Raw genomic sequence first — 57,671 nt, forward strand, 5'->3', positions numbered from 1 at the left:
TAGGTTGCGACTGCAATTACTCTCGAGGTGAGAAGCAAATCGCTCTGCTTCGCTGGCGTCTTGCCGGTGCCACAAAATTAAGGTGCCTTCTTGCTGAAAGAAGACTGGCTTAGCCAGTTCGCTGATCAGTTGTTTCCATCTGGGCAAGCTGTGGATACCCATCCGCACCACGTTATCTTCAGTGATAGCTGATTCAGCAAGGGGTGCCAACATTGCTGCAGCAATGCGAGCAGCAGATTTAAAAGCATCTGATCCGCCTTTCTCAAACAGTTCCACTTGCGCGCCGCGCTTGGCAAGCGCGACCGCTAGCAACCGGCCAATGAGGCCGGCGCCAACGATGGCAAATTTCTTGTTTGCGAAAGAACTACTCATGACGATTACTGATAAATCTCACTGCCACGCTTACGGAACTCTGCAGACATTTCTTCCATTCCTTTTTCAGGATCGGTTGCCACTTCTGCAGTAATCGGAATGACTTTTCCTGCCTTTGGATTGCCATCCGCATCTAATGTCGCAGCATAATCACGTACCTCTTGAGTAATCTTCATAGAGCAGAACTTCGGCCCACACATCGAGCAGAAATGCGCGATCTTTGCACCTTCAGCCGGCAAGGTAGCATCGTGATACTCGCGGGCACGCTCTGGATCGAGACCCAGATTAAATTGATCTTCCCAGCGGAACTCGAAACGTGCTTTGGATAACGCGTTATCGCGCACTTGAGCACCTGGTAAGCCTTTAGCTAAATCTGCGCCATGCGCTGCAATCTTGTAGGTAATGATTCCGGTACGAACATCCTCTTTATCAGGCAAACCTAAATGCTCTTTGGGAGTAACGTAACAAAGCATAGCCGTGCCATACCAACCAATTTGCGCGGCACCAATGCCGCTGGTGATGTGATCGTAACCAGGCGCAATATCCGTAATCAATGGTCCGAGGGTATAGAAGGGGGCTTCTAGGCAATGTTTGAGTTCTTCAGTCATGTTTTCTTCAATGCGTTGCATTGGAACGTGACCAGGACCTTCGATCATGACCTGCACATCATGCTTCCATGCTTTGGCAGTGAGTTCACCAAGGGTATGTAGTTCGCCAAATTGCGCGGCATCATTTGAGTCGGCAATACAGCCTGGACGCAAACCATCACCTAGACTGAATGACACGTCATAGGCTTTCATGATTTCGCAAATCTCATCAAACTTGGTATAGAGGAAGTTTTCCTTATGGTGGGCTAAACACCACTTGGCCATAATGGAACCACCCCGAGACACGATGCCAGTAATGCGATCGGCTGTTAATGGAACGTAACGCAGCAATACACCAGCGTGAATCGTAAAGTAATCCACCCCTTGCTCAGCCTGCTCTACTAGAGTGTCACGGAACATTTCCCAAGTGAGGTCTTCGGCAACACCGCCTGTTTTATCGAGTGCTTGGTAAATGGGAACAGTACCAATCGGTACGGGTGAGTTACGAATAATCCACTCACGTGTCTCATGAATATGTTTACCGGTAGATAGATCCATAATGGTGTCAGCACCCCAGCGAATCGACCACACCATTTTTTCTACTTCTTCATTAATGGATGAAGTCACTGCAGAATTACCTAGGTTGCCATTAATCTTCACGCGGAAGTTACGACCAATAATCATCGGCTCTAACTCAGGGTGATTAATGTTGGCAGGGATGATCGCGCGACCGGCGGCGATTTCAGAGCGAACAAATTCACCAGTAACGAGATCGGGTAAGTTAGCGCCATAATTCTTGCCTGGATGTTGCTTGAGTAATTGCTTGTACTCTGGGTTCTTGCGCAATTGATCAATACCCATGGATTCGCGTAAGGCAACATATTCCATTTCAGGGGTGATGATTCCTTGGCGGGCGTAATGCATCTGACTGACGTTATTACCTGCTCTAGCAACCCGTGGTGCATTGATGTGTGCAAAGCGTAAGTTTTGCGTTGCCTCATCTTTTGAGCGTGCAACACCATATTCAGAGCTCGGTCCGGCTAACTGCTCGGTATCCCCGCGCTCTTCAATCCAGTTTTTACGCAATAAAGGCAAACCTTTTTCAAGGTTAATCAGAATGTCAGGATCACTGTAGGGGCCCGAGGTGTCGTAAACCGGAATAGGTGGGTTTGCCACCATTGCTTCACCAACTCGAGTCGAGAGTTGCTCAATCATCCGAATCGGTACCTTAATGTCGGGACGCGAGCCTTCTAGATAGGTTTTCGTAGAAGAGGGGTAAGCGAACTTTTGACCAAAGTCGCGCTCCAAGCTCTTTAAAGTGGGAATTTCATGTTTATTTTTGTTCTGGGTATCACTCATGTCCATCTCCTGACTTAATTTAGATGGACGAAACCGGGTGACGGTCTGATTGAAAACTCCCCACGCCAGCATTACCTGGATCGGGTTGAAGGGTCTTTCTCAGCACCTCTGAGTCAAATTCACTAGAGGGCACCCCTGTTTCATCCTTAATCTCATTTAACCACGAAATGGCTCAGAACTTTGTGCACTCAAGCAAGTTTTTAGGGTTTAAGCTAGATTTAACCCAACCTAGCATGACGCAAAATGAAGTCCGCCGTCACAAAAGCCGCATCGCTGGTGAATTCATCGGCCAAAATACGAGCCGCTGCCTCTGAATGCGGGATTTCAATAAAACCGCTCACTTCTCCGTCGTGATTGGTAGGAATAAAGTTTTCAGCGAGCTCTAAATCATAGATATAGAGCTGTTCATCATGAAAACCCCGCCCAGGAATAGGACGGCGCATATGAATTCGGCCTACGGGATCAATTTGATCAGAAATCTGAGATGGAACGCCGGCCTCTTCCCAGAGCTCCCTTTTGGCATTCGCCCAAGGTGTCTCATCTGCCCCAATACCGCCGGCAGCAAGGTTATCAAGACGGCCTGGGTCAATCGCCTTGGTTTCGCTACGCCGGCCAAGCCATAGATTGCCCGCCTTGGTGTAGCCATTAATGTGGCTTGCCATGCTCCTAAAGCCAAAAGTTCTGAATGCAGCCCGCTCCAAGCGAAAGTATTCATGGCCATTTTGGTCAATCCAGGCGAAATCTTCATGCCGCCAGCCAAAAACGAAGCCGCCCTGATGCATGCGATCAGCCAATATTGCTAGGCTCACTGACAAATTGAAGGGGTTAGCATGGCGGATGGTCAGATGATCATGTCCCATCTCTATATAGGTGATGGGATTGTTGATCAACGATGCTTGCAAATAGGGTGCGTAATCCGGATTGAGGTGACCAATGATCTGCCCAGGCTGGGCACCACCCAGAAAATGGATTGGCAAGTAGTCTTGCGGCGCAGATCTCGTTGCGTTTTGGAGCATCTCTTCGAGAGCGGCGATGGTGCTGGTGGTGAGTTTGTACATTCCATCAGTGTAAGAGAAGTTAGGTAATTACAAAAACTAAGTAAAAAATTCACAATCGATTTTGAATTGTCAACCTATCTTTACTGAATTTTTTGTCAGAGACGGATGCTCATAATTTAAGCAAGCTAGGTCACACTATACAAATCTAAGACTTACGAAAACTTTTGCTGATTTATCCACAAAGGCTGTGGATAAGTTTTGATTATCAAGTGGTCCCGCCGACAGGAATCGAACCTGTATCCCACGCTTAGGAGGCATGTGCACTATCCATTGTGCTACGGCGAGAAGAGCCAGAAAACATACTTCAAAAAATAATTACTTAAAAAACTAGATCAATTACAAAAAATAATGTAGTGCGACAAACCATTATCTACGCAAGTCCAATTCACCAACCGCACATTGCCCATACTTGATTAGTGATTGCAATCATGGTCTCGGGCGCTAAGTATGCGATAAAAATACTTCCTAATACTAGGGTCACTATTAAATAAATCAACGCTTTTAATAATGAATGGTTTGCTGTCGTACTAAACATTTTAGGCAGTTACAGTGCGATGAATTGCCCGCTCTTTAACGGGAAGATTAACTAAGAATGCAAAGACACCTAAGGCGATAGCGATTTCCCAAACAATCAGATAAGAGCCCGTGCGGTCAAATAAATAACCGCCAAAATAAGCGCCACAGAAGCTACCCAGTTGGTGTGAAAAAAACACTAAACCAGAAAGCATTGAAAGATATTTAACTCCAAAGATTTGCGCCACGATTGCATTCGTTAGTGGGATGGTAGAGAGCCACAAGAAACCCATGATAGCGGCAAAGATGTAGGTGGTTGTTGGGCTCAGAGGCAGCCAGATGAAGCCTGCGATGGCAATGGATCTCAAGATATAGATGCCAGATAGCAAGTAACGCTTCGGAAAGCGTTGACCTAGAATGCCAGCACTATAGGTGCCGAAGATATTAAATAGTCCAATCAGAGCAAGTGCCGTAGTGGCAACTACTGGTGCACCGACTGCGGGATAAATTTGCGATAAATCTTTCAGATACGGCGCTAAATGGACAGCAATAAAGACCACCTGAAAGCCACATACAAAATAACCTAAAGTCAAAAATCTAAAGCTCGGATTGCTCATTGCTTCTTTCAAAGCCTGCTTGATTGTTTGATCACTGCCTTGATGTGTGTTCGTGACATTTGGTTCGCGCAACATAAACGCAATCGGAATCATGAGACTGGCCATGAGTGCGAGTATTAAGAGTGCATCATTAGCACCGATGCTGCTAAGCAAACCTTGCTCCACTGGAATCATCAGAAATTGTCCAAATGATCCAGCGGCTGCAGTAATACCCATTGCCCACACGCGTTTGTCTGCAGAAACATTGCGACCTAAAATTCCATAGACCACACTGTAGGTAGTTGCTGTTTGTGCAAGACCAATAAATAAGCCGCCAGCTAATAAGAAATTAAAGCTATCCGTGGAGAGCGCCATGCCAGTTAAACCGAGCGCATAGAGAGCCCCACCAATCACCATTATTTTGAGTGCACCATAACGATCAGCCAATGCGCCGGTGATTGGTTGCACTGCACCCCAAACTAAATTCTGTAATGCAATAGTTAAGGCAAAGGTTTCTCGTCCCCAACCGTTGGCCATCGTAATAGGGAGATTAAAGAGCCCAAAGCCATGACGAATACCCATGGAAAATGTCACCATCAGGCCGCCGAATATTAGTAATTGCCGCAGCGATAACTTGGGACTGAAATTACTCAAAGACATGAGAGTTAGATCACGCCTTTTGCTTGAAGTGCAACTATGGCTTCAGGATCGAGCTTTAAACGCTCTAGCAAAATCTCCTGCGTATGTTGGCCTAGGGTTGGTGGAGCCATACGAACCTCTACGGGCGTTTCTGAGAGTCGCATCGGGCTTCCCACCAGTTTCATGGAGCCCGCCGTTGGGTGAGATACTTCAATTTGCACACCTCGCGCTTTGACTTGCTCGTTATTGAAGACTTCCTCAAAGTTATTGATAGGGCCGCAGGGAACCTTTGCGGCCTCTAAGAGCGCAATCCATTCCAATTTGGTTTTGTGGCGGGTCATCTCTTCTAGCAATGGAATCAGTAACTTGCGATTTTCAACCCTTAAAGGATTGGTGACGTAGAGGGGGTTGTCAGCCAGATGGGCTTCCCCGCCAGCAGTCACAAATTGCTTAAATTGACCATCGTTACCAACCGCAACGATGATCCAGCCATCAGAGCTGGGGAAAGTTTGATACGGAACAATGATTGGGGAGGCATTACCGTACCGACTAGGAACCTGATCAGAGCATAAATAGGCGCTAGAGATATTGGCCATAACGGCAATTTGCGTATCTAGGAGGGCCATATCAATATATTGGCCTTGACCGGTTTGATCTCGATGAGCCACTGCAGCCAAGATGGCGGTGCTGGCGTACATGCCAGTAAAGATATCGGCAATTGCTACCCCTGCCTTTTGTGGGCTAGCCCCAGGAAAGTCCTCAGCTTCACCAGTCACACTCATGAAACCACCCATTCCTTGAATGATGAAGTCATAACCAGGACGGTTGGCATAGGGGCCATTTTGTCCAAACCCCGTGATGGAGCAATAAATCAGGTCGGATTTAAGCTTTTTGAGGCTTTCATAATCTAGGCCATATTTAGCCAAGTCGCCTACTTTGTAGTTCTCAATGACGATATCGGACTCTTGAGCCAGCTGACGGATGATGTCTTGGCCTTCAGGCTTGCTGATATCGACGGTAATGGAGCGTTTATTGCGATTAATACAGACGAAGTAGGCTGATTCTGCCGTGTCCTTGCCTTGGGCATCCTTCACAAAAGGAGGGCCCCAATGCCGGGTGTCATCCCCAGCGACAGGTCGTTCCACCTTAATGACGTCTGCACCCAAATCAGCCAGATTTTGAGCACACCACGGCCCAGCAAGTACCCGGCTAAGGTCTAAAACGCGAAGATGACTTAAAGCTCCCATGCCCCGATTTTGGCATGAATATAGGGGTAATTCAGGAAAAATCCGGTTTTGTTTCAGACATGACTACAATTTCCCGCCATGGCTACCCGTAAAACTTCTGAATATAGTGAATCATCGATTCAAGTCCTTAAGGGGCTAGAACCCGTCCGTCAACGGCCGGGAATGTACACCCGCACTGATAACCCCCTGCACATTATTCAGGAGGTGTTAGATAACGCTTCTGATGAGGCTTTGGGCGGCTTTGGTAAGCACATTACTGTGACTTTGCACACCGATAGCAGTGTGAGCGTAGAGGATGATGGGCGTGGAATTCCAGTAGGAATACACCCTACTGAGAAGTTGCCTGTCGTTGAAATCGTCTTTACCCAGTTGCACGCAGGCGGTAAGTTTGAAAAAGGCAGTGGTGGTGCTTATGCATTCTCAGGGGGTTTGCACGGGGTTGGTGTTTCGGTAACCAATGCCTTATCCAAGCGCTTGGAAGTCACCGTATGGCGTGAAGGCAAGGTTTCTACCTTGACCTTTGCAGATGGTCGGGTGATCGAAAAACTCAAGACCAGTGGTGCTGGCAAAGACGATAAATCGCACGGTACGCGTGTGCGTGCTTGGCCTGATGGTAAATACTTCGATAGTCCTGGCATTCCGATGCCAGAGCTGATTCGCTTGCTCCGTTCAAAAGCAGTTTTACTACCCGGAGTGAAAGTCACTCTGATACAAGAAAAGTCTGGCGAGAGTCAGACTTGGCAATATGCCCAAGGCTTACGTGGCTATTTAAATGAAGCCATGGCCCAAGCAGGGCACGGTGCAGAAGTCATCCCCCCATTTGAAGGTGAGCAATACGCTACTGGCAATAGCGATGATGATTCCTTTGCCGAAGGCGAGGGTGCTGCCTGGGTCGTGACTTGGACTGAAGATGGCGCACCTGTGCGTGAGAGTTATGTAAATCTGATTCCGACTCCGGCAGGAGGAACGCATGAGAGTGGTTTGCGCGAAGGACTATTTAATGCCGTTAAAGGTTTTATCGAGATGCATGCCTTACAACCGAAGGGTGTGAAGTTGATGCCTGAAGATGTCTTTGCTCGCGCCTCCTTCATTCTTTCTGCCAAGGTATTAGATCCTCAGTTTCAGGGTCAAATTAAAGAGCGCCTGAACTCGCGCGATGCGGTCCGCTTGGTTTCTGGTTACGCTAAATCGGCATTAGAGCTGTGGCTTAATGAGCACGTTGATTACGGACGCAAACTCGCGGATCTGGTTATTAAGCAAGCACAGGCCAGAACCCGTGCTGGACAAAAAGTAGAGAAGAAAAAATCCTCAGGCGTTGCTGTTCTGCCTGGCAAGTTGACTGATTGCGAGAGTGAGGATATCAGTTTGAATGAGATCTTCCTTGTAGAGGGAGACTCTGCCGGTGGTTCAGCCAAGATGGGTCGTAATAAAGAGTATCAAGCAATCTTGCCATTGCGCGGTAAGGTCCTCAATACTTGGGAAGCAGAGCGTGATCGCTTGTTTGCTAACAACGAAGTCCATGACATTGCAGTTGCGATCGGTGTCGATCCGCACGGTGCCAATGACAGCCCGGATTTATCGAATTTGCGTTATGGCAAAGTCTGCATCCTCTCTGATGCGGACGTGGATGGTGCGCATATTCAGGTGCTACTACTCACTTTGTTCTACAAGCATTTCCCGAAGTTAATTGAACTAGGGCACATTCATATTTCAAGGCCACCATTATTTAGAGTAGATGCGCCAGCAAGAGGTAAAAAACCTGCGCAAAAAATTTATGCGTTAGATGCCAATGAGCTGCAAGCGATTGAAGATAAGTTGCGTAAAGATGGCGTTAAAGAATCCGCTTGGCAAATTTCTCGCTTTAAAGGTTTGGGTGAGATGAGTGCAGAGCAGTTATGGGACACCACCTTAAATCCAGATACCCGTCGCTTATTACCAGTGACACTAGGGGCATGGACGGAAAATGAAACAATTAAAACAATGGATATGTTGATGGGTAAATCCGAATCCGGAGCACGTCGTGATTGGTTGGAAGAGCGCGGTAATGAGGTTGAGGCGGATATCTAATGGCAACTAAAAAAACTTCTGGTGATACTGGCTTCTCTAAAAAAGCTGATCAAGCCGATTTATTTGCTGCTGAACCAATTGAGATGAGCATTGTTGAAGTAGATGCACCTGTCGCATCTATGGCATCGAAATCAGGAGGTCCTAAGGATCCCCATGATCCTAAATTAGTGGAGCTCAATGAGGATGACAAAGATAGCTTAACGCTGGCCGTCTACGCAGAGCGCGCTTACCTTGATTACGCGATTAGCGTTGTCAAGGGTCGTGCCTTGCCAGATGTATCCGATGGTCAAAAGCCGGTGCAGCGTCGCATCCTATTCTCAATGAGTGAGATGGGTTTGCGTGCTGATGCCAAACCCGTCAAGAGTGCCCGTGTAGTTGGAGATGTGCTGGGTAAATTTCATCCGCACGGAGACCAGTCTGCTTATGACGCCTTGGTACGTTTGGCACAGAGCTTTTCCTTACGCTATCCACTGATTGACGGACAGGGTAACTTTGGTTCACGCGATGGCGATGGTGCTGCAGCGATGCGTTATACAGAAGCTCGTCTAACAAAGATTGCCGGCCTATTACTCAGCGAGATTGATCAAGGAACGGTTGATTTTGCACCAAACTATGATGGCTCTTTTCAGGAGCCTAAGCTTCTCCCAGCGCGCTTACCATTTGTTTTGCTGAACGGTGCTTCTGGAATTGCAGTTGGTATGGCTACCGAGATTCCTTCGCATAATTTACGCGAAGTCGCTAGTGCTGCCATTGCCTTAATGAAGTCTCCTAAAGTGAGTACTTCAGACCTCCTAGAAATCATGCCAGGTCCAGATTATCCCGGCGGCGGTCAAATTATTTCCTCATCTGCGGAGATTGCACAGATTTATGAGGCGGGCCGCGGTAGTCTCAAAGTACGGGCGCGCTGGTCTGTTGAAGAGTTGGCTAGAGGTCAGTGGCAAATTGTCGTGAATGAATTGCCACCCTCGACATCATCTCAACGGGTCTTGCAAGAGATTGAAGAGATTACGAATCCTAAGGTCAAGGTCGGTAAAAAGACCTTAACTCCAGAGCAGAGCAATCTCAAATCCACCATTCTGAATGTTCTTGATGGTGTGCGTGATGAATCCAGCAAAGATGCAGCCGTGCGACTGGTATTTGAGCCGAAGAGTAAGAACATTGACGTTAATGAGTTTGCGAACCTATTGCTTGCCCATACATCACTGGAATCGAATGCACCAATGAATTTGGTGATGATCGGTACGGATGGACGTCCTCGTCAAAAAGGCCTCAAAGAAATTATTGCTGAATGGATTTCTTTCCGAGTGGCTACGGTGACACGTCGTACTCAGTATCGCTTAGGAAAAGTCAATGACCGGATGTATATTTTAGAAGGGCGCTTAATTGTCCTTCTGAATATTGATAAGGTCATTAAGATTATTCGCAATAGCGATGAGCCTAAAGTAGATCTGATAAAGGAGTTCAAACTCAGTGATCGACAAGCAGAGGACATTCTGGACATCCGCTTGCGTCAGTTGGCTCGCTTGGAAGGTATCAAGATTGAGCAAGAACTCAAAGAGCTCAAGTCTGAGCGTGATGATCTCCAAGGTTTATTGCAAAGTGATGCCGTACTGCGAAAGCGCATCATTAAAGAAATTGAATCTGATATGAAGGATTTTGGTGATGATCGCCGGACCCTGATTCAAGAAGATAAACGTGCTGTAGCAGAAACCAAAATACTGGATGAGCCGGTCACTGTCATTGTGTCTCAAAAGGGCTGGGTACGCGTTCGCCAAGGCCATGAACATGATGCTACTCAGTTTGCCTTCAAGGCAGGCGATGGACTCTACGCTACCTTCGAATGTCGAACTGTGGATGTGATGCAGGGCTTTGGTAGCGACGGCCGAGTCTATACGGTTCCTGTCAGTGAGTTGCCGGGGGCAAGAGGCGATGGTTCGCCATTAACAAGCTTTGTTAACTTAGCTGCTGGATCGCAAATGGTGGCGTATTACGCCGGCCAAGCTGATGACTTGGTATTGATTTCTACCAGATCCGGTAACGGCTTTCTTGCAAACGTAGCAGATATGACCACCCGCAACAAAGCAGGTAAGTCCTTCGTGGGCATTGATAGCAAGTTCCCTGGTGGCGATGCACCCCTAGGTGCTGCCAAAGTTACTGCGGGCATGAAACAAGTGGCCTGCCTTTCTGAAGCTTCCAAATTACTGGTCTTCCCATTAGATGAACTTAAGCGCTTGCCTACTGGTGGCAAAGGGGTGATCTTGATGGGCTTAGATGATAAAGAGAAGTTGGCTTCTGCAATCGCTGTTGGTGCTGGTGGTGCAACTTACACCGGTGCTGGTCGTGCAGGCAAGCCCACGGAGTTAAGTCTAGATGCTAAAACCTTGAAGTCTTTCGCAGGTAATCGTGCACGCAAAGGCCACTTTGTGGAGCCGCGACTGAAGGATGGCAAGCTAAAGGCAAATTAACTACACCGCTGTAACTTCTCCGTTACAGGTATTAAAAACCCCAATCAGTCACTCGATTGGGTTTTTCTTTACCTAGGTTTTCTCGGGAATAGGTACGCCGTATTTAACGGCAATGACTTCAGCCAAAAGGGATATCGCAATTTCTGGTGGGGTCAGTGCGCCGATGAATAAACCCACGGGGCCATGCAGTTGCTCGACCTGATCCTCGGTAACATCAAACTCCAGTAAGCGGCTTTTACGTTTCTGAGTATTGACTCTGCTACCTAATGCGCCGACATAAAAAGCGGGGGACTTTAATGCCTCCATGAGTGCCATATCATCGAGCTTAGGATCATGCGTTAAGGCAACCACAGCGGTATGCGCATCCACTCCCAATTCGAGCAGCACATCATCCGGCATCCCTTTAATGAACTGAATATCCTCACGATCAATACCTTCGGCATACTCTTCGCGGGGATCGATTACGATCACTTCAAAATCAGATGCCAAAGCAAAGTCCGCTGTGTAGAGCGAAAGCTGGCCAGCGCCAATGATCACCATGCGCCAACGGGGCCCGTAAGTAGTTTTCATGATTGCATCGTCGCAGATAAAAGTCTCGTTGCGAATGCCCGGTGTCAGTATTGACTTGCCTGTATTCAGATTTACTGTTCGAGAGATTATTTGGTGGTTAGAGATGGAGGCAAGCACGGCCTCTAAAGTAGCTAGCTCAGGTTTTGGCTCTACTAGCAATCTAAGGGTGCCACCGCAAGGTAAACCAAAGCGGGCTGCCTCTTGTTGACTCACTCCATAGATTACCGTCTCTGGGGTTTCACGATTCAGAATCTCTGTTTGAACTCGACGAATCAGATCATCTTCAACACACCCGCCGGAGACTGAGCCAGTTACTTGGCCATCACTTCTGATTGCTAGCCAGGAACCGATTGGCCTTGGGGCCGAACCCCAAGTTTGGACTACTGTGGCAATAGCGACTTGATGGCCGGATTTGAGCCAATCCACCGTAGCTTTTAAAACACTTAAATCAGTACTATTCATTTCTTATCTTCAATATTCTTCTATTTATTATTTTTTGCCACCAATGTATTTATTATGCTTCTAATGACAAGTTCCAGCCTGATCACTCAAACCCCAAGCCTACGCCTCGCTGTTCTATTGCTGGTTGCGGGTGAAGGCAGTCGTCTAGGTGGGCATCCCAAGGCTCTATTACGTAAAGATGGTCAGACCTTGCTAGAGCGATTCTCTAAGTCCATACAAGGCTTTAATCTAGTGGAATTTATTGCTGTAACAGGCTTCTATGCGCAAGCAGTTGAAGTTGAATTGGCCAAACTCAATGGCACCTTAAATCACCAGATCAAGTCCATATTGAATATCGCCCCCGAAAAGGGTCATCCCTCATCCGTTCGCCTAGGTTTAGAGTCACTCAGAAGTCAATTTGATGTCTTATTAGTTGCGCTTTCCGACCAGCCAGAAATCGGTGAAAAGGAAGTCGCAGAGCTGTTAGAGGAATTTTCTCAGCGCAACCTTAGTGAAGAAATCATCTTGCCGATGGTGAATGGAAAACGCGGAAATCCTGTACTGTTTTCTAGAGTGGCTGTCTTAAATACCTTAAAGGCAACAGAGCTGGTTTGTCGAAGCTATATGGATGCCCACCCGGAGCAGGTGCGCATCTTACATACGCAGAATTTATCATTCGTGTTGGATGTCGATACGATAGAAGACATCCAAAGGCACAAATTAAGCTTGAGTTAATCTGAGGTGAGCTTATTCAATCTCGGCAATCAATTCAATTTCTACGCAGGCCCCCCTAGGGATCTGCGCTACGCCAAATGCACTTCTGGCGTGCTTTCCTGCATCACCAAATACCTCAAATAGCAACTCGGAGCAGCCATTCATCACCAAGTGTTGCTCGGTAAACTCAGGAGTGGAATTCACTAATCCCATCACTTTAACGATTCGCTTCACTTTATCAAGTGACCCCAAGTGATCTTGTAAGGTGGCAATTAAATCAACGGCAATCGACTTTGCTGCAGCCTGACCTGTTTCTGTATCCATATCCAGGCCAAGTTTGCCAACCCAAGGCTTACCCTCGTGCTTGGCAATATGACCCGATAAAAATACGGTATTACCTGAAGTGGCCGCCATTACGTAGGCAGCGGCAGGGGCCCCTGCTTGTGGCAAATCAATTCCAAGTGCTTTGAGGCGATCACTAATGTGGTTTGTCATAGAGTATTTACGTTAAATAAAAAAGTTAGAGTGAGTAAATCTTACTTCGAAAGCTGACGCATGGCACTTTCAAGGCCATTTAAGGTGACTGGGTACATGCGGTCTTTCATCAAGCCTTTCATGATATCGATGGATTGCCTGTACTGCCATACCGATTCTGGCTCAGGGTTGAGCCAAGCAAAGTGGGGGAAGTGGTCAATCAGACGATTGATCCAAGTGGCTCCAGCTTCTCGGTTGTTGTATTCCACCGAACCATTCGGGCTCAGAATTTCGTATGGAGACATCGTGGCATCGCCAATAAAAATCAGTTTGTAGTCTGGGCCATACTTATTGATGATCTCTTGGGTAGTAGCAACTTGATCGCGTCTCCGACGATTACTTTGCCATAAATGCTCATACACACAGTTGTGAAAGTAGTAATACTCCAGGTGCTTAAACTCGGCTTTAACAGCGGTAAATAATTCTGAAATCCGTTGTATATGGTCATCCATCGATCCACCGACATCCATCAACAGCAGAACTTTGACTTGGTTATGACGCTCAGGCCGCATTTGGATGTCGAGCATGCCCGCATTTGCTGCAGTGAAATGGATGGTCTTCTCTAGATCTAGTTCGAAGTTCGAGCCCTCTCTAGCAAATCGGCGTAAACGCCGTAAAGCCATTTTGATATTGCGCGTTCCCAGACTGAGATCGCTGTCATAGTCTTTGAATTCTCGAGCCTCCCAGACTTTAATTGCTGTTCTATTGCCTGCACTTTCGCCACCAATACGAATGCCTTCAGGGTGATAGCCGCTGTGTCCAAATGGAGATGAACCACCAGCACCAATCCATTTATTGCCGCCCCCGTGCCATTCTTTTTGCTCTTTCATGAGCTCTTGTAGACGCTTTTGTAAAGCTTCAGGCCCACCTAATTTTTGGAGAGCTGCTTTTTCTTCTGCTGTTAATACACGTTGTAATTTTTTCTCCAACCAGTCGAGCGGGATATCTGGCGCTGAAGCGATGATTTTTTCAATCCCATTAAAATAGGCGCCAAATACTTGATCGAAGCGATCAAAGTGCTGCTCATCTTTTACCAACGTCATACGAGCCAATTGATAGAAGTCATCAATCGATGGCTCAATCACTCCTTCCTTTAAGGCATCTAGCAAAGTCAGAAACTCCCGCACAGAAACAGGAACCTTTGCTTCTTTTAAATTCAGAAAGAATTGGATCAGCATGGCTGATTAAGTGTGATGAGTGATAAACGGTAATTAACGATGATTGCGATTCATCATCACTAGGCGTTCAAAGAGATGAATATCTTGCTCATTTTTAAGTAAAGCACCATGCAGGGGAGGGATAACTATTTTTTCTTCATTACTGTACAGCGCTTCTGCTGGAATTTCTTCTGCCAATAGGAGTTTTAACCAATCAATTAACTCTGAAGTGGATGGTTTTTTCTTTAAACCGGGTAAAGACCGAATTTGATAGAAGGCCTTAAGGGCAGCTTCTAGCAATTCTTGTTTGATATTAGGGTGATGGACATCAACAATACTCTGCATTGTCCCTGCATCAGGGAAGGAGATGTAATGGAAGAAGCAGCGTCGCAAGAAAGCATCTGGCAATTCTTTTTCGTTATTGGAGGTAATAATCACTAAAGGGCGATGTTTGGCTTTAATCAGCTCACGTGTTTCGTAGACATAGAATTCCATTCGATCGATTTCTCGCAGGAGATCGTTCGGAAACTCGATATCTGCCTTATCAATTTCATCAATCAGTAAGACAACCGGTTCATCTGCTTCAAATGCTTGCCAAAGAACCCCTTTAACAATGTAGTTACGAATATCTTTTACTTTTTCATCGCCCAATTGAGAGTCCCTGAGGCGACTAACTGCATCGTATTCGTAAAGACCTTGCTGGGCTTTAGTTGTGGATTTAATATGCCACTGCATCAAGGGCATATCCAATGCTGAGGCAACTTCCTCAGCTAGCATTGTTTTACCAGTTCCCGGCTCACCCTTAATTAATAGGGGACGCTGAAGTTGAAGCGCTGCATTCACTGCCAATTTCAGATCATCAGTGGCTACATAGCTTTTTGAGCCGTCAAAGCGAGTTTGAGTCTTGGTCATGGTTGAGTCCATTCCATCGGTCGTTAAATAGCTTTCAAGTATAGGTAAGGGAACAAGTTTTTCTGCATTTTCTTTGATTTAAGCCCCTTAAATGGGGTATCTCGCCCTCAGTCCGCTATAATCTGTCCAAATTGATCCGAATCAAACGTCTAAATTCTATGAAAAAACTCCCTATTCTTTCTCAATTGGCCCTCTGCACTAGTTTGGCCCTAACTGGCTTTTTAGCCCAGGCTGCTGATGTAAAAGGGACTGCCGAAGCTGGCCAAAGTAAAGTATGGCTCTGCACGGGCTGTCATTCCATTCCTGACTATCGTGCTGACTATCCTTTGGTCTATAAAGTGCCTATGATCGGCGGCCAAAACGCCGGCTATATTGTTAGTGCTTTGTATTCCTACAAGAAGGGTGAAAGAAAGCATCCAACGATGCGCGCAATCTCAGGCAGCTTATCTGACCAGGATATGGCTGATATTGCCGAATACTATGCTGCGCAAACTGCCAACTCACCAAAAAACCCATTGAAGTGATCATTCGAGATACGTTTATGAAATTCACATTAATCACTGCCTTAACTGCCATATTGTTATCGAGCATCGGTTTGGCTCAAGCTGCTAGCGCAGAAAAGGGTCAGGCTCTTGTAGAGAAGGGCAATTGCGCTTCTTGTCACGGTGTGGGGTTAAACGCCCCGATCCTACCTGTTTATCCGAAGCTGGCTGGGCAACATGCGGATTACCTGTATTACGCTTTGCGTGCCTACAAAGTGGGTAACTCTAATCCTCAGTTTGGTCGCAATAATGCGATTATGGCTTCTCAGGTGCTCAATTGGACCGATGCTGATATGCAAGATATCGCTGCTTATATCGCCACTTTACCCGGGAATTTTGTAGTTAGAAAATAATCCTCACTGCAGTGAGATTTTTTATAAAAAGGCTTAGATTAATATTCTAAGCCTTTGTTTTTATGGGATATATCTGAATCCCAACTTACTTTGTTGCCTCAAGCCCCCGAGCAAGATGTTGGCGCATGGTCGCCTCTGCAGCCAAAGGATCTCTATTGAGAATTGCCTGAAGAATCTCTCGATGTTCAACAAGGGAGCTCAATAATCGTCCACTGCGACTCAAAGAATCCCGCCGCTGGAGTTTAAGTACCTTACGAAGGTCATCAATAACCCCATTCATCCAGGGATTGTCGGCAATCTCTTGGATCATTTCATGAAATTTCACATTGATTTCAAAGAATTGCTCTAAATCTCGGTCTGCGGCTGCTTTTTCTAGGCGGTGATGCAAGTCGTCTAGATGGGTTAACTGCTCTTCACTAGCTTTTATAGCTGTTTCTTTAGCAGCCTGACCCTCAAGTAATGAGAGAACGGTAAAGATTTGTTCTAAATCCTTCCGATCTACCTCGGTGACATAGGCTCCTTTATTCATTTTGGTTGTGACTAGACCTTCAGTTGCCAATACTTTGATGGCCTCACGCATTGGAGTGCGACTAATGCCAAAGGCTAAAGCCAGGCTTTGTTCATCCAACCAACTGCCTGGTGCCAGCTCATGGGAAAAGATCTGCTCACGAAGGCGTTCTGCAACCTCTTCGGATAATGGCCGATTAATGAGTTTTGTATTCATAATAATGTATACAGTATCTAGACAAACCGAAAAATGTCAAGCAAAATGACTTAATCAAATTTTGAAGATGTAGCAATAAAGCCAACCAGGAGTGCTTTATGAGTGGAAGTGGCAAAAAAGCAGTATCGAAAGAATCTAGTCAATGGCCAAAGGTGCCAGATAGCAATTTAGACGCCTGGAAAAAAGCTGCCCAAAAGTCAGCGCCCGATGGCAATGTGGAGAAATTAGGTTGGCAGACACCGGATGGAATTCGGTTGAAGGCTCTCTATACCGCAGAGGATACCAAAGGGCTTCAATACACCCATTCTTTACCAGGCTTTGAGCCATTTGTTCGTGGGCCTCAAGCGACGATGTACGCGGTTCGACCATGGACCATCCGACAATACGCTGGCTTTTCAACCGCACAAGAATCAAATGCCTTTTACCGCAAAGCGCTTGAGGCAGGCGGGCAGGGTGTCTCGGTAGCTTTTGACTTAGCAACCCATCGTGGCTACGACTCCGATCATCCCCGTGTTACTGGTGATGTGGGTAAAGCGGGTGTGGCCATTGATACTGTAGAAGATATGAGAGTGTTGTTTGATGGTATTCCATTGGACAAGGTATCGGTCTCAATGACGATGAACGGTGCCGTATTACCGGTATTGGCTGGCTATATTGTGGCAGGTGAAGAACAGGGTGTGAGACCAGAATTGCTCTCTGGAACGATTCAGAATGACATTCTGAAAGAGTTCATGGTGCGTAATACGTATATCTATCCACCAGAGCCTTCCATGCGCATTATTGGCGACATCATTGAGTACACCACGAAAAATATGCCGAAATTTAACTCGATTTCGATTTCGGGTTATCACATGCAAGAGGCGGGTGCGAATCAAGTACTTGAATTGGCATTCACATTAGCCGATGGTAAGGAGTATGTCAAAACAGCACTTGCTAAAGGCTTAGATATCGACGGCTTTGCCGGTCGACTTTCTTTCTTCTTCGCAATTGGTATGAACTTCTATCTAGAGGTTGCCAAGCTTCGCGCCGCCAGACTCCTGTGGTGGCGAATTATGAAATCATTCGAACCTCAGAATTCAAAGTCTTTAATGTTGCGCACCCACTGCCAAACATCGGGCTGGTCGCTAACTGAACAAGATCCCTATAACAATATTGTGCGGACAACCGTTGAGGCTATGGCAGCAGTATTTGGCGGTACGCAGTCCTTGCACACGAATTCATTTGATGAAGCCATTGCTTTGCCATCCGAGTTTTCTAGTCGGATTGCCCGAAATACGCAGTTGATTTTGCAAGAAGAAACGCATATTACTAGCGTGATTGATCCCTGGGCTGGCTCTTACATGATGGAAAGTCTCACGCAAGAGATGACTGATAAAGCTTGGGAGATTATCCAAGAGGTCGATGCCATGGGTGGGATGATCAAGGCGGTGGAAAGTGGCTGGGCTAAATTAAAAATTGAAGCAGCTGCTGCAGAGAAGCAGGCTAAGATTGATTCCGGTGCTGATGTCATCGTCGGCGTCAATAAATATAAGCTTGGCAAAGAGGATTTAGTCGATGTCTTAGTGATTGACAATGACATGGTTCGCGAGAGCCAGGTTGTGCGCTTAAAAGAGATCAAAGCTAAGCGTGACAGTAGGGCAGTTAATGTCGCTCTAGAAGCATTAAGCAAAGCCGCCGAAGACAACACAGGTAATTTACTCGATCTAGCAATACAAGCCATGCGCTTGCGTGCGACGGTTGGCGAGGTGTCTGATGCATTGGAAAAAATTTACGGGCGCCATCGCGCCGATACTCAAAAGGTGACCGGAGTGTATGCAGCCGCTTATGACTCAGCTGAAGGCTGGGAAAAATTGAAAGTAGAAATTACTGATTTTGCAAAAGATTTTGGTCGTCGTCCCCGTGTCATGATCGCAAAATTAGGTCAAGACGGTCATGATCGTGGCGCCAAGGTGGTTGCTACCGCCTTTGCAGACCTGGGCTTCGATGTGGATATTGGACCTTTATTTCAGACTCCAGAAGAATGCGCTCGTCAAGCGATTGAGAATGATGTTCATGCCCTTGGTATCTCGACATTGGCCGCAGGGCACAAAACTTTAGTGCCCGCAATCATCGCAGAACTCAAGAAGCAAGGCTCTGATGACATCATTGTTTTCGTGGGGGGTGTAATCCCAAGGCAAGATTATGAGTTTCTCTATGAGTCCGGGGTGAAGGGCATTTACGGTCCAGGAACGCCGATCCACGCTTCTGCAAAAGATGTCTTGGAGCAGATTCGTAAATCTGTAAACCCTCAATAATTAATATCTAACAAGAGCGCATCAGCATGCTAAATGCAGTTGACCAAACTTTAGTCAATGATCTAATGGGAGAACCTTGCTTGGCGCAACGTCGGGCTTTGGCGAAGATTATTACCTTGCTGGAATCTACCCGGATGGATCACCGCAAGCGTGCAGATGAGCTGCTCAATACTGTATTGCCCAAAACAGGTAAATCCTTTCGTTTAGGAATTTCTGGGGTTCCCGGTGTTGGTAAATCCACCTTAATTGAAACTCTGGGTTTGTATTTAATTGAGCGAGGCCATCGCGTTGCAGTGCTTGCAATTGACCCGTCATCCAGCTTATCTGGGGGCTCTATCTTGGGTGATAAAACCCGGATGGAGAAATTGTCAGTCTTAGATAAGGCATTTATTCGACCGAGCCCATCATCTTGTACTTTAGGCGGTGTAGCGGAAAAGACGCGTGAATCTATGTTAGTAGCTGAGGCAGCAGGATTTGACATTGTCATTGTTGAAACAGTTGGTGTTGGGCAAAGCGAAATTGCGGTGGCAGGTATGACAGATATGTTTTTGCTGATGCAGTTGCCGAATGCCGGGGATGATCTGCAGGCTATTAAAAAAGGGGTGGTGGAAATTGCCGACCTAATTGTGATCAACAAGGTAGATATTGATCCTGATGCCGCCATGCGTGCTCAATTATTTATTACTAGTTCTTTAAGGCTTTTGGGCTTCCAAGGTAATCCCGATCATGCTTCACACGACCAGGAGTTTTGGCACCCAACGGTGATGACGCTTAGTGCTCTAGAAGGTAATGGCATCCCGGAGCTGTGGGAAAAAATTCTGCATTTTCAAAAACTACAAAACGCTAATGGTCAATTGCAGTTACGCCGTAAAAAACAATCAGGCGCTTGGATGTGGGATCGCATTGATGCGGGACTTAAAAATGCCTTTGAGAATCATCCGGCAGTACAAGCGCTTCTACCTGGATTGAACGCTGAAGTTAATCAAGGCAGCATGGCTGCCTCTGTTGCTGCGAGACGTTTACTCGAAGCAATGGGACATGAATTTTTCTAAGGAATAGCAATGAATGAAATTATTCAACAGCTTGAAGCAAAGCGTGAATTGGCCAGGCTAGGTGGCGGACAAAAACGGATTGCTGCTCAACATGCTAAGGGTAAACTCACGGCACGGGAGCGGATTGAGCTCTTATTAGACGCTGGCAGTTTTGAAGAGTGGGATATGTTTGTAGAGCATCGTTGCCATGATTTTGGCATGGCCGAGCAAACGGTACCGGGCGATGGCGTCGTGACTGGTTACGGCATGATTAACGGCCGTCTGGTTTTTGTGTTCTCCCAAGACTTTACTGTCTTGGGTGGCTCACTCTCAGAAGCGCATGCTGAGAAAATTTGCAAGATTATGGATCAAGCGGTAAAAGTGGGCGCACCCATGATTGGTTTAAATGATTCTGGTGGCGCACGGATTCAAGAGGGTGTAGCCTCTTTGGGCGGCTATGCAGAAATTTTTCAGCGCAATGTCACTGCTTCTGGTGTCATTCCCCAAATTTCTTTAATTATGGGACCATCGGCCGGTGGTGCTGTTTATTCACCTGCTTTGACTGACTTCATCTTTATGGTGAAAGACAGCTCCTATATGTTTGTCACTGGCCCTGAAGTGGTGAAGACGGTGACTCATGAGGATGTAACAGCTGAAGAGCTGGGTGGTGCTGTTACGCACTCAACTATTTCAGGGGTTTGCGATTTAGCCTTTGACAACGACGTAGATGCCATCATGATGCTCCGTCGCTTCTTCAATTATCTCCCTTTATCGAATCGTGAAAAGCCACCGATGATTCATGGGGCGATGCGTACCGAAGAGCCTGATTTCTCTTTAGACACACTGGTCCCTAGCAATCCCAATCAACCCTACGATATGAAAGAGTTGATTAAGAAGGTTGTGGATGACGGTGAGTTCTTCGAACTGCAGCCCGATTACGCAAAAAATATTTTGATTGGCTTTGCTCGTATGGAAGGGCGCTCAATTGGTATTGTTGCGAACCAGCCCTTAGTATTGGCAGGGTGTTTGGATATTAAAGCATCAATCAAGGCAGCCCGTTTTGTGCGCTTTTGCGATGCCTTTAATATTCCTGTGGTGACCTTGGTCGATGTGCCTGGATTTATGCCTGGCACTTCACAAGAGTACGGCGGCATTATTAAACATGGCGCTAAATTACTTTACGCTTATGCTGATTGCACCGTGCCTAAGGTGACATTGATTACCCGCAAAGCCTATGGCGGTGCTTATGATGTCATGGCCTCCAAGCATTTACGTGGTGATGTGAATTTTGCTTGGCCCTCAGCAGAAATTGCCGTAATGGGTCCCAAAGGAGCAGTTGAGATTATCTTTCGCGAAGAGAAAGCCGATCCAGAAAAAATTGCTGCTCGCGAAGCAGAATACAAGGCGAAGTTTGCAAACCCATTTGTTGCTGGTCGTCGAGGCTACATTGATGATGTGATATTGCCTCATGAAACCCGTAAGCGTATCTCCCGCTCTTTGGCGATGCTTAAAGATAAAGAACTCGCAAACCCAGCGCGTAAACATGGCAACATCCCTCTTTAAGGCAGCAATTCAGCATGACTACAAAAATGTTTAAGAAAATATTAATTTCCAATCGTGGTGAGATCGCTTGTCGGGTAATCAAAACAGCCAAGAAGATGGGTATCAAAACGGTTGCCGTCTATTCAGAAGCAGATGCTGAGGCCCTTCATGTGCAGATGGCTGATGAAGCTGTTTGTATTGGACCCGCACCATCTCGTGAATCCTATTTGCTCATAGACAAAATCATTCAGGCCTGCAAAGACACGGGTGCAGAAGCGGTGCATCCGGGCTATGGTTTCTTGTCCGAGAATGAGCAGTTTGCCCGTCGCTGTGAAGAGGAGGGCATTACCTTCATTGGCCCAAAGCATCAATCAATTGCTGCCATGGGCGATAAAATCGCCTCTAAGAAATTGGCATTAGAGGCGAAAGTCAATACCATTCCCGGTTTCAATGAAGCTATTGACACAGCAGAAGATGCTGTCAAGATTGCGCAAGGCATTGGTTACCCTGTAATGATTAAGGCTTCTGCAGGGGGTGGTGGTAAGGGCTTACGGGTGGCCATGAACAACCAAGAGGCTTCTGAAGGTTTTACAGCCTGCCGTACCGAAGCCCTCAATAGCTTTGGCGATGACCGTGTCTTTATAGAAAAGTTTGTAGAGGGCCCCCGCCATATTGAGATTCAGATACTGGGGGACTCACATGGCAACGTGGTCTACCTAGGCGAGCGTGATTGCTCCATACAACGTAGACATCAAAAGGTCATTGAAGAGGCGCCATCGCCATTTATCGATCCTGCAACGCGTAAGGCGATGGGTGAGCAGGCTGTTGCTTTAGCAAAAGCCGTCAACTATCAGTCAGCGGGCACCGTAGAGTTTGTAGTCGGTAAAGATAAATCCTTTTACTTCCTAGAGATGAATACTCGCTTACAAGTAGAGCACCCAGTTACCGAAGGTATTACTGGCCTGGATCTAGTTGAGCAGATGATTCGTGTTGCCGCTGGTGAGAAGCTGACATTTAAACAAGAAGATATCAAGCTGTATGGTTGGTCGATTGAGTGCCGTATTAATGCGGATGATCCATTTCGCAACTTCTTGCCATCAACGGGTCGTTTAGTGAAGTACCGCCCACCAGCAGAGCAAGATAGCGTGCGTGTAGATACCGGCGTCTATGAAGGGGGTGAAATTCCGATTCACTATGACTCCATGATCGCTAAGTTGATCGTGCATGGTAAGGATCGTACTGAGGCCATTGAAAAGATGCGTGCCGCACTCAATGATTTCGTGATTCGCGGCATTCATTCGAATATACCTTTTCAGGCTGCTTTATTGCATCATCCCCGTTTTGTCTCTGGTGATTTCACTACAGGATTTATTGCTGAAGAATATCCAGATGGCTTTAAGAAAGATTCAGTACAGCCTGCTGAGCCAAAACGTTTAGCAGCACTCGCTGCATTTATGCGGTATCGCTATCTTGAACATATTCAGATGATTGATGGTCAATTGGCTGGCCATGAGATGACGATTACAAAGAAATTCATCATCGTTACTGGCGCTCGTGTTGGTTCAAATGACCCAGTTCAAGAAATTCCAGCTCGGGTTGAGCTGAAGGATGGCGTTTATTCTGTCTATATTGAAGAGGAGGGCGATAGTCGTTATGACATCGTCAGTAGTTGGCGTCCAGGCCAGCTTTGCTTGTATGCAACCATCAATCGCAAACATCAGATTACTGCTCAAGTAGAGCGTAAAGGTACTAAATACTTTCTCACAATAGATGGAGCGCATTATGAGTGTATGGTTTTAAGCCCTCTGGGCGCAGTGCTGCAGCGTCGTATGCTAGTAAAAGAGCCACCAGATACCTCAACATTAGTGCTGTCCCCAATGCCCGGACTTTTAACCAATATCTCGGTAAAAGTGGGTGATGCTGTCACTGCTGGACAGAAGCTCGCTGCGATTGAAGCGATGAAGATGGAGAATACTTTGTTAGCAGCTCAGGATGGTGTCGTTGCTGAAATTACTGCCAGGGTAGGCGATAGTCTCGCCGTTGACCAACTCATTATCCGCTTTGAATCCAACTCAAAATAACTTAACCATTAATGAATAAGCCATTCAAAATATTAGGTATTCAGCAAATTGCTATTGGCGGTGAAAGCAAAGAACGCCTTCGCATGCTTTGGGTTGATTTATTGGGTTTTGAATACAAAAGTACTTTTGTGTCTGAGCGTGAAAACGTCGATGAAGACATCTGCTCTATTGGTCGTGGTGTTCATGAGATTGAAATTGATCTGATGCAGCCCTTTGCAATTGAAAGGAAGCCCGCAGTTCACCAGACACCACTGAACCATATCGGCTTATGGGTAGATGATTTACCAAAAGCAGTGACATGGTTGTCTGAGCAAGGTTTGCGTTTTGCACCGGGCGGCATACGCAAAGGCGCTGCTGGTCATGATGTTAACTTTATACACCCTAAGGGCAATGAGGCGTTTCCACTATGTGGTGAAGGCGTCTTGATTGAGTTAGTTCAGGCTCCGCCAGATGTTATTGCAGCCTTTAGTGTATGAGTCTTCAATAAGTCATTCGGAGATCCTTCATTGACCCGTATATTAGCCATTGATACTTCTTCAGCATGGTGTTCAGTTGCTTTATCTTTAAATGATCGAGCTCCATCGACTCGCCACCAAAAAGTATCAGCTGGTGCTAGTCAATTGTTATTACCCTGGGTTGAGGAATTATTATCTGAAACATCTAGTGAACTCACCTCACTCGATGCGATCGCGGTAGGTATTGGGCCTGGCGCTTTCACAGGTGTGCGCTTAGGTATTGCTGTAGTTCAGGGTCTGGCAACCGCCGCCCGGCTTCCCGTGCTTCCTGTCGCCAGTCTAGATGCCATCGCTAGTCAGTTAGTTACTAAACCTAGCTTTATCACCACCGGGTCTCAGTCCTTCGTTATCGCCGTTGATGCACGCATGGGTGAAGTCTATTGGGCTCAATATGGTTTTGCTTTAAATCAATTACCGCAACGGTTGGGCGATATTTATTTAACAACCCCTGAATTAGTCGACCTTCAGAATGTCGACTATCTGGCTGGTAGTGCCATTGTTGAGTTTGGTGATCGACTATTTGCTTCAATTGAAAATCCATTCTCCAGCGGGCAATTAGATCCGGATATTGGCGTAAGTGCTGAAGGCGTTTTAGCCTGCGCACAAACAATGTGGAATAAAGGCTTGCAGCAAGATATTCACTCATTAGAGCCTCTATATATTCGCAATAAAGTCGCCTTTACTTCTGCAGAGCAAAGTCTAAAAAATGTCTAATCACATTGATGGAGTGCATGATGGAAGGCAATCAAACATAGAGGGGGTTTCTGAACTTTCTTTTTTACCAATGAACAGTAGTGATTTAGAGGCTGTCTTGGCCATTGAATCGGTTTCACATCTTCATCCATGGACTCAAGGTAATTTTTCAGACTCATTAGCAGCGGGGCATTGGGCCTATTGTGTGAGGCCGCAATTAGCAGATTCTATCAAAGGCACATATCTGGATCCTGCAATCCTTTGGGCCTATTGCATTTTATTTCCTGCGGTAGATGAGTTACACCTCTTAAATATCACTGTGTCACCTAAATTACGTCGTTTAGGTATTGGTGCAAAGATGATGAATGCAATTGAAGGAGTGGCATCACAGCAACGGATGCCACGCATAATTTTAGAAGTAAGGCCAAGCAATGTATCCGCAATCAAGCTTTATCAAGGCTTAGAGTATGAGCAGATTGGATTACGCAAAAACTATTACCCAGCGGATGCTACTAGTGGCTTACGTGAGGATGCATGGGTTTTTGCTAAATCGATTAAGCTTGAGGGATGAGTACAAATTCTGCCTTCCTGAAAGAGATGGGTATTACCGAGTGGACTTCACGTGATGCCACATTGGAGCCTGCCCAAGCGCTATCTGGAAGCGAGTCGACTAGCTATCCGGAAGTAAATACAGTCACTACAACCGCAGTAGTCACGGAGCCATTAGAAAATGATACCTTTGGCATCTGGTGGTTTTTTGGTAATAAACCGCAAGGTGATGCTGAGTTACTCTTCCAAAATATCATTCGCGTACTGGGTTTGGCTCCACAAGCATGGTCCTGGAAAAATCCTGCTGATAAATTAAATCCAGAACAGTTGCCTCAGGACGGATCACCGATAGTAGCCTTAGCGTTCGGAGGTCTTGCAGCACAGAAGTTATCGGGTGAGCGTGACGGACTGCCAGAGCTGCGTGAAACGATATTGGCTATCAATGCTGATGGGGCGGAAGACTTACCTCTGATTGCCACATTTGAATTAAATCAGTTGATTGCTAGTCCAAAGAATAAGGCATTGTTTTGGCAAGATCTTCTGCTAGCAAAGTCGGTATTACAAAACATCTGATGGCCTAAGCATTAGTGCTTATGTTCACCAATCAAGTGCATTGAATCATATTCAGCTTGGTTTGCAGCGTGGCGTCGAATCACCAGCCACATCACTATGCTCACTAAAATACCAAAGCCGATAATCACTGCTTGAATTGGCGCATCTAGCCAGATCAAGCCAGAGTAGATAGATAACATCATCAACACAGAAATATTCTCATTGAAGTTTTGTACGGCTATAGAGTGCCCTGCAGACATGAGAACGTGACCGCGATGTTGCAGTAATGCATTCATAGGAACTACAAAATATCCAGCCAGCCAACCAACCAACACTAGTAAGAAATAAGCTGGCAATAAATTGAGTGAAATCTCAAGCCGACCAATAGTCCAGAGAGTGGTGCTGGGTAACATATCCGAGTTATATATGGCCATGATGCAGACAACAAGGCCCATTGCAATTCCACAGGGCAGTACTTTGAGTGAGCTTCGGAGTGGGATCCGGCAGGCTGCCCAAATAGCACCTCCAGCGACCCCAACTGCCGAAATGGCTTGAAGAATGGCGCCTTGTGACAAAGTCATGTGCAGCGCCACCTCAGCCCACTTAATAACAATGAATTGCAGGGTAGCTCCGGCCCCCCAGAACAAGGTCGTGACCGCTAATGAAATCTGACCGAGCCGATCGGCCCAGAGTGTTTTAAAGCAAACCGCAAAGTCTTTCACCAGCTCGATCGGGTTGGTCTTTTGAGAGACATAGCGTGCACCCGTATCTGGAATGCGTAAATTAATCAGGGCTGCCAACACGTAAATCATCATAATGATCAAAATCGCGGATTCTGCAGCGGTATCAATGCCAGTATCTAGGATAGGCATATCAAAACCAAGCAAACTCTGAGAAACCGTTTTGCTAATCAATACTCCACCTAGGACGGTGCCGAGGATGATCGAGCCAACGGTTAAGCCCTCAATCCAACCATTGGCAGCCACTAGCTTTTCGGGAGGGAGTAATTCAGTGAGAATGCCGTATTTTGCGGGGGAGTATGCGGCTGCGCCAAGGCCAACAATGGCGTAAGCCAATAAAGGGTGGCTACCAAAGAGCATGACCATGCAGCCAATAAATTTAATCGTATTGGTAATGAACATGACATTACCCTTAGGTCGGGAATCCGCAAAGGCTCCCACAAAGGCTGCCAGCAAGACATAAGACATGACGAAGAATAATTTGAGTAAAGGGGTCATCCAGGCCGGAGCGTCAAGCTGGACCAAGAGGGCAATTGCCGCAATCAGCAATGCATTATCCGCAAGCGACGAAAAAAATTGCGCCGCCATAATGGTATAAAAGCTACGGTTCATTCGTACAATCTAGTCATTGATGTCATTAAAACATGAAAGTAGGGTTGCATATGGGCTCAACAGCTATTCGCTCGATTAATAGACCAATTTTGGCCACTATACACACTGAAGCGTTTCGTCATAATTTAAGCCGTATTCGCGAACTCGCCCCCGCATCCAAAATCTGGTCTGTTGTGAAGGCTAAAGCCTATGGCCATAGCCTCGAGGCTATCCTACAGGGGCTGGAGTCTACTGATGGTTTTGCGGTGCTGGATATTGCAGATGCACAATGGCTAAGAGACCATGCTTGGAATGGACGTATTCTGCTTTTAGAAGGGATCTTTAGTCTTGCAGAGCTCGATTTGGCAGTTCAACTCAAGTGTGACCTAGTTGTGCATTGCGCTCAACAAGTGGAATGGCTTGAGTCCTATCAGCATCATTCCAAACATCAGATTAATCTTTTTTTGAAGCTGAATTCCGGCATGAATCGCTTAGGCTTTAAGCCTGATCTTTATCGCACTGCTTTTCATCGCCTTCATGCTGCTGGTTACCACTTGCATCATATGACCCATTTTGCCAATGCTGATCGAGTGGATCGCTCTCCCTCGGTTGGCGAGCAACTAGAGTGTTTTGAGAAAGCTACTGAAGGTTTAGAGGCGCCTAGCTCTCTAGCGAATTCCGCTGCAATTCTCTGGCATCGGAATGCCCTGGGTGACTGGATTCGCCCTGGAATTATGTTGTATGGCGTTTCGCCCACCGGAGTTCATGCGGATATCGTTCGCTCTGAACTGCAAGCGGTGATGCAACTACGGAGTGAAATTATCGATATTCAGGAATTAAAGAAGGGTGATCACGTAGGATACGGAGGACGTTATCAAGCACCAGAGGATATGCGCATCGGTGTGATTGCTTGTGGCTATGCTGATGGCTATCCACGTCATGCAGAAGATGGCACGCCCGTGTGGGTTGATGCTGCTAAAGCAGGAGGTGAAGGGATAATTTGCCCTCTTGTTGGGCAGGTGTCGATGGATATGTTGACGATCGATTTACGCACAGCTCCTAATGCAAAAATCGGCAGTATCGTGGAGTTATGGGGCGGAGAAGTACCAGTCGATGATGTTGCTCAAATGAGCGGAACGATTGGGTATGAACTGATTTGCGCTTTGGCAAAGCGGGTGCCAGTAATGATCCAGCAGTAATTCAGTTGGGCAGTATGCCGATATCAGGTGCTACCCATCAACCTTAAACCAATATAGTCAATTTATTGATTCCAGAACTGCCACCAACGACGTTCCTTTTGAACGCGTTGACCAGTTACCATCATCTGACTGTCAGGAAAATTGAGCTTGAAGACGCGAGCTGAATCATTGCTTAAATCAACCATTCCCAGCTTTTCATAAGACTTCGTCAATAGATAGAGTGCTTCTTCAACCGCAGGTGCGCGATCATAATCTCGTATCACCAGTTGAGCTCTATTGGCAGAGGCTAAATAAGCACCACGTTGATAGTAGAAGCGAGCCACCAGGATGTCTGCTTCGGCTAAGGAGTTGACAATGTAGCGCATCCGATCCAATGAGTCCGGCGCATATTTGCTATCAGGAAAACGCTCCACAACAACCTTAAAGGATTCAAAGGCCTCTTTAGCCGCTTTGGGGTCACGCTCACTGAGATCCTGCCCTGTGAATTTACCAAGCCAACCCAAGTCATCATTAAAACTAATCAGTCCTTTGAGGTAGTAACCGTAATCTAAATTCGGGCTACCTTGATGCAGTTTAATAAAGCGATCGATAGCGACTTGAGCCTGAGCTTGTTCTTGTGCCTTCCAATAGCAGTACGCCGCATTAATTTGCGCTTGCTGTGAATAGGGTCCAAAAGGGAATCGACCTTCTAATTTATCAAAATATTTTCCGCATTTGGCGTAATCAGCGTCATTGAGTTTCTCGGTAGCCTCTGAATACAGCTTGGTCTCAGACCAAATATCAGTATCGTCCTTTTGACCATCACTACCAGCGCAACCACTAAGCAGGATGCAGGCCGTGCTGGCGCCAATGAATAAAGAGGCGAGGGATTTCCTGGAAGACAACCCAAGAATGGCGGCAAGCCTTAAACTGGCGTCTGTAATCACGTCCGATATAACTAAAAGGCTCTTTAAGCGTGGCATTGCCGCATACTCCCGATTCGAATCCCATTGATTATATCGATGATGAGGATTTTCTAGCATTAGAGGTTCCCCAGGATGTGAGAGGGGAACGTTTGGATAAATTTCTTGGGGGCGCTTTACCCGACTATTCTCGTAACCGGCTCCAAGCTTGGGTTGAGGCTGGCGCCGTCACAGTGGACGGAAAAGTCACGAAAGTACGCTATTTACTCAGGGGCGGCGAGAGTATTAAGGTATTTCCTCAAGAAATGCCCGAGCAGTTTGCTTTTGCACCCGAGAACATCCCCTTGGACGTGGTTTATGAGGATGAGACCATCATTGTCATCAATAAGCCTGCTGGCTTAGTCGTCCATCCTGCCGCCGGTAATTGGACAGGAACATTGCTTAATGGCCTGTTATATCGATATCCAGAGCTAAAGCAGTTGCCAAGAGCGGGGATTGTGCACCGCTTGGATAAAGACACCTCTGGATTAATGGTGGTTGCACGGACCGATATTGCTCAAACCTCACTTGTCAGACAACTTCAAGAGCGTACAGTAGGCCGCCGCTATTTGTCTTGGGTCTGGGGTGAAGTCCCATCTCAGGGCAAGGTATTGGCTAGCGTTGGACGAGATCAGCGGGATCGGTTAAAAATGGCCGCTGGATCATCCCAAGGTAAGCCTGCCGCTACCTTATTTCGTCGCCTCGCCAAGGGGCTGTTTTCCGATAGCCCAGTTGCCTTGTTGGAATGCCGCCTAGAAACCGGGCGCACCCATCAAATTCGGGTCCACTTGGAATCTTTGGGTTTTCCTCTGCTAGGGGATCCTGTATACCGAAAAAGAACCCCCGGCGTTGCCAAATCATTGCCTTTTCAAAGACAAGCCTTACATGCCTTTGCCCTGAGCTTGCAGCATCCAGCCACGCAAGACATCATGACTTGGTTTAGATTGCCTCCTCAAGACTTAATCGACTTATTGCCAATGGTGGGGATGAGTGAGTCAGACCTCCCTTTGGAGTCTGCTCTATTGGCCTCCATTAAAAATGATCAGCGCCATGATTAACGCCATAGAGCAGATCAAACCAAGCTGGGCTGTACCTCAGTCTATCCAGGCTTTTTGTACGACTAGGGCTGGCGGAGTGAGTATGCCGCCATTTGATAGCCTGAATCTTGGACTCAATTCAGGGGATGATCCAGAAATTGTCTTGAAGAATCGGACTATCTTAAGTCGAACTATTCCGTCAGATCCTATTTGGTTGAAACAAGTTCATGGCACTTCAGTGAGCACTCCAGATTCACGAAAATTATCTGCAGCAGGACCATTTGAAGCAGATGCCTCGGTCAGCAATATCCCCAATGAGGTATTGGCTGTTTTGGCCGCAGATTGCATGCCCGTGTTGTTTGCTAGTCATGGCGGGGATGTCATCGGTGCAGCTCATGCAGGCTGGCGGGGTTTAAGTGGCGGTGTTTTAGAAAATACCATCCATGCAATGTGCGCCCTATCTCCTGGTCTGAGTCCACGGGATATTTCAGCCTGGATGGGTCCTGCGATCGGGCCAACCGCCTTTGAGGTTGGTGAAGATGTTTTGCAGGCATTTGCAAGTCAGGGTCAAGCTACTTTAGCGAAAGTATTCATTCCGATTGTTGGAAAAGCGGGTAAGTATCTAGCGAATTTGTACCTTCTTGCCCAAGACCGCTGTAGCTCCTTGGGCATCAAGCATATTGATGGCGGAGAGTTTTGCACTTTCTCTGATCAAGAGCGTTTTTTCTCATACCGGCGAGATCAAAAAACAGGGCGTTTTGCCACTTTGATTTGGATCTCTCCAAGTACCTGATCTCTAGTCTATTGACCGGGTTAGCACAAGGGCTAGGGTTAGTGCGTATAACCCTAGCAGCCTGATAGATGGAGAATGAGTCTAATAACTACTCGAGATCATTATGCTTTCAGGTATGAATACCGGTGTCACACCATCTTTAGCTCCGCAACACATGGCATTAATCCCCCCGGAGCGGTTGTCAGAAATTCAAAAAGACTATTTCACTGAAATGGCGCATCTGGTAACCAATCCTAATGAGATTGAAGTGAAAGATCGGCGCTTCTCTGGGAAGGCCTGGCACTCTTCTTGGAGCAAGATGATTGCTGCAACCTATTTACTCAATTCCAAACATTTGCTTTTATTGGCCAAAGCAGTAGAAACCGATGAAAAGACGAAGGTCAAAATTCTGTTTACGACAGAGCAAATGATAGATGCGCTATCACCCTCCAACTTCATCGCTACCAACCCAGAAGTGCTTGAAAATATTATTAGCTCTCAGGGTCAATCCATTCAAAATGGGATAGTGAACTTACTGGGCGATTTAAAAAAAGGGAAGGTTTCTCAAACGGATGAAAGTGCTTTCGAAGTGGGTAAAAATATTGCCACCACTGAAGGTCAAGTAGTCTTTCGCAATTCTCTCTTTGAGTTAATTCAATATAAACCCCTGACTGATGAGGTCTATGAGCGTCCATACTTGATGGTCCCACCATGTATTAATAAGTACTACATCTTAGATTTACAACCTGATAATTCCATCGTTCGGTATATGGTGGAGCAGGGCCATACCGTGTTCTTAGTCTCTTGGAAAAACCCAGATGCTGCAATGACTAAAGTAACATGGGATGACTATGTGGGCGAGGGCGTTATCAAAGCTATTGAGGTAGCTAAAGATATTGGTGGAACTGAACAAATCAATTTACTAGGTTTTTGTGTGGGCGGTACCTTAACCTCTACTGCATTGGCAGTATTGGCGGCGCGTAAGAAAGATCATGTTGCCAGCCTGACCTTACTCACCACACTCTTAGACTTTAGTGATAGCGGTATTTTGGATGTCTTTATTGATGAAAACATGGTTCAGTTGCGTGAGAGCACCATTGGCGGCGAGGGCGGCAAATACGGAATGATGTCTGGTCTAGATTTGGGCAATACATTTTCTTTCTTGCGCCCAAATGATTTGGTCTGGAACTATGTGGTTGAGAATTATCTGAAGGGAAATTCGCCACCACCGTTTGATCTCTTGTATTGGAATGGTGATTCAACTAATCTCCCTGGCCCAATGTATTGCTGGTATCTACGCCATACCTATTTGCAAAATGAACTCATTAAACCAGGCAAGCTGACCGTTTGTGGTGAGAAAGTCGATCTTGGCAAGATTACTGTTCCAGCGTATATATATGCCTCCCATGATGACCACATTGTTCCCTGGAAATCTGCCTATGAATCCACTCAGATTCTCAAAGGGAAGTGCCGATTTGTTTTAGGCGCCTCCGGCCATATTGCGGGTGTGATTAATCCACCGGCAAAAAATAAGCGTCACTATTTTGAAAATAACGCGCTGGCAAAAACTGCAGACGCGTGGTTGGCTGAAGCTAAGGATATCAAAGGTAGTTGGTGGCCTAACTATGCTCAGTGGTTAGTACCATTTGGTGGCAAGAAAGTGAAAGCGAGCAAAATATTTGGAAATGCAAAATACAAAAAACTAGAAGCGGCGCCTGGTAAGTATGTAAAAGAAAAAATAAACGCAGCTGCTCAATAAGATTTTTACAAGGAGAACTATATGTCTCAAAAGATTGCATATGTAACTGGTGGTATGGGTGGCATTGGTACCGCTATTTGTCAGCGGCTCGCTAAGGATGGTTTCAAAGTTATTGCGGGGTGTGGTCCGAACTCTCCACGTAAAGATCGCTGGATTGGTGAACAAAAAGCTCTAGGTTTCGACTTCATCGCTTCCGAGGGGAATGTGTCTGATTGGGATAGTACGGTGACTGCATTTGAAAAAGTGAAAACCGAAGTGGGTCGGGTTGATGTGCTCGTAAACAATGCTGGCATTACCAAAGACAGCGTGTTCCGAAAAATGACGCCGGAAGCCTGGAAGGCGGTGATTGATACCAATCTCAACTCTTTATTTAATGTGACTAAGCAGGTTGTCGATGGCATGGCTGATAACGGCTGGGGGCGCATTATCAATATTTCTTCAGTGAATGGTCAAAAAGGCCAGTTTGGTCAATCCAATTACTCCACTGCAAAAGCAGGCTTGCACGGCTTTACGATGGCCTTGTCTCAAGAATTGGCTTCTAAAGGAGTCACGGTCAATACCGTATCCCCTGGTTACATTGGCACTGACATGGTGAAAGCGATTCGTGAAGATGTACTCGAGAAGATTGTTGCTGGAATTCCAGTCAAGCGCCTCGGTACCCCGGAAGAAATTGCCTCCATTTGTTGCTGGATTGCCTCTGAGGATGGTGGTTATGCTACCGGGGCGGATTTTTCCTTAAATGGTGGTCTGCATACGGGCTAAATCGCCTAAATACTTCTATTTTTAGTGTTATGTCCATCGGCATGTTTACCTTTAGATCAAACTAGAGATAAACTATGTCGATGTTGCAGTGCGGTATTGAATTTAGGAAAATTACATGGCTACACGTTCCAAGAAATCCGGCGATAGCCGCTTGATTAAGAAGTATCCGAATCGTCGTTTATATGACACCCAAACTAGTGCTTATGTGACCCTAGCCGATATCAAAAATTTAGTGATGGCTGGCGATGCATTTAGTGTTGTCGATGCAAAAACTGAAGATGATCTCACGCGTAATATTTTGTTGCAAATCATCTTGGAAGAAGAGGCTGGAGGTGCTCCAGTGTTTTCAAGCCAGATGCTCTCCCAGATTATTCGCTTCTATGGAAACTCCATGCAGGGTCTGATGGGTAGTTATTTAGAAAAGACCATGCAATCTTTTGTTGATATCCATAACAAACTTGGAGATCACACTCAAGGCATGGGTACTGGCAGTACTCCAGAAGCCTGGTCCAAAATGCTTAACCTTCAAAACCCAATGATGCAGGGTTTGATGGGAAACTATATGGAGCAAAGTAAAGATTTGTTTGTGAAGATGCAAGAGCAAATCCAAAATTCCCCAACTATATTTAGTGGCTTCCCATTTCCGGCGCAAGCCAATAAGACAGAAAAAGAATAGTTGTGGCCGGAAAAGTAGGTTTTGTTTCCTTAGGCTGCCCTAAGGCATTAGTAGATTCCGAGTTGATTCTGACGCAGTTAAGTGCTGAAGGATACGAGACAGCCAAGGATTATGCTGGGGCTGATCTGGTTGTCGTGAATACTTGCGGCTTTATTGATTCCGCTGTTGAGGAAAGTCTAGCCGCGATCGGTGAAGCCCTCTCGGCTAATGGCAAGGTCATTGTGACGGGCTGTCTTGGCGCTCGTAAAAATGCCGATGGTAGCGATCTTATTCAGAGTATCCACCCTAAGGTCCTCGCTGTGACTGGCCCACATGCGACTGAAGAAGTCATGCAGGCTATCCATCTCCACTTGCCTAAACCGCATGACCCCTTCACGGATTTATTGCCGCCCATTGGTGTCAAGCTCACTCCGAAGCACTATGCCTATTTAAAGATATCTGAAGGTTGCAATCATCGATGCACGTTCTGCATCATCCCGAGTATGCGGGGTGATCTAGTCTCTCGACCCATTGGAGAAGTTCTTTTAGAAGCCAAGCGATTATTTGAGTCGGGAGTTAAAGAGTTGCTGGTGGTTTCACAAGATACGAGTGCGTATGGTGTTGATATTCAATATCGCACTGGATTTTGGGATGGTAAGCCTGTAAAGACGCGTATGTTTGATTTAGTAAATGCCTTGAATCAAATAGCCAGAGAGCATCAAGCGTGGGTTCGCCTCCATTATGTTTATCCCTATCCCCATGTAGATGACATCTTGCCACTGATGGCGGAATTCTCTGAGCATGGATACGGGGTGTTACCTTATTTAGATATCCCTTTGCAGCATGCACATCCTGATGTTCTTAAGCGGATGAAACGTCCTGCTAGTGGTGAAAAGAATTTAGAGCGTATTCAGGCCTGGCGTGCAGCATGCCCGGACTTAGTGATTCGCAGCACCTTTATTGCCGGCTTCCCTGGCGAGACTGAAGCAGAATTTCAATACCTGCTGGATTTCCTGGATGAGGCGCATATTGATCGTGCTGGCTGTTTCGCATACTCTCCAGTGGACGGTGCAACTGCTAATGCCTTAGATAACCCGGTTCCAGAAACAATTCGAGAAGAACGACGGGCTCGTTTTATGGCGAAGGCTGAAGCTATTTCGATCAAGCGACTGTCAAGCAAGGTAGGGAAACGCATTCAGGTTCTGATTGATAGGGTGGATGAATCTGGTGGAATTGGAAGAACTGCGGGCGATGCCCCTGAAATTGATGGTTTAGTGCGGGTTTTACCCGCAAGTAAGCCGTCCAAGCGATATCGCGCCGGCGAAATCATTAAGGTTACGGTCATAAGCGCCCAAGGGCATGACCTTATTGCAGAAACCTGACTTTTTGAATGAAAATGGAATTTATGCTCGATGTTTGGGTTTATTAATTTGCCTCATCAGGCATTGCTAAGGAGATGGATATGATTCGTGACGTCGTCGTATTAAGTGCTGTACGTTCAGCAATTGGTGGCTTTGGTGGCTCTCTCAGTAGCCTTGAGCCTAGTGAGCTCGGCGGTATTGTGATGAAAGAAGCGGTTGCCCGCTCTGGGGTAGATCCTGCACTCATTAATTACGTTACGGTAGGTAACACCATTCCTACGGATAACCGTTACGCTTATGTTGCTCGCGTAGCTTCTATTCAAGCTGGCCTGCCAATGGAGTCAGTGGCGATGGCATTGAACCGCTTATGCAGCTCTGGTCTTCAAGCCATCGTTACAACCGCACAAGCCATCATGTTGGGCGATTGTGATTATGGCGTTGGTGGCGGTGTTGAAGTCATGTCACGTGGCATGTATGGCTCACCAGCCATGCGCAGTGGCGCTCGTATGGGCGATACCAAAATGATTGACCTGATGGTTTCAGTTTTAACTGATCCATTTGGTGTTGGTCACATGGGTGTGACTGCTGAGAACTTGGTTGAAAAATGGAAGCTGACACGTGAAGAGCAAGACGCTTTTGCAGTGGAGTCACATCGTCGTGCAGCCCACGCAATTAAAGAAGGCCGTTTTAAGTCGCAAATCGTCCCTATTACCATCAAATCTCGCAAAGGTGATGTCGTATTCGATACAGATGAGCATTGCAAGCCTGAAACTACCATGGAAACTTTAGGGAAGATGAAGGCCGTCTTCAAAAAAGAGGGTGGTAGTGTGACTGCAGGTAATTCTTCAGGCATTAATGATGGCGCTGCATTCTTTGTATTGGCAGAAGCAGAAGCCGCTAAGAAAGCAGGGCATAAGCCGATTGCACGCTTAGTGTCTTATGCGATTGCTGGCGTACCGAATCACATCATGGGTGAAGGTCCTATTCCGGCGACGAAGATTGCCTTAGAGCGTGCTGGTCTTAAATTAGATCAAATCGATGTCATTGAATCGAATGAAGCGTTTGCTGCTCAAGCATTGGCAGTAACCAAAGGTTTAGGTTTAGATCCAGCGAAGACCAATGTGAACGGTGGTGCTATTGCTTTGGGCCATCCAATTGGTTGCTCTGGTGCAGCTATTGCTACTAAGGCGATTCATGAGCTACATCGGGTTCAGGGTAAATATGCTTTGGTTACCATGTGTATTGGAGGCGGGCAAGGTATCGCTACTATTTTCGAGCGTCTATAAGAGGCGTTTATTTAGCAATTAGCAGTAAGGCCGCATCTAAGCCGACTTGGTCAAAAGCCACGTCGGCTTTTTCTTTAACGATAGGCTTTGCTTTATAGGCAATGCTGATGCCAGAGCCAGTCATCATGGGTAAGTCATTGGATCCGTCACCCATCGTGATGGCGTTTTTCTTGTCGCAATTAAGCAGATTGCAAGCTTCATCGAGGTAAGCAGCCTTCGCAGCGCCATCCACAATTTTTCCAATTACTTTGCCAGTGAGTTTCCCGTCAATGATTTCTAAAGTGTTGGCTTGCGTTTGCTGAAATCCTAGATCTCGTTGTAGTTTCTCTGTAAAGAAAGTAAAGCCGCCAGAAACCAGTAGCGTATAAAGTCCTCGCTCTTTTGCTCCAGCGAGTAATTCAAACGCGCCAGGGTTTGGGCGTAAGCGTTCACGATAGACTGATTCCAGCACATCAGCATTTACACCGGCTAAAAGGGCAACACGTCTGCGTAAACTTTCTTTAAAGTCACGAATCTCACCCCGCATGGTTGCTTCAGTTATTTCAGCAACAGCGGCTTTCTTCCCAGTAAAGTCGGCGATTTCATCAATACACTCAATATTAATCAGAGTGGAGTCCATATCCATGGCTAGCACTCGAATCTTTTCAGGTTTAAATCCCGGAGATAAAAAAGCTAAATCAGCTTGATATCCAGCAGCGATATCGCGCATCACCATGCGTGCTTCCGGCATAAGGTCCTGAGCAATAGTCCAGCGGGAGGTGAAGTATTTCGAGTGGGGCAGTAGTTGCTTATCACTAGCAATATCAACCCCCAGAACTTTTGCATGTTTAAGCAAAGTAGTATTGAACTCCGCAGGAATAGGCGCATTTGCAAGCGCTATGAGAGTCAGTTGGCTAGACATAGACGGCAGATAATTAATTTACTTGAACTGTATTGAGCATGGCTGATTCATTAAGACTTCTCAGTATCTTGCGGATCTGGTCTAGGCGTTGCTCCAGTTTCTCAAAATCGCTCACTTTTTGGGGGAGAATCTTCAATTTATCCTGCCCATTGAGCTGGATATACTTTGAAGATTGAATCAATTGAATGATTTTCATAGGATCAATCGGTGGATTGGGGATGAACTGAATTTGAATGGCAGCAGGTGAGGCATCAATTTTTTTAATGCCAAAGCTAGCCATCTCTAGGCGTAGTCGATGGGTCTCATAAAGAGACTTCGCCTGATCTGGTAGATCGCCATAGCGGTCAACTAATTCTTCTCTTAAGCCCATCAACTCTGAAAAATCTGCTGTCCCAGCGAAACGTTTGTACATAGAGAGTCGCTCATGGACATCTGGACAGTAATCGCTTGGGAGTAAAGCAGGTACGCCAAGATTGACGTCGGTAGTTGCCTGAAGGGGAGACAAGAGATCAGGTTCTTTTCCGCTTTTCAAAGACTTGACGGCTCGGTTGAGCATCTCGGTATAAAGCTGAAAACCAATTTCATTAATCTCGCCGGACTGTTTATCGCCTAGAACCTCACCAGCTCCGCGAATTTCTAAATCATGCATTGCTAGATAGAAGCCAGAGCCCAACTCTTCCATCGCTTGAATCGCATTTAAACGCAGTTGTGCTTGCTTGCTGAGAGCTTCTGGATCTGGAACGAGCAGGTAAGCGTAAGCTTGGTGATGTGAGCGGCCCACACGACCCCGCAATTGATGTAGTTGCGCTAAACCAAACTTATCAGCACGATGCATGATGATGGTATTAGCTGTGGGGACATCAATTCCCGTTTCAATAATGGTGGTGCATAACAAGATATTGGTGCGTTGTGTAACAAACTCACGCATGACCGACTCTAGTTCACGTTCATGCATTTGCCCATGCGCAACACTAATGCTGGCTTCAGGAATAAGTTCTTGTAATGCATGCTTACGATTCTGAATAGTATCGACTTCGTTATGTAGAAAATAGACTTGGCCGCCGCGCTTAATTTCTCGTAAAACAGCTTCGCGAATGACGCCATCGCCTTCTCGACGCACAAATGTTTTAATCGCTAAGCGTTTTTGGGGCGCAGTAGCGATGATCGAGAATTCACGAAGCCCTTCCATGGCCATCCCCAGAGTTCTTGGAATCGGCGTAGCGGTCAAGGTCAGAATATCTACCTCGGCACGCAATGCCTTTAGAGCATCTTTTTGACGCACACCAAAACGATGTTCTTCATCCACAATCACTAAACCCAAGTTGGAAAACTGGGTTTCTTTGGATAGTAATTTATGGGTACCGATAATGATGTCCGCATCTCCTTTGGCAATTGCCTCGAGTGCCGCATTAATTTCTTTGGTGGTTTTAAAGCGCGAGAGCTCCACAATCCTTACAGGCCAGTCAGCGAAGCGATCTTTCCAAGTGGCGACATGTTGTTCTGCAAGCAGGGTAGTTGGAGCCAGAATAGCTACTTGCTTGCCACCCATCACAGCTACAAAGCTAGCACGCAGAGCGACCTCGGTCTTACCAAAGCCCACATCTCCACAAACTAGGCGATCCATTGGCGTGCCACTGGTCATATCGCCAATCACAGCAGCGATGGCATTAGCTTGATCTGGTGTTTCTTCAAAGCCAAAGCTCTCAGCAAATGCGGCGTAATCATGTGCCGAGAATTCAAAAGCATGGCCCTTACGAATGGCTCTAGCAGCATACAGATTTAAGAGTTCAGCAGCCGTATCTCGGATTTGTTGTGCAGCCTTGCGTTTTGCTTTATCCCACTGCCCAGAGCCTAGTTGATGCAATGGGGCACTGTCAGGATCAGAGCCCGCATAGCGTGTCACCATTTGCAATTGCTGAACAGGCACGTAAAGCGTTGCCTCTTTTGCGTAGACTAAATGCAAGAACTCTTCAAAAATAGGCGCTTCTTTCGGTGGAGCTAAATTCAGCAGCACTAGACCTTGATAGCGCCCAATGCCATGATCTGAATGCACCACTGGATCGCCAATTTTGAGTTCAGATAAATCCTTGAACATCGTATCCGGATCGGCGCTTTCACTCTCCTTGCCCTTACGTCGTTGACGTGCTGTTGAAGTAAAGAGTTCAGCCTCAGTAACGATGATCAGGTTTTCAGCTGGCCAAGTAAAGCCATTGAACAGTTGGGCGGTAACCAGGCCAAAAAGAGCATCACTTCGAATAAAGTCGGAAACACCTTCAAAAGCTTCAGGCTTAAGGGGATAAAGTAATGTCCCATTCTGACCTGCAACCGAATTACTTTCTTCAAAAAGTTGACGAATAGATTCTTTACGGCCGTTAGTGTCACTGCAAATCAGTATCCGAACTTTTTCCTGAGAAACTAGTGTTCTGAGCCGATTGATTGGATCGGTATCGCGTCGATGTACGGCTAGGTCTGGAACCGCTAAAAATTGAGGCGCTTCTTTTGTATCCTGATTTGCTTCTTTATCTAATGCTAAACGAGCAAAGGGTTTGGCCGCAGTGAAGAATTGATCAACATCGAGAAATAATTCAGATGGTGCAAGAATCGGTCTATCAAGATCATGCTTTAAGAATTCGTATCTTGACAGCGTATCTTTCCAAAAACTCTTAATGGATTCATCCATATCCCCAATGCTGACAAGCCAAACAGGATCACCTGTCCGCGGGAAATAATCAAATACGCTTGAAGTCTCCTCAAAAAAGAGAGGGAGATACGATTCAATACCAGCGCTCGGAATTCCTAGATTGGCATCCTTATAAATAGAGCAACGGGTTGGATCACCCTCAAACACTTCGCGCCAGCGACCACGAAAGGCGGTGCGTGAAGCATCATCGAAAGGAAACTCATGACCGGGTAACAGGCGAACTTCTTTTACGGGATAAAGGCTTCGTTGGGTATCTGGATCGAATGCTCTGATTTGTTCAATCTCATCACCAAAGAGATCAAGGCGATAAGGCAGACTTGAGCCCATAGGAAATAGATCGATCAACCCACCTCGAATACTGTATTCACCCAGGCGGATGACTGCGCTCACGGGGTCGTAACCAGCTTGCTGAAGCTGAAGCTTCAGCGCTAGCTCATTGAGCTTATCGCCTTGCCTGAAGAAAAAGGTATGGCCTGACAGAAAGTTTGGTGGTCCCAGCTTTTGCAGTGCGGTAGTAATCGGCACCAACACAATATCGCAACTCCCATTCAGCAACTCATAGAGGGTTGCCAAGCGTTCGGAGACTAAGTCCTGGTGTGGGGAAAAATGGTCATACGGCAAAATCTCCCAATCAGGCAACAAGCGTGTTTTGAGTTGGGGTGCAAAAGCCGGAATTTCTTCTAAAAGGCGCTGCGCTTCTTGTGCTTGAGCGCAAAAAATGACCATCACTGAAAAATCAGAGCGGTAGCGAAGAGCAGATTGAGCTATTAAAGCGGCATCTGCAGAGCCTACAAGGCCTGAAAAGGTAAAGCGCTGCCCAGCCCGCGGTGCAGGTAAGGGGGGTGCTAGTTTTAATGCATCAGACATCTAAGCTCATTATAGAATCAGGTATGCACGCTTCAGCTCAATCCCAACATTTGCCTCAGAGTCATGCCTTACTCCCTACAGCGGGTTCAGGCTCAAGGCTGGGCGGTGTTTTGCCAAAGCAGTTTCAGGAGTTGGCTGGCAAGCCTATGCTGGCCTATGCTTTGGAGGCTTTTGTTAACACCCCAGAGATTGCTTCTATTTGGGTAGGTGTGAGCCCTGGGTTTATTGATAACCCTGTTTTATCTACCCTATCTAACAAATCCCCACTCATTCGATTTCTTCCGACTGGCGGGCCAACTCGCCAAGAAACCGTTCGAAATACCTTGGCTGCCATGCTGCAATCCGGCATTCCAGAGAATGATTGGGTGCTTGTTCATGATGCAGCTCGCCCAGGAATTTCTCCCGGGCTTATTCAAAAACTGATTAAGGAAGTCAGTCAATCGGGCGAGGGCGGCATATTAGGCATGCCTTTGGCAGATACTTTAAAAATGGCAGATGCACATTCTGCTATTGCCGGCAATCCAACACGAGCGTTAAAGACAATCTCCCGTGATCATCTGTGGCAAGCTCAAACACCTCAAATGTTTGGTCTAAAGCGCCTCTACGATGCGATTAACGAGGGCATTCGTTTAGAGGCTGATATTACTGATGAAGCCAGCGCCATGGAGCTTACTGGTGTTAGTCCATTGCTTATTGAAGGAGCGACTCGGAACTTTAAGGTAACCCATCCTGCAGATTGGGATTTGATGCAAACTATTTTGCAAGCTTCGCATAAATAAAACCTGAGATTAAATTACGGTAAACCTATGACCTCAAGCCCATCCCACACCCCCCAGTTTCGAATCGGCCAAGGCTATGACGTTCATGCCTTAGTGTCTGATCGCAAGTTCATCTTAGGTGGTGTTCATGTTCCCTATGAAAAGGGCCTATTAGGTCACTCAGATGCAGATGCTTTGCTGCATGCTTTGACAGATGCTTTGTTAGGTGCTGCAGGTTTAAATGATATTGGTCAATTATTTCCGGACACTGATCCTCAATTTAAAGATATGGATAGCCGAATTTTACTTAGAGCTGCTTTACAAAAAGTGCAGGCTGCAGGTTTTCAGGTAGGTAATGTCGATGCAACCATTATTTGCCAAAAGCCCAAATTAGCCGCTTTCTTGCCGGATATGGTCCGTAATATTGCGGCTGATTTGGCGGTGACGGCCAACCATGTCAACCTCAAAGCGAAAACCAATGAATCTTTAGGGCATCTTGGTCGAGGTGAGGGCGTTGCTGTCCATGCTGTCGCTTTGCTGTACAAGGCCTAAATATCCTCCAAAACCGCCAAGCATTGTAGAATAACGGTCTTTAGAGTGAAGTTCTAGGTCGGTAGTGTTTGCGGAATTCGCGCGAGGATGGCGAAATTGGTAGACGCACCAGGTTTAGGTCCTGACGCCAGCAATGGTGTGGGGGTTCGAGTCCCCCTCCTCGCACCACAAGATAGCTACTTGGCTTGGGCTTCATATATTCTGATTTTAATTAAGAGACGAGAATGGCTGTGCAAATAGAAAATTTAGGTCAGTTAGACCGCAAAGTGACCTTAGAGTTTGCTCGTGCCGATTTGGCCAAGGCAAAAGAAGCCCGTTTGGCTAAATTGGGCAAGACCATGAAAGTCCCTGGCTTTCGTCCGGGCAAAGTGCCTAAGAATATGGTTGAAAAGCAGTATGGCATGCAAGTGGATTTCGAACTGCAATTCGATAAAGCTTCTGAACTATTCTATGAGTTGGCACGAAATGAAAAAATCATGTTGGCAGGTCAGCCACGCCTCGATCCCAAAAGCGAACTAGACGCGGACACTGTTGTGTTTGATGCTTATTTTGAAGTATTACCAGAGGTCAAAATTGGCGACTTCAGTAAAGCGGAGGTAACTAAGTACACGACCGATATTTCCGATGCGGAAATTGACCGTGCTTTGGATGTTTTACGTAAGCAGCAAGTGCATTACCACCCACGTGGCGAAGCCGGTGAGCATGGCGATGGCGGTGCAAGCCCAGTCGCTCAAGCTGGCGATCAAGTAGTAATCGACTTTGTAGGCAAGATTGATGATATTGAGTTTGCTGGTGGTAGGGCAGAAAACTTTGAATACGTTCTGGGTGAAGGCCGTATGCTCCCCGAATTTGAAGCTGCTACCTTAGGTCTTAAAGCAGGCGAGAGCAAGTCTTTTCCATTAAGCTTCCCAGCTGATTATCATGGCAAAGACGTGGCAGGCAAAACTGCTGACTTCACTATTACTGTGAAATCGGTGAACTGGGCGCACCTTCCAGTAGTTGATGATGCATTTGCATTGTCCTTAGGCGTTACCGAAGGCGGCGTTGCAAAGATGCGTGAAGAAGTCAAAGTAAATCTTGATCGCGAAACGAAGCGTCGTATTACCTCCCTATTAAAAGGCGAGGTGATGGATAAGCTCAATAGTATTTGCGAGCTGGATGTACCTAAATCGTTGGTTACCCAAGAACAAGAGCGTATGGTGGAGTCTGCTCGTCAAGATTTAATTCAGCGCGGTATTCCAAATGCTAAGGATGCGCCTATACCCGCTGAGATGTTTGCTGAACAAGCAATCAAGCGCGTTCGTCTGGGTTTAATTTTGAGCGACCTCGTGAAGCAACAAAACCTAGCTGCGACTGCCGATCAAATTAAAGCTGAAATTGATGAACAAGCTGCTACCTATGAAGATCCAAAAGAGGTAGTGCGTTGGTTCTACAGCAACCCAAGTCGCCTCAAAGATATCGAGAATATGGTCTTAGAAGACAACGTTATCAAGTATTTCACTTCACAAGCGAAAGTAATTGATAAAACCATTACTTTTGAAGAGTTGAGTAAATTAAACTAAGCTAAGATTAATTCATCTCTAATATCTATTTAATAAAAGGTCTAATCACATGAGCCAGAATCATTTCCAGTCTGAGAATTTAGAGCCTCAAGGCTTGGGTTTAGTTCCCATGGTGATCGAAACTTCTGGTCGAGGTGAAAGGGCTTATGACATTTACTCTCGCTTACTGAGAGAGCGTGTTGTCTTTTTGGTTGGCGAAGTCAATGATCAAACTGCAAACTTAGTTATTGCACAGCTCTTGTTTCTCGAGAGTGAGAATCCAGATAAAGAAATTTCTCTGTACATCAACTCTCCTGGCGGTTCAGTATCTGCCGGTCTAGCCATCTTTGACACCATGCAATTTATCAAGCCCCACGTCAGCACCTTGTGCATGGGGATGGCCGCTAGTATGGGTGCATTCTTGTTATGTGCTGGTGAAAAGGGTAAACGCTATGCTTTGCCTAATTCACGAGTGATGATTCATCAGCCTTTGGGTGGCGCACGTGGCCAGGCCTCGGATATTGAAATCCAAGCCCGCGAAATTCTATACCTGCGTGAGCGTTTGAACAAAATTTTGGCGGATCGTACTGGCCAATCGATTGAAACAATTGCTAAAGATACAGATCGCGATAACTTTATGTCTGCTGAACAAGCTCAAGAATATGGCTTGATTGACAAAGTAATCGATAAGCGTCCTTAATTTAGACTTTATTAGTGACAGATACCAACCTTGAGCGATAAAAACAATTCCAATAGCACAGACAAAGTTCTGTATTGCTCTTTTTGTGGCAAGAGCCAGCATGAAGTTAAAAAACTCATCGCAGGACCTTCGGTATTTATTTGTGATGAGTGTATTGACCTGTGCACTGACATTATTCAAGAGGAGCTTGCGAAGCTTCCTAAGGCAGAGGGCGATGAGTCGTTGCCAACACCGCATCAAATTCGCGAGAATCTAGATCAATATGTGATTGGTCAAGATCATGCAAAGAAAACGCTAGCGGTAGCGGTATATAACCATTACAAGCGCTTACAGTATTTGCCGAAGCCTAAAAATGTAAAGCTAGATAAAGAAGGCAAGCCAGCGGAAGCTGTAGAAAAGGCTGCCGATAAAAAGGAATCCAAGGTTCCGGCTAAAGCAATGGTTGATGGCGTTGAATTAGCCAAAAGCAATATCTTGCTGATTGGACCTACAGGCTCCGGTAAAACTTTATTGGCTCAGACTTTAGCGCGCATGCTTGATGTCCCTTTTGTCATGGCGGATGCCACAACCTTAACTGAGGCTGGTTATGTTGGTGAAGACGTTGAAAATATTATTCAAAAGTTGCTACAGGCCTGTGATTACAACGTAGAAAAAGCCCAACGCGGCATTGTCTATATAGATGAAATCGATAAGATTTCTCGTAAATCTGACAATCCATCGATTACCCGTGATGTATCCGGCGAGGGTGTACAACAAGCACTATTAAAGCTAGTTGAAGGCACGATGGCTTCTGTACCTCCGCAAGGTGGTCGTAAGCATCCAAATCAAGATTTCTTACAAGTGGACACTACGAATATTCTGTTTATCTGCGGTGGCGCATTTGACGGTCTTGAGAAGGTCATTCAACAGCGTACGGCGAAGACGGGCATTGGATTCAATGCCACAGTACCGGGTAAGGATGATCGCGGCGTAAGCGACCTCTTGGTTGAAGTTGAGCCTGAAGACTTAATCAAGTTCGGTCTGATTCCTGAGTTGATTGGCCGTTTACCGGTGGTTGCCACCCTAGCGCAACTTGATGAGCCTGCTCTGATCCAGATTCTGACTGAACCCAAGAACGCACTTGTGAAGCAATATCAAGCGCTCTTGACCATGGAAGGCTCCGAATTAGAAGTCCGGCCAGCGGCCTTAGCAGCAATTGCTAAAAAGGCAATCGCTCGCAAAACGGGTGCTCGCGGCCTCAGATCTATCCTCGAAGGCTCGCTGATGGATGTGATGTATGACCTGCCATCCTTAAGGAATGTTCAAAAGGTAGTGATAGATGACAGCACCATTGCCGATGGCGGAAAACCCATCTTGGTCTACAAACAGGACGATGAATCTACAGAATTGAGTAAAAAAGCCTAATATTTACCCTTTTTAGCAATTTTCAGCAGTTTTTCGCTCACTTTTGGCATATTTACCCCTTGTTTTTCTGTAGTCGGCATCCATATAGGTAGTATCCTATTCCTTAATAATGTCCGTATGTAGTACTACGGCATTGCTAGAGATCTTTACGGAATGACTATTTTTGGAGGAATTGCCCCATGCCTGGCCACTTATTATTACCCTCTGAACCCATTCAACTCCCACTTCTCCCCTTAAGAGATGTGGTGGTGTTTCCGCACATGGTGATCCCGTTATTTGTGGGTCGACCTAAATCAATCAAAGCATTAGAAGCGGCTATGGAAACCGGCAAAAATGTTCTTTTGGTTGCCCAAAAAGCAGCCGCCAAGGATGAGCCGAGTGTTGAGGATCTTTATGAAGTTGGCTGCATTGCGAATATTTTGCAAATGCTCAAACTCCCTGATGGTACTGTTAAGGTCTTGGTAGAGGGTGTGCAACGGGCTGAAGTCAGTCAAGTTGAAGATAGCCAAGGCTATTTCGGCTGTGAGGCAACGCCTACATCCATGTCCACTTTAGATGCTCATGAGACAGAAGCCTTGCGTCGCGCCATCATGGCGCAGTTTGATCAGTACGTAAAACTGAATAAGAAAGTTCCCCAAGAAATTTTGTCTTCATTGGGCGGCATTGATGATGCCAGTCGTTTAGCCGATACGATCTGTGCGCATCTGCCGGTCAAGCTCGAGCAAAAGCAGCGCTTGTTAGAAATGATCGATGTAGTGCAGCGCTTAGAAAGCCTGTTAGCTGACCTCGAAAGTGAAATTGACATTTTGCAGGTAGAGAAACGGATTCGCGGGCGTGTGAAACGTCAGATGGAAAAGAGTCAACGCGAGTACTACTTGAATGAGCAGGTCAAAGCAATTCAAAAAGAATTAGGTGAGGGAGAGGAGGGTGCGGATCTCGAGGAGCTTGAGAAACGCGTTAAAGCGGCCCGCATGCCTAAGGAGGCATTGAAAAAGGCCGAGTCTGAATTAAAGAAACTTAAACTGATGTCTCCGATGTCTGCTGAAGCTACCGTGATTCGGAACTTTATTGACACCTTGGTCAATCTGCCTTGGAAAAAGAAAACCAAGATCAACAATGATTTAACCAATGCTGAAAAAGTATTGGATGAAGATCACTATGGTCTTGATAAGGTGAAAGAACGCATCCTGGAATATCTCGCAGTACAACAACGTGTTGACCGTGTGAAGGCGCCAATTCTCTGTTTGGTTGGTCCCCCAGGCGTTGGTAAAACTTCCTTAGGTCAATCAATTGCTCGCGCTACCAACCGAAAGTTTGTGCGTATGGCCTTAGGTGGCGTTCGTGATGAATCAGAAATACGTGGACATCGTCGCACTTACATTGGATCAATGCCCGGCAAGATTCTGTCTAGCTTGACTAAAGTCGGTGTACGCAATCCATTATTTCTCTTGGATGAAGTAGATAAGATGGGTATGGATTTCCGTGGAGATCCTGCAAGTGCCTTGCTCGAGGTTTTGGATCCTGAACAGAATCATACATTCCAAGATCATTATGTCGAAGTGGACTTTGACTTATCGGACGTCATGTTTGTTGCCACATCAAATTCTTTAAATATTCCTGGTCCACTGTTAGATCGCCTAGAAATTATTCGTCTTGCTGGTTACACCGAGGATGAAAAGACTAGTATTGCGATGAATTATTTAATCCCTAAACAGATTAAAAATAATGGCCTGAAAAAAGATGAACTCAAGATAGAGGAAAGTGCTGTCCGTAGCATGATTCGTTATTACACGCGTGAAGCGGGTGTGCGTTCTTTAGAGCGAGAAATTAGCAAGATCTGTCGAAAGGTAGTGAAGTTATTGCTTCTTAAAAAAGAAGCTGCTCCCATCACAGTTAATGCTGATAACTTGGAAAAGTTCCTTTCTGTTCGTATGTATGATTTTGGTCTTGCAGCGAAAGAGAATCAAGTTGGGCAGGTAACGGGCTTAGCGTGGACTGAGGTTGGCGGTGATCTATTGACGATTGAAGCCGCAGTCATGCCAGGTAAAGGTGTCATTACGCGCACTGGTTCGATTGGTGATGTCATGAAGGAATCTGTGGAGGCTGCCAAAACGGTCGTGCGCTCAAGAGCTAGAGTTCTTGGTATCGCTGATGAGGCATTTGAGAAGAAGGATATTCATATCCACTTCCCGGATGGCGCTACACCGAAGGATGGCCCGTCTGCTGGTATTGCGATTACTACTGCCCTTGTATCAGTCTTTACGGGCATTCCAATTCGCTCAGATGTTGCCATGACGGGTGAGATCACATTGCGAGGCGAAGTACTCCCTATTGGTGGCTTGAAAGAGAAGTTGCTGGCCGCGCATCGTGGTGGAATCAAGTTGGCCTTGATTCCCGAGGAAAACATCAAAGACCTGATTGATATTCCCGACAACGTCAAGAATGCAATTGAAATCGTTCCAGTCCGTTGGATTGATAAAGTGCTGGAGCTTGCCCTAGAGCGACCCCCGGTTGCTTTGTCTGACCCAACCCCTGAAGAGCTTGCCAAAAAGGCTGCCGAAGCAAGTAAAGCTTCTGAGAAGCTTTCTTCCGCGGAGGTCTTGAAGCATTGATGTATACGGATATTTGAGGGGTTTTGAGTCGGATTGACTTATTCATTTGAGTCATTTTGATGAAGAGCCTCTCTTTTATCTTCACTCTAGGTTACAATTCTGTCTGTGTTAATTGGGGCGCTTAGCTCAGATGGTAGAGCGTCTGCCTTACACGCAGAATGTCGGCGGTTCGATCCCGTCAGCGCCCACCAGTTTCCCGATTTGCATACTTTCTTCAGGCTTTCTAGCTCACCTAGACCTTACGCCTAGTACACTCTCAGCATTGACTTCTTTTGAGCGATTAATTCATGTTTGATTCCGTCCGTAAGCACCAAAAAATTCTTCAAATTGTATTAATGCTGTTTATTGTTCCTTCCTTTGCGCTATTTGGGATATCTAGTTATTCGGAATTCATGGATAAGGAAACAGATCTGCTCAAGGTGAATGGTAAAGCGATTACTTCTCAAGAAGTTGAGGCGGCAGCAAAACGTCAAGCTGAGCGCGTTGGTGGAAACTTACAGATTGCTCAGAGTCTACCTTTTCGTCAGGCCATTCTGAATGAGTTGCTGCAACAGCGTATCCTTGGATTCGCAGTCAGTGATTTACGGCTCCAAGTAGGTAAGCAAGAACTCGTTAGTAGCCTGCAGAAGATTCCTCAGGTGCGCGCTTTGTATGGTTCAGATGGCAAATTTGACGATGCACGCTTTAAGCAGTTACTAGCTAATAATGGTATGAATGAAGAGCAATTTTACGCCGGCCAAAGCTTTGATTTAAAGATTCAGCAACTTGTTAACTCCGTTGCACGCACTGAATTAGCTAGCCCAAAATTATCAGAAATAGTTTCTTCTTTATATGAAACTGAAAGACAAGTGCAGACCCTGCAATTTACTGCGAAAGAATACTTATCTAAGGTCAGTCCTAGCCCTGAAGAGTTACAAACATTCTATGAGGCGAATGCCAAGTTATTTGAGCGCCCTGAATATATCGACGTGGAATATATCGTTCTAAGAGCAGACTCCAAAGAAGATTCCAAACTCTTTAATGAAAAAGCAGATCAGTTTGCGAACATAACCTATGACCAGTCTGATAGTCTCAAGCCGGCTGCAGATAAGTTGAAGTTAAGTATTCAATCTCAAAAAGGTGTCACGCGTGGAGGTGTCCCTGGATTAAGTAAGGATCACCCTCTAGCTAATCCTAAAGTAGTGCAATCACTATATGGCGATGAGGCTCTAAGGAATAAACGCAACATCGAAGCGGTACAAATTTCTCCGGGTGTTTTTGTATCTGCACGAGTGGTGACTTTACATCCTGCTCAAATCTTGCCCTATAAAGAAGTATCTGCAGAAGTGACTCGTCAAGTCACGCAGCGAAATGCTGAGAAGTTGGCAGTTGCTGCTGCTAGTGAGAAATTTTCTGCTCTGGAAAAGGATCCTAAGAACTCTTCAGGATTTGGCGCTGCTAATTGGATTTCACGAAATAAGCCTGGCAACTTAGTTGGCTCATCGATGGATGAGGTGATGTCTTTGAGTGCGGATAAATTGCCTGCAGTTGTATCGGTTTCTAACCCTGGAGTTGGTGTGACAATTTATCGTATCGACCAAATACGTCAACCCACTACTGTCGATAATAAGGTTCACCTAGCTCAGGCTAAACAGATTCAGTCCTTAGCAGCACAATCGGAGTTTGCTGGATTTATGGGTTACTGGCGCAACAGTGCGAACGTTAAAGTGATAAACCCACTGAAGTCTGCAAGCTCTAGTAGTTCAGGCGGCTAGTTCCTAAAGCGGCTTGTGTAGCAAGTTTTTGTATGGGGCCATTGAGCCCCACACGTTTTTAAAGAGAATTCTCTGTGCTTCTATATTGGGGTGCAGTCGATCCGCTTGAAATAATGAGGGTTTTGTTGCCACGCCTTCTAGGAAAAAAGGCAGAAGCTCTATGCGCTCTTCAGATGCGATCTGGGAGTAAAGTTTTTTAAACTGTGCTGTGTAGCTTTGGCCGTAATTCGTAGGTATTTGGATGCCAAAGAGTAGAACCCGCGCACCGGTTTTCTTGCTCATCTGAATCATCATGCGCAGATTCGATTCGGTTTGAATTACCGGCAATCCCCGCAAGGCATCATTTGCGCCCAACTCAATCATTACAATCCCTGGTTTCTTTTGACCCAGAAGAGCGGGTAGCCGAGAGAGTCCCCCTGAACTGGTTTCTCCACTAATACTGGCGTTAAATACGGTCCAAGGGCTTTTGTCTTTGTCCAGTTGCTTCTCAAGTAGATTGACCCAACCACTGCCACGAGGCAGGCCATATTCAGCGGACAGGCTGTCACCCAAAACCAAGATCACTGGATTTGTATTAGCCCAGGAATTAATACTGATTAAGAGGCAAAATAGCCCGGTAACACATTTATTGATGGTTAAAAGCGGAGTTCGCATTGTTCAATTCTAGAAAATTTTTTACATGAATACACAGTCTAAGTCGATTATTGCCCACCAAGTCCGCAAGTTAGTTAAGACGTCTGATGGCGACCTTATCATTTTGCACGACATTGGCTTTGAAATTGAGCAGGGTGAAAGTGTTGCGATTATTGGCGCCTCCGGCTCTGGTAAAAGCACTTTGTTAAGCCTCTTGGCAGGCTTAGATCTTCCTAGCCAAGGTCAAATAGACTTAATGGGACAAAACCTAAATCTACTGGATGAGGATGGTAGGGCCCGTTTACGAGGTAAATATGTTGGCTTTGTATTTCAATCCTTCCAATTACTTCCCCATTTAACGGCTTTAGAAAATGTCATGCTCCCTCTGGAGATCCTGGGAATAAATCAAACTGAAGCAAAACAGGCTGCTGGGCAGTGGCTTGAAAAAGTGGGTTTAACTGATAGGGCGAATCATTTCCCTAAGACCCTCTCAGGTGGTGAACAGCAACGTGTGGCTTTGGCACGGGCTTTCATTAATCAACCCGCTATCCTCTTTGCGGATGAGCCTACTGGGAGTCTTGACGAGGCCAGTGGAAATAGGGTGATTGAGCTCCTCTTCGAGCTAAACCGGGAGAATTCCTCAACCCTGGTTTTGGTGACCCATGATCCAGCCTTGGCTGCGCGGTGTGGGCGGCAATTGAGTCTTCAAGGTGGTCGCTTAGTTTGACAAATTAGTTTGATCGAAACCTTATAATCTTGGGATGTCATCCTTCTGTTGCTTGCCCGGGGCTAATGCCCTTTCAGCCTTCCGCCAACAGCGACTTTTAGCCTCGCTGGCAGCCCAAGGAATTCAACTCGAGTCCATAGAGGCTCAATTCCTGCATTTCATTTGGTCTGAGTCTGAACTCAATACCAAAGACAAAGGCATTCTTGAAAGTCTGTTGACTTATGGAGAGCCTTTTGCATCCCAGATAAAAGCAGGTAGCTCCTTGTTTGGCAAAGCCAATCAGCCACTGTCTGCTATCGCCATTCCTCGCTTTGGCACGGTTTCTCCTTGGGCCAGCAAAGCAACTGATATTGCGCGTCAATGTGGACTCAATGTACTGCGCATTGAGCGTGGCATTCAATACGGTTGGCTCAGTAAAAAGCTACTCAATGAACAACAGGCACAGATTGTTCTAGCTGCCTTGCACGACAGAATGACTGAAGCGCTTATTACGGATGTCAATGCAGCCAGTGCTTTATATCAATCGCTTCCTGATCGACCATTTATCCGAATTCCAATATTGACTGAAGGCAGAGCTGCGCTAGATAAGGCCAACTTAGAATTAGGTCTTGCACTATCAGAAGATGAAGTGCTGTATTTGCTTGAGAATTTCATGCGCTTAGAACGAAATCCTAGCGATGTCGAACTCATCATGTTTGCTCAAGCTAATAGCGAACATTGCCGCCATAAGATTTTTAATTCCAGTTGGACTATTGATGGTGATGATCAGGAAAAATCCTTATTTGCCATGATTCGCAATACCCATCAACTTCAGCCTAAAGGAACGATCGTTGCTTACTCTGATAACTCAGCAGTGATGGTGGGTTGTGAGTCAGAAACTTGGACTCCGAAAGGGTCAGATCGCCTTTATCAAAAAGACAAGCGCCTGGTCCACACCTTGATGAAGGTGGAGACCCATAATCATCCAACTGCAATTGCACCATTTCCGGGTGCATCCACTGGTGCAGGTGGGGAGATTCGTGATGAGGGCGCTACAGGTATTGGGGGTAGACCCAAGGCTGGCCTCACTGGCTTCACCGTATCCAATTTGAATATTCCGGGTACAGATTTGCCTTGGGAAGCTGAGAAATATGGCAAGCCTGAGCGTATTGCTACGCCACTCCAAATTATGATTGAAGGCCCACTAGGCGGCGCTGCATTTAATAATGAGTTTGGTCGACCAATTCTGGGTGGATATTTCCGAGTGTTCGAGCAAACCTTGGAAGGTGTGCGTCGTGGGTATCACAAGCCCATCATGATCGCAGGTGGTATCGGCAGTATCGATTCTATTCATACAGCAAAGAAAAAAATTAAAGCAGGGCACTTATTTGTTCAATTAGGTGGTCCTGGTATGCGGATTGGCATGGGTGGTGCAACGGGAAGTTCTGTTGCTACGGGCACCAATACAGCAGATTTAGATTTTGACTCAGTCCAACGGGGTAATCCAGAAATGGAGCGGCGTGCCCAGGAAGTCATTAATGCTTGTATTGCAATGGGTGATAAGAATCCGATTGTTTCAATTCATGATGTTGGTGCTGGCGGCATATCCAATGCCTTCCCAGAGCTAGCAGATGGCGCTGGTTTAGGGGCGCAATTTCAGTTACGTAAAGTACCGCTTGAAGAGAGTGGTATGAGCCCTGCAGAAATTTGGTGTAATGAATCTCAAGAGCGTTATGTACTCGCAATCGAAACTCACGATTTAGATTTATTTAAATCGCTCTGTGAGCGTGAGCGTTGCCCATTTGCAGTCGTCGGTGAGGCTACCACTGAACGACAACTACAGTTAAGTGATAGCAAAGAAGCTGAAGGTAGTGATGCCTCTATGCCTATTGACATGCCAATGGAAGTGTTGCTTGGTAAACCGCCAAGAATGCACCGAGATGTGAAGTGCGTACCTCAAGAATTTCAAGAATTGGATGTAACTGACACGGAGTTAGCTCAATGTATCGCCTGGGTTCTGCAGCAACCCACCGTTGCGAGCAAGTCATTCTTAATTACCATTGGTGATCGGACTGTTGGCGGCCTTAATGCCCGCGATCCATTCGTAGGTCCCTGGCAAGTGCCTGTCGCTGACTGCGCAGTAACGCTCATGGATTACCAGGGTTATCGTGGCGAAGCCATGGCTATGGGTGAGCGGACTCCAATAGCAGTAATTGATGCGCCTGCAGCTGCCAAAATGGCGGTAGGTGAAGCTATCACCAATTTATTGGCTGCCGATATTCGACAGCTAGAAGACGTAAAGCTTTCTGCCAATTGGATGGCTGCTTGCGGCGCTCCCGGTGAAGATGCAAAGTTATATGAATCAGTTAAAGCAATTGGAATGGAGCTCTGCCCAGCCTTGGGTATTTCCATCCCTGTCGGCAAAGATTCTTTATCAATGGCAACGGCTTGGCAAGAAGGTGATCAGGCAAAGAAAGTTGTATCTCCAGTCTCATTAATTATTTCTGCTTTTGCCGCTGTGCAAGATGTTCGTAAAACGACGACGCCTTTACTTAAGCTGACGGATGAATCTGGCGCAGCTTTAGAAACTGAACTAATTTTGATTGATTTAGGCCGAGGTCAGAACCGCATGGCGGGTAGTATCCTCGCCCAAGTTCTGAATCAATCCGGTAAGTCTGCCCCAAACGTAGACTATCTAGAAGATCTGAAAGCACTAGCTGCCGCAATTATTGAATTGCGTAAAAATAGTCAGCTACTGGCGTATCACGATCGCTCAGATGGCGGATTATTTGCTTGTATTGCTGAAATGTCTTTTGCATCCCATATTGGTATATCCATCAATGTGGACATGATTGCTGTCGATATAGGTCAAGAGGCTGATTGGGGTGATGCTAAGAACTGGGCTGAACAAGTCTCAGGTCGACGGCATGAGCAAACTTTACGCGCTTTGTTCAATGAGGAGTTAGGTGCAGTCATTCAGATCCGTAAAGCAGATCGTGATGCTGTATTCGCAGTATTGAGAAAACTTGGCCTCAGTGCGCATAGTCATGTAATTGCAAAACCCAATACCAATGGCCGTATTGAAATTTGGCGTGATGCTAAAAATATCTTTGCGGAACCTCGTGAAGTATTACAAAAGATGTGGGCCAATACCAGCTATCAAATAGCGCGCTTACGCGATAACCCAGATTGTGCAGATAGTGAATTTGCTTTATTGAATAATATTGCCGATGCGGGTATGTCACCAAAGCTGACTTTTGATATTACGGAAGATATTTCAGCGCCATTTATTAACCAGAATGCACGACCTAAAGTAGCCATTTTACGAGAGCAGGGCGTGAACTCGCATGTTGAGATGGCTTATGCCATGAGCTGGGCTGGCTTTGATAGTTACGACGTTCATATGTCAGATCTACTATCAGGCAAATCTAAGTTAGTTGATTTCCGTGGCTTAGTTGCCTGTGGTGGCTTTAGCTATGGTGATGTTTTGGGTGCCGGTGAGGGCTGGGCTAAGACCATCCTCTTTAACGCCCAGTTGCGTGATCAGTTTGCCGCGTTCTTTGGTCGTCAAGATAGTTTTGCGCTGGGTGTCTGTAACGGCTGCCAAATGATGAGTAACTTAGCGGGAATTATTCCTGGCACTGAATCATGGCCTAAATTCACTCGCAATCAATCTGAGCAATATGAGGCACGTTTAGTTATGGCCGAAATAATGCCTTCCCCTTCTATTTTTACGCAAGGAATGGCAGACAGCCATTTGCCTATCGCGATTGCCCATGGTGAAGGCTATGCTAACTTTAGTCAGCAAGGTCATTTAGAGAATCTGCAGAATGAAGGTTTAGCGGCACTCCGCTTTGTCGATCACAAGGGCAATCCTACTGAAACTTATCCAATGAACCCGAATGGCTCACCCGGGGGTTTAACCGGGGTTACAACACCGGATGGTCGTTTCACCGTCATGATGCCGCATCCAGAGCGTGTATTTAGGGCGGTGCAGATGAGTTGGGCTCCGAATGAGTGGCTCAATACTCCAGATGGGGCCAGCCCTTGGATGCGCCTTTTCCGTAACGCCAGAGTCTGGACAAAGTAATTGATGTCGGATTCTTCATTGGCAATGGAGCCGGTAACGTTTTCAGAAAGTGCTGGCATCCGCTATCTCCATTTTGGCAGCGAACTGATTCAGGGGGCGATGCGGATTCGAGATCCTGATGAGATTTACCTTGAGTACAACCAGCAGATGATGGCTTGGCTACTCTTTTTGGAGACGCAGCCTGGTATGCGCGTTGCCCAGCTTGGTTTGGGGACTGGTGCTTTAACCAAGTTCACCCATCGTTATTGTCCGGCAGTAAAAACTACGGTGGTTGAACTCAATCCAGCGGTCATTGTTTCTGCGCGCAGCATGTTCTTCACGCCAGACGATGATCGACGCCTAGAAACTATTCAGACAGATGCTAAGGATTTTGTAAGGGGTGCCGAGCATCAAGCATATTTTGATGCTATCCAAGTGGATTTATATGATGCCATTTGTGATGGACCTGCAGCTAGCTCATTAGACTTTTATCAGGGGTGTTACAAAACTCTTAAATCTCCTGGGGTTATGACGGTTAACCTATTCTCGCGTCATAAAAGTTTTAATCTTAATTTGAAGCATATTTGCGAGGCATTCGATAATCGAGTGCTCTTATTTCCTGAATCCCATGATTGCAACGTCGTAGCTATTGCTTTCAAAGGGCCTCAACTGGATATTGAATGGAAAGCGGTTTCTAAGCGCGCTAAATTAATACTTGAACAGACGGGCTTACCAACCAATAACTGGATTGTCGGTCTGAGTCGCGAGAATGCTCGTCAAGAAAATAAACTCTTTATCTAAAGGACTGTGGTTCTAATGTGAGTTAAAGAAAAAGGCGATCAACTGATCGCCTTTTTTGCATCTCTAACAACTGGGAATACGTGAAGCTTAGACCGTAACCGTATCCGCAACATCGCTAAATGATTTGATCTTGTCAAAATTCATATATTGATAAACCTCACCCGCTTTCGCTTTTAAGGACTCTACTTGCTCCAAGTATTCTTGAGGAGTTGGTAAGCGACCTAAAAGAGCAGCGACTGCTGCAAGTTCAGCGGAAGCTAAAAATACCCGTGTATCAATCCCTAAGCGGTTAGGGAAGTTGCGAGTTGATGTAGACACTGCCGTCGAACCTTTGCGGATCTGTGCTTGGTTACCCATACAGAGCGAGCAACCTGGACTTTCCATACGAGCACCTGTGGCACCAAGCATGCCATAGTAACCTTCTTCCATCAGAATCATTGCGTCCATCTTGGTTGGAGGAGC

The 57,671-nt window shown here is 46.2% G+C and carries 47 protein-coding genes, 3 tRNA genes and 1 riboswitch (2 of these 51 running past the window's edge); of the genes, 33 read left to right on the plus strand and 17 right to left on the minus strand.

The genetic code is table 11. From position 1 onward, the window contains the following. The 6 genes from ICN15_RS08100 to ICN15_RS08125 form a co-directional block, all read right to left on the minus strand. Positions 1 to 372 carry the start of an FAD-dependent oxidoreductase gene (locus ICN15_RS08100; protein WP_216202203.1) on the minus strand. The gene continues 783 nt to the left of window position 1, outside the view, so the window shows 372 of its 1,155 coding nt (coding positions 1-372); it begins with the start codon at positions 370 to 372; its stop codon lies off the left edge, out of view. Positions 373 to 377: 5 nt separating this feature from the next. Next, a complete protein-coding gene (gene thiC, locus ICN15_RS08105; RefSeq protein ID WP_255532932.1) occupies positions 378 to 2,318 on the minus strand; it encodes a phosphomethylpyrimidine synthase ThiC in 1,941 nt (646 codons plus the stop codon). Positions 2,319 to 2,358: 40 nt separating this feature from the next. Then, positions 2,359 to 2,465, minus strand: a riboswitch (TPP riboswitch). A 71-nt stretch (positions 2,466 to 2,536) separates the two neighbouring features. Continuing rightward, the gene (locus tag ICN15_RS08110; RefSeq protein WP_216202204.1) at positions 2,537 to 3,376 is read right to left on the minus strand and encodes an NUDIX domain-containing protein; all 840 of its coding nucleotides are present in this window, start codon (positions 3,374 to 3,376) and stop codon (positions 2,537 to 2,539) included. 210 nt (positions 3,377 to 3,586) lie between these two features. Then, positions 3,587 to 3,661 (minus strand) — tRNA-Arg (locus tag ICN15_RS08115). A 251-nt stretch (positions 3,662 to 3,912) separates the two neighbouring features. Next, the gene (locus tag ICN15_RS08120) at positions 3,913 to 5,145 is read right to left on the minus strand and encodes an MFS transporter (protein ID WP_216202205.1); all 1,233 of its coding nucleotides are present in this window, start codon (positions 5,143 to 5,145) and stop codon (positions 3,913 to 3,915) included. A 5-nt stretch (positions 5,146 to 5,150) separates the two neighbouring features. Continuing rightward, positions 5,151 to 6,371, minus strand: a complete 1,221-nt coding sequence (locus tag ICN15_RS08125) for a CaiB/BaiF CoA-transferase family protein (RefSeq protein ID WP_216202206.1) — start codon at positions 6,369 to 6,371, stop codon at positions 5,151 to 5,153. A 78-nt stretch (positions 6,372 to 6,449) separates the two neighbouring features. On the opposite strand from ICN15_RS08125, the gene ICN15_RS08130 reads away from it, so the two are divergent. Continuing rightward, positions 6,450 to 8,438, plus strand: coding sequence for a DNA topoisomerase IV subunit B (locus ICN15_RS08130; protein ID WP_216202207.1), 1,989 nt, complete (start codon positions 6,450 to 6,452; stop codon positions 8,436 to 8,438). 119 nt (positions 8,439 to 8,557) lie between these two features. Next, complete coding sequence (gene parC / locus ICN15_RS08135; protein WP_370625436.1) at positions 8,558 to 10,903, plus strand: DNA topoisomerase IV subunit A; 2,346 nt, start codon at positions 8,558 to 8,560, stop codon at positions 10,901 to 10,903. A gap of 72 nt (positions 10,904 to 10,975) precedes the next feature. Here parC and ICN15_RS08140 read toward each other — a convergent pair whose 3' ends face one another. Beyond that, complete coding sequence (locus ICN15_RS08140; protein WP_216202208.1) at positions 10,976 to 11,935, minus strand: XdhC family protein; 960 nt, start codon at positions 11,933 to 11,935, stop codon at positions 10,976 to 10,978. 63 nt (positions 11,936 to 11,998) lie between these two features. Here ICN15_RS08140 and ICN15_RS08145 point away from each other — a divergent pair, with 63 nt between their 5' ends. Next, positions 11,999 to 12,649 (plus strand): nucleotidyltransferase family protein, encoded by a 651-nt coding sequence (locus ICN15_RS08145; protein WP_216202209.1) that lies wholly within the window; start codon positions 11,999 to 12,001, stop codon positions 12,647 to 12,649. Between the two features lie 12 nt (positions 12,650 to 12,661). Here the strand turns inward: ICN15_RS08145 and ICN15_RS08150 are convergent, their stop codons facing one another. Genes ICN15_RS08150 through ICN15_RS08160 form a run of 3 tightly spaced genes read right to left on the minus strand, consistent with a single transcriptional unit; the run spans position 12,662 to position 15,231 of the window. Next, entirely contained in the window at positions 12,662 to 13,123 is a 462-nt protein-coding gene (locus ICN15_RS08150; protein ID WP_216202210.1) for a RidA family protein, read from the minus strand. Between the two features lie 41 nt (positions 13,124 to 13,164). After that, a complete protein-coding gene (locus tag ICN15_RS08155) occupies positions 13,165 to 14,340 on the minus strand; it encodes a VWA domain-containing protein (protein WP_216202211.1) in 1,176 nt (391 codons plus the stop codon). A gap of 33 nt (positions 14,341 to 14,373) precedes the next feature. Further along, positions 14,374 to 15,231, minus strand: a complete 858-nt coding sequence (locus tag ICN15_RS08160) for a MoxR family ATPase (protein WP_255532935.1) — start codon at positions 15,229 to 15,231, stop codon at positions 14,374 to 14,376. 158 nt (positions 15,232 to 15,389) lie between these two features. Here ICN15_RS08160 and ICN15_RS08165 point away from each other — a divergent pair, with 158 nt between their 5' ends. Continuing rightward, positions 15,390 to 15,755: a cytochrome c gene (locus ICN15_RS08165; RefSeq protein WP_216202213.1), complete on the plus strand. Its 366-nt coding sequence runs from the start codon at positions 15,390 to 15,392 to the stop codon at positions 15,753 to 15,755. Positions 15,756 to 15,772: 17 nt separating this feature from the next. Then, positions 15,773 to 16,126, plus strand: a complete 354-nt coding sequence (locus ICN15_RS08170) for a cytochrome c (protein ID WP_216202214.1) — start codon at positions 15,773 to 15,775, stop codon at positions 16,124 to 16,126. An 85-nt stretch (positions 16,127 to 16,211) separates the two neighbouring features. On the opposite strand, the gene ICN15_RS08175 is transcribed toward ICN15_RS08170, so the two are convergent. Next, positions 16,212 to 16,850 (minus strand): GntR family transcriptional regulator, encoded by a 639-nt coding sequence (locus ICN15_RS08175; RefSeq protein WP_216202215.1) that lies wholly within the window; start codon positions 16,848 to 16,850, stop codon positions 16,212 to 16,214. A gap of 98 nt (positions 16,851 to 16,948) precedes the next feature. Here ICN15_RS08175 and scpA point away from each other — a divergent pair, with 98 nt between their 5' ends. Genes scpA through ICN15_RS08215 form a run of 8 tightly spaced genes read left to right on the plus strand, consistent with a single transcriptional unit; the run spans position 16,949 to position 26,128 of the window. Beyond that, entirely contained in the window at positions 16,949 to 19,144 is a 2,196-nt protein-coding gene (gene scpA / locus ICN15_RS08180; protein WP_216202216.1) for a methylmalonyl-CoA mutase, read from the plus strand. Between the two features lie 26 nt (positions 19,145 to 19,170). After that, positions 19,171 to 20,196 (plus strand): methylmalonyl Co-A mutase-associated GTPase MeaB, encoded by a 1,026-nt coding sequence (gene meaB, locus ICN15_RS08185; protein WP_216202217.1) that lies wholly within the window; start codon positions 19,171 to 19,173, stop codon positions 20,194 to 20,196. Positions 20,197 to 20,205: 9 nt separating this feature from the next. Beyond that, entirely contained in the window at positions 20,206 to 21,738 is a 1,533-nt protein-coding gene (locus ICN15_RS08190; protein WP_216202218.1) for an acyl-CoA carboxylase subunit beta, read from the plus strand. A 26-nt stretch (positions 21,739 to 21,764) separates the two neighbouring features. Continuing rightward, positions 21,765 to 23,798 carry an acetyl-CoA carboxylase biotin carboxylase subunit gene (accC, locus tag ICN15_RS08195; RefSeq protein ID WP_216202387.1) on the plus strand — a complete coding sequence of 678 codons (2,034 nt, stop codon included), beginning with the start codon at positions 21,765 to 21,767 and terminating at the stop codon, positions 23,796 to 23,798. 11 nt (positions 23,799 to 23,809) lie between these two features. Then, positions 23,810 to 24,274 (plus strand): VOC family protein, encoded by a 465-nt coding sequence (locus ICN15_RS08200; protein WP_216202219.1) that lies wholly within the window; start codon positions 23,810 to 23,812, stop codon positions 24,272 to 24,274. A gap of 30 nt (positions 24,275 to 24,304) precedes the next feature. Continuing rightward, a complete protein-coding gene (gene tsaB / locus ICN15_RS08205; RefSeq protein WP_216202220.1) occupies positions 24,305 to 25,027 on the plus strand; it encodes a tRNA (adenosine(37)-N6)-threonylcarbamoyltransferase complex dimerization subunit type 1 TsaB in 723 nt (240 codons plus the stop codon). After that, positions 25,020 to 25,577, plus strand: coding sequence for a GNAT family N-acetyltransferase (locus ICN15_RS08210; RefSeq protein ID WP_216202221.1), 558 nt, complete (start codon positions 25,020 to 25,022; stop codon positions 25,575 to 25,577). Before tsaB ends, ICN15_RS08210 begins: the two co-directional genes overlap by 8 nt. Then, complete coding sequence (locus ICN15_RS08215) at positions 25,574 to 26,128, plus strand: hypothetical protein (RefSeq protein ID WP_216202222.1); 555 nt, start codon at positions 25,574 to 25,576, stop codon at positions 26,126 to 26,128. The genes ICN15_RS08210 and ICN15_RS08215 overlap by 4 nt, the downstream gene beginning before the upstream one ends. Positions 26,129 to 26,139: 11 nt before the next feature. Here the strand turns inward: ICN15_RS08215 and lplT are convergent, their stop codons facing one another. Then, entirely contained in the window at positions 26,140 to 27,459 is a 1,320-nt protein-coding gene (lplT, locus tag ICN15_RS08220; RefSeq protein WP_216202223.1) for a lysophospholipid transporter LplT, read from the minus strand. 74 nt (positions 27,460 to 27,533) lie between these two features. Between lplT and alr the strand changes: the two genes are divergently transcribed. Next, positions 27,534 to 28,637 carry an alanine racemase gene (alr, locus tag ICN15_RS08225; protein ID WP_216202388.1) on the plus strand — a complete coding sequence of 368 codons (1,104 nt, stop codon included), beginning with the start codon at positions 27,534 to 27,536 and terminating at the stop codon, positions 28,635 to 28,637. 62 nt (positions 28,638 to 28,699) lie between these two features. On the opposite strand, the gene ICN15_RS08230 is transcribed toward alr, so the two are convergent. Next, complete coding sequence (locus tag ICN15_RS08230) at positions 28,700 to 29,599, minus strand: outer membrane protein assembly factor BamD (RefSeq protein ID WP_216862824.1); 900 nt, start codon at positions 29,597 to 29,599, stop codon at positions 28,700 to 28,702. Between ICN15_RS08230 and ICN15_RS08235 the strand changes: the two genes are divergently transcribed. From ICN15_RS08235 to ICN15_RS08265, 7 genes are all read left to right on the plus strand, one after another. Then, the gene (locus ICN15_RS08235; RefSeq protein WP_216202224.1) at positions 29,593 to 30,636 is read left to right on the plus strand and encodes an RluA family pseudouridine synthase; all 1,044 of its coding nucleotides are present in this window, start codon (positions 29,593 to 29,595) and stop codon (positions 30,634 to 30,636) included. The two genes, ICN15_RS08230 and ICN15_RS08235, sit on opposite strands and share 7 nt — an antisense overlap. Further along, the gene (pgeF, locus tag ICN15_RS08240) at positions 30,629 to 31,408 is read left to right on the plus strand and encodes a peptidoglycan editing factor PgeF (RefSeq protein WP_216862825.1); all 780 of its coding nucleotides are present in this window, start codon (positions 30,629 to 30,631) and stop codon (positions 31,406 to 31,408) included. Before ICN15_RS08235 ends, pgeF begins: the two co-directional genes overlap by 8 nt. Positions 31,409 to 31,511: 103 nt before the next feature. Next, entirely contained in the window at positions 31,512 to 33,146 is a 1,635-nt protein-coding gene (gene phaC, locus ICN15_RS08245; protein ID WP_216202225.1) for a class I poly(R)-hydroxyalkanoic acid synthase, read from the plus strand. Between the two features lie 21 nt (positions 33,147 to 33,167). Then, positions 33,168 to 33,908 carry a 3-ketoacyl-ACP reductase gene (locus tag ICN15_RS08250; protein ID WP_216202226.1) on the plus strand — a complete coding sequence of 247 codons (741 nt, stop codon included), beginning with the start codon at positions 33,168 to 33,170 and terminating at the stop codon, positions 33,906 to 33,908. A 115-nt stretch (positions 33,909 to 34,023) separates the two neighbouring features. Next, positions 34,024 to 34,584: a polyhydroxyalkanoate synthesis repressor PhaR gene (gene phaR, locus ICN15_RS08255; RefSeq protein ID WP_216202227.1), complete on the plus strand. Its 561-nt coding sequence runs from the start codon at positions 34,024 to 34,026 to the stop codon at positions 34,582 to 34,584. A 2-nt stretch (positions 34,585 to 34,586) separates the two neighbouring features. Beyond that, positions 34,587 to 35,945 carry a 30S ribosomal protein S12 methylthiotransferase RimO gene (gene rimO, locus ICN15_RS08260; RefSeq protein ID WP_216202228.1) on the plus strand — a complete coding sequence of 453 codons (1,359 nt, stop codon included), beginning with the start codon at positions 34,587 to 34,589 and terminating at the stop codon, positions 35,943 to 35,945. Between the two features lie 80 nt (positions 35,946 to 36,025). Continuing rightward, complete coding sequence (locus ICN15_RS08265) at positions 36,026 to 37,210, plus strand: acetyl-CoA C-acyltransferase family protein (protein WP_216202229.1); 1,185 nt, start codon at positions 36,026 to 36,028, stop codon at positions 37,208 to 37,210. A gap of 7 nt (positions 37,211 to 37,217) precedes the next feature. Here the strand turns inward: ICN15_RS08265 and serB are convergent, their stop codons facing one another. Both serB and mfd read right to left on the minus strand, forming a co-directional pair. Next, positions 37,218 to 38,111 (minus strand): phosphoserine phosphatase SerB, encoded by an 894-nt coding sequence (gene serB / locus ICN15_RS08270; RefSeq protein ID WP_216202230.1) that lies wholly within the window; start codon positions 38,109 to 38,111, stop codon positions 37,218 to 37,220. A 13-nt stretch (positions 38,112 to 38,124) separates the two neighbouring features. Further along, complete coding sequence (gene mfd, locus ICN15_RS08275; protein ID WP_216202231.1) at positions 38,125 to 41,679, minus strand: transcription-repair coupling factor; 3,555 nt, start codon at positions 41,677 to 41,679, stop codon at positions 38,125 to 38,127. A gap of 23 nt (positions 41,680 to 41,702) precedes the next feature. On the opposite strand from mfd, the gene ispD reads away from it, so the two are divergent. From ispD to ICN15_RS08320, 9 genes are all read left to right on the plus strand, one after another. Further along, on the plus strand, positions 41,703 to 42,458 hold the full coding sequence (ispD, locus tag ICN15_RS08280; RefSeq protein ID WP_216202232.1) for a 2-C-methyl-D-erythritol 4-phosphate cytidylyltransferase: 756 nt from the start codon (positions 41,703 to 41,705) through the stop codon (positions 42,456 to 42,458). A gap of 27 nt (positions 42,459 to 42,485) precedes the next feature. After that, positions 42,486 to 42,989: a 2-C-methyl-D-erythritol 2,4-cyclodiphosphate synthase gene (gene ispF / locus ICN15_RS08285; RefSeq protein WP_216202233.1), complete on the plus strand. Its 504-nt coding sequence runs from the start codon at positions 42,486 to 42,488 to the stop codon at positions 42,987 to 42,989. Between the two features lie 81 nt (positions 42,990 to 43,070). Next, positions 43,071 to 43,157, plus strand: a tRNA-Leu gene (locus tag ICN15_RS08290). Between the two features lie 56 nt (positions 43,158 to 43,213). Then, the gene (gene tig, locus ICN15_RS08295; RefSeq protein ID WP_216202234.1) at positions 43,214 to 44,551 is read left to right on the plus strand and encodes a trigger factor; all 1,338 of its coding nucleotides are present in this window, start codon (positions 43,214 to 43,216) and stop codon (positions 44,549 to 44,551) included. Positions 44,552 to 44,600: 49 nt separating this feature from the next. After that, positions 44,601 to 45,230: an ATP-dependent Clp endopeptidase proteolytic subunit ClpP gene (gene clpP, locus ICN15_RS08300; protein WP_216202235.1), complete on the plus strand. Its 630-nt coding sequence runs from the start codon at positions 44,601 to 44,603 to the stop codon at positions 45,228 to 45,230. Positions 45,231 to 45,260: 30 nt separating this feature from the next. Next, positions 45,261 to 46,634: an ATP-dependent Clp protease ATP-binding subunit ClpX gene (clpX, locus tag ICN15_RS08305; RefSeq protein ID WP_216202236.1), complete on the plus strand. Its 1,374-nt coding sequence runs from the start codon at positions 45,261 to 45,263 to the stop codon at positions 46,632 to 46,634. 179 nt (positions 46,635 to 46,813) lie between these two features. Next, a complete protein-coding gene (gene lon / locus ICN15_RS08310; RefSeq protein WP_216202237.1) occupies positions 46,814 to 49,246 on the plus strand; it encodes an endopeptidase La in 2,433 nt (810 codons plus the stop codon). A gap of 115 nt (positions 49,247 to 49,361) precedes the next feature. After that, positions 49,362 to 49,437 (plus strand) — tRNA-Val (locus ICN15_RS08315). A 96-nt stretch (positions 49,438 to 49,533) separates the two neighbouring features. Further along, positions 49,534 to 51,000 (plus strand): peptidylprolyl isomerase, encoded by a 1,467-nt coding sequence (locus ICN15_RS08320; RefSeq protein WP_216202238.1) that lies wholly within the window; start codon positions 49,534 to 49,536, stop codon positions 50,998 to 51,000. 3 nt (positions 51,001 to 51,003) lie between these two features. Here ICN15_RS08320 and ICN15_RS08325 read toward each other — a convergent pair whose 3' ends face one another. Then, entirely contained in the window at positions 51,004 to 51,654 is a 651-nt protein-coding gene (locus ICN15_RS08325) for an arylesterase (RefSeq protein ID WP_216202239.1), read from the minus strand. A gap of 25 nt (positions 51,655 to 51,679) precedes the next feature. Here ICN15_RS08325 and ICN15_RS08330 point away from each other — a divergent pair, with 25 nt between their 5' ends. From ICN15_RS08330 to ICN15_RS08340, 3 genes are read left to right on the plus strand one after another with little or no spacing between them, the layout of a single operon-like run. Then, positions 51,680 to 52,360 carry an ABC transporter ATP-binding protein gene (locus ICN15_RS08330; RefSeq protein WP_216202240.1) on the plus strand — a complete coding sequence of 227 codons (681 nt, stop codon included), beginning with the start codon at positions 51,680 to 51,682 and terminating at the stop codon, positions 52,358 to 52,360. Positions 52,361 to 52,394: 34 nt separating this feature from the next. After that, positions 52,395 to 56,429 carry a phosphoribosylformylglycinamidine synthase gene (gene purL, locus ICN15_RS08335; protein WP_216202241.1) on the plus strand — a complete coding sequence of 1,345 codons (4,035 nt, stop codon included), beginning with the start codon at positions 52,395 to 52,397 and terminating at the stop codon, positions 56,427 to 56,429. 3 nt (positions 56,430 to 56,432) lie between these two features. Further along, the gene (locus ICN15_RS08340; RefSeq protein ID WP_255532937.1) at positions 56,433 to 57,209 is read left to right on the plus strand and encodes a spermidine synthase; all 777 of its coding nucleotides are present in this window, start codon (positions 56,433 to 56,435) and stop codon (positions 57,207 to 57,209) included. An 87-nt stretch (positions 57,210 to 57,296) separates the two neighbouring features. Here the strand turns inward: ICN15_RS08340 and ICN15_RS08345 are convergent, their stop codons facing one another. Beyond that, positions 57,297 to 57,671, minus strand: the 3' end of a protein-coding gene (locus tag ICN15_RS08345; RefSeq protein WP_216202242.1) for a bifunctional aconitate hydratase 2/2-methylisocitrate dehydratase. 2,211 nt of this gene lie beyond the right edge of the window; only the last 375 of its 2,586 coding nucleotides appear in the window; the start codon falls outside the window, past its right edge — the gene reads right to left on this strand; it ends in the stop codon at positions 57,297 to 57,299.

It is taken from the genome of Polynucleobacter sp. CS-Odin-A6, from assembly GCF_018882095.1.
Classification (GTDB): domain Bacteria; phylum Pseudomonadota; class Gammaproteobacteria; order Burkholderiales; family Burkholderiaceae; genus Polynucleobacter.

Bases quoted from the DNA above. Each gene is read 5' to 3' on its own strand.
- thiC (WP_255532932.1), bottom strand. From the start codon at position 2,318: ATGAGTGATACCCAGAACAAAAATAAACATGAAATTCCCACTTTAAAG.
- ICN15_RS08110 (WP_216202204.1), bottom strand. From the start codon at position 3,376: ATGTACAAACTCACCACCAGCACCATCGCCGCTCTCGAAGAGATGCTC.
- ICN15_RS08120 (WP_216202205.1), bottom strand. From the start codon at position 5,145: ATGTCTTTGAGTAATTTCAGTCCCAAGTTATCGCTGCGGCAATTACTA.
- ICN15_RS08125 (WP_216202206.1), bottom strand. From the start codon at position 6,371: ATGGGAGCTTTAAGTCATCTTCGCGTTTTAGACCTTAGCCGGGTACTT.
- ICN15_RS08130 (WP_216202207.1), top strand. From the start codon at position 6,450: ATGGCTACCCGTAAAACTTCTGAATATAGTGAATCATCGATTCAAGTC.
- parC (WP_370625436.1), top strand. From the start codon at position 8,558: ATGGCATCGAAATCAGGAGGTCCTAAGGATCCCCATGATCCTAAATTA.
- ICN15_RS08140 (WP_216202208.1), bottom strand. From the start codon at position 11,935: ATGAATAGTACTGATTTAAGTGTTTTAAAAGCTACGGTGGATTGGCTC.
- ICN15_RS08145 (WP_216202209.1), top strand. From the start codon at position 11,999: ATGACAAGTTCCAGCCTGATCACTCAAACCCCAAGCCTACGCCTCGCT.
- ICN15_RS08150 (WP_216202210.1), bottom strand. From the start codon at position 13,123: ATGACAAACCACATTAGTGATCGCCTCAAAGCACTTGGAATTGATTTG.
- ICN15_RS08155 (WP_216202211.1), bottom strand. From the start codon at position 14,340: ATGCTGATCCAATTCTTTCTGAATTTAAAAGAAGCAAAGGTTCCTGTT.
- ICN15_RS08160 (WP_255532935.1), bottom strand. From the start codon at position 15,231: ATGACCAAGACTCAAACTCGCTTTGACGGCTCAAAAAGCTATGTAGCC.
- ICN15_RS08165 (WP_216202213.1), top strand. From the start codon at position 15,390: ATGAAAAAACTCCCTATTCTTTCTCAATTGGCCCTCTGCACTAGTTTG.
- ICN15_RS08170 (WP_216202214.1), top strand. From the start codon at position 15,773: ATGAAATTCACATTAATCACTGCCTTAACTGCCATATTGTTATCGAGC.
- ICN15_RS08175 (WP_216202215.1), bottom strand. From the start codon at position 16,850: ATGAATACAAAACTCATTAATCGGCCATTATCCGAAGAGGTTGCAGAA.
- scpA (WP_216202216.1), top strand. From the start codon at position 16,949: ATGAGTGGAAGTGGCAAAAAAGCAGTATCGAAAGAATCTAGTCAATGG.
- meaB (WP_216202217.1), top strand. From the start codon at position 19,171: ATGCTAAATGCAGTTGACCAAACTTTAGTCAATGATCTAATGGGAGAA.
- ICN15_RS08190 (WP_216202218.1), top strand. From the start codon at position 20,206: ATGAATGAAATTATTCAACAGCTTGAAGCAAAGCGTGAATTGGCCAGG.
- accC (WP_216202387.1), top strand. From the start codon at position 21,765: ATGTTTAAGAAAATATTAATTTCCAATCGTGGTGAGATCGCTTGTCGG.
- ICN15_RS08200 (WP_216202219.1), top strand. From the start codon at position 23,810: ATGAATAAGCCATTCAAAATATTAGGTATTCAGCAAATTGCTATTGGC.
- ICN15_RS08210 (WP_216202221.1), top strand. From the start codon at position 25,020: ATGTCTAATCACATTGATGGAGTGCATGATGGAAGGCAATCAAACATA.
- ICN15_RS08215 (WP_216202222.1), top strand. From the start codon at position 25,574: ATGAGTACAAATTCTGCCTTCCTGAAAGAGATGGGTATTACCGAGTGG.
- lplT (WP_216202223.1), bottom strand. From the start codon at position 27,459: ATGAACCGTAGCTTTTATACCATTATGGCGGCGCAATTTTTTTCGTCG.
- ICN15_RS08230 (WP_216862824.1), bottom strand. From the start codon at position 29,599: ATGCCACGCTTAAAGAGCCTTTTAGTTATATCGGACGTGATTACAGAC.
- pgeF (WP_216862825.1), top strand. From the start codon at position 30,629: ATGATTAACGCCATAGAGCAGATCAAACCAAGCTGGGCTGTACCTCAG.
- phaC (WP_216202225.1), top strand. From the start codon at position 31,512: ATGCTTTCAGGTATGAATACCGGTGTCACACCATCTTTAGCTCCGCAA.
- ICN15_RS08250 (WP_216202226.1), top strand. From the start codon at position 33,168: ATGTCTCAAAAGATTGCATATGTAACTGGTGGTATGGGTGGCATTGGT.
- phaR (WP_216202227.1), top strand. From the start codon at position 34,024: ATGGCTACACGTTCCAAGAAATCCGGCGATAGCCGCTTGATTAAGAAG.
- ICN15_RS08265 (WP_216202229.1), top strand. From the start codon at position 36,026: ATGATTCGTGACGTCGTCGTATTAAGTGCTGTACGTTCAGCAATTGGT.
- serB (WP_216202230.1), bottom strand. From the start codon at position 38,111: ATGTCTAGCCAACTGACTCTCATAGCGCTTGCAAATGCGCCTATTCCT.
- mfd (WP_216202231.1), bottom strand. From the start codon at position 41,679: ATGTCTGATGCATTAAAACTAGCACCCCCCTTACCTGCACCGCGGGCT.
- ispD (WP_216202232.1), top strand. From the start codon at position 41,703: ATGCACGCTTCAGCTCAATCCCAACATTTGCCTCAGAGTCATGCCTTA.
- ispF (WP_216202233.1), top strand. From the start codon at position 42,486: ATGACCTCAAGCCCATCCCACACCCCCCAGTTTCGAATCGGCCAAGGC.
- tig (WP_216202234.1), top strand. From the start codon at position 43,214: ATGGCTGTGCAAATAGAAAATTTAGGTCAGTTAGACCGCAAAGTGACC.
- clpP (WP_216202235.1), top strand. From the start codon at position 44,601: ATGAGCCAGAATCATTTCCAGTCTGAGAATTTAGAGCCTCAAGGCTTG.
- lon (WP_216202237.1), top strand. From the start codon at position 46,814: ATGCCTGGCCACTTATTATTACCCTCTGAACCCATTCAACTCCCACTT.
- ICN15_RS08320 (WP_216202238.1), top strand. From the start codon at position 49,534: ATGTTTGATTCCGTCCGTAAGCACCAAAAAATTCTTCAAATTGTATTA.
- ICN15_RS08325 (WP_216202239.1), bottom strand. From the start codon at position 51,654: ATGCGAACTCCGCTTTTAACCATCAATAAATGTGTTACCGGGCTATTT.
- ICN15_RS08330 (WP_216202240.1), top strand. From the start codon at position 51,680: ATGAATACACAGTCTAAGTCGATTATTGCCCACCAAGTCCGCAAGTTA.
- purL (WP_216202241.1), top strand. From the start codon at position 52,395: ATGTCATCCTTCTGTTGCTTGCCCGGGGCTAATGCCCTTTCAGCCTTC.
- ICN15_RS08340 (WP_255532937.1), top strand. From the start codon at position 56,433: ATGTCGGATTCTTCATTGGCAATGGAGCCGGTAACGTTTTCAGAAAGT.